Consider the following 57,671-nt stretch of genomic DNA (forward strand, 5'->3'; position numbering starts at 1 on the left):
GGAAGTTTGCGTATAGAAACCGCAATGAATTTCCAGTTTTCATGTTTTAGGTGCTTGACATATTACCACTGGGCTTTTAAACTAGCGGCCTGAACATCCATGTCCAAGCCGCTAGTATCTTAATCTATAATACTCCGAACATGTCCACTAAATTTAGAGTTCCAATACGCTGGATGGTCGACGTTGGTAACGGCGACACCTGAAGAGGTGTTGCAGCCAACCCATTTTCCAGAGCCGATATATATACCTACGTGGCTATCTGCATAACTCATAGTTGTCCAGAAAAGCAAATCTCCTGGTTTCATTTCATTAACAGTTACCCGACGCCCTTTTGTTTTGATAGTTTGCGTGGATGTATTAACAGGTTTCCCTAAATCATAACCCCCTTGGGCATACGCCCAAACAACAAACGACGAACAATCACAAATTTTATTTCTAATATCTTTATCGCTCCGTCCGCCTCCTAGAACATATCGAGAGTTCCCAACCCATGTCATGGCTGCATCTATAATCATTTGACGTTGAGAACCGACATCTCCATCTACCATATTCCCTTCAAACATCTTCCCACGGTTGTACACCTGAGACACATAGGACTGGTCCATATTGTATCGAAATAACGCTTTACGAATGGATTCTTCATTGCCTAGTTTGTACCCATTAGAACTTATATAGTTTGCAGCCGAGAAAATCGCATCCTGCAGATTCCACGGATCAGCAATACCATCCCCATCCCCGTCTACTCCATATCCTCCGTATTTTGCGATGTTTTTCGGTTCTTTGATAACGTCTAAACTACCCACAATATTGCCTAGCCGAGTCGTTTCAAAGTTGGGGTCATTGGCGATTCCCCAGCCAACCCAAGTCAGTGGCATAAACTGCATGTGCCCAACTGCGCCTATGAAATTACCATTTTTATCTTTAGAACCTTTGGAGGGATCCGTCGCTACAGGATTACTACTAAACCCTGTTTCTTGTCCATGAATAGAAGCTAATATCCACCAATCTACTCCGTATTTCTCGCCCGCTGCCATGTATATCGCCATGTAGTTCGCTGGATACCACATTCCTGTTACTGTACCTCCATAACCAATATCACCTGTGATATCAAGTTGGCCTAAACAGACAAGAATGTCATTTTTCTTACTACATTTAATAAAGGCGGCAAAATCCATTTTTACATCTGGAAATGCGGGATCGACCTCTTTCGCAAGTTCAAGGACATACTCAATGTCCACTGGTCGAATTAACTTCGTTAGTTCTCCTTCAGGAGCAGTAACGGTCATAAACTCAACTAAAGCCAACGGACTGAAATCAATTACAGGCATTGCATTATCATCTACAATATAAAGATGATATCGGTCTTGAACTGTAGTCGAACAATTCCCTGAGCTAGAAGAACCTGCGTCGTTCCATTCTGTTACATGGTCTTTATAAGGAATTGTTGCCGTGTTGTAAAGTAATGTCGTACTCGAAACAATTTCTCTACTTGGTAATGGTACAAATTCTGTGGATTCCGAAGTTGTTGTATTTCCTTCCTCGTCCGTACAGACAGTGACCGTATGAATTTCTTTCTTTTCTTCTGGTGCAGTAGCCCATACAAATGAAGGTCTATAGGCATCACTCTCAAAAAAGTAATCGAAATCATCCGAAATTATTTTCTCGAACTCAACACGGACACTTTCTCGCTGTGCGTCAGTCGTTATATCTTTATCCTTAAATTTTCCATGCCACGGCTTATAGTTGTCATTCTTGAGATTTTTATAGTAATGATGCATAGAAGGTACAGCGTGACTAATTTTCATCGATTCGCCAAGTTGATATAACCACTGTTCACTTATAGGCGGATAAGGAAATTCTACATGTGTACCCCGGAGCGTCTCCCGTATCTCCGCGGGTCCTTCTTCATTTCGACTCTTCATTACATCTAATACCGTTTCATCAAATAGTATTTCAACTTTTTCACGTTGGGCAGATTTTTGGAAAATATCAAATACGCTGATACTATCAACCACTAATAGTAGTAAAATAATGATAGTTAAGACGAGAACACCGATTGGCCCCAAAAATGCTAACAAAGACTTTCCGATTACCGCAATCACTTTCGTTAAAAGAAAGCGTAAAGCCTTAGCCGCTATTTTTGCACCAGCTCCAGCCATTTGCATCGCTCGTCTACCGCGCATCGCGGTCTTACCGGCAGTTCCTATTCCATCTAACATCCCTTTACCAATATCCTGACTATCCTTTTTCACTGCATGTCCCCCTTTCTAACACCGCTTCACACGAACCCTTGATGACGAGCAACTCGGTCAGCAACCCGATCTGAAAGGCCCCTAGATTCCGTATTTGCCATGCTATTTTTGAAATAACTATCAGGCGACATCTCGTTTGCTTTCATACGTGGGTCTTGAATCGAATGCCCCCCGGCTCCTTTGATATAAGGATCTGAAAGACGTGTCATAGGTTCAATGCCTCCGCCTGACAAAGAATACTGTTGATTTGCATCCGGTTGATACCCCATCTGATTAAATTGATAATCCATCATACGGGTTTCTCCTTTTGCCAACGTAGGATCTGCAGCGCCAAGCGGGGAAATGGCACGCATTTTTCCGTTATCCTCCATATAAAAACCACTACCAGCATTCGTCTGCATCCAGGACACTTTAGCGCCTGGGTGTTCTTTTGCGACATCAGCAAATGTTTTACCTGCGAAACCGCCTGCTTCATCAGAATGGAAAAGACGTTGCCTTGAAACACCACTTAGTCCATGTCCAACACTTCGACCAAACTCACCTATACCAACCATTGATCCAGTAGACTCCCCTAGATTACCAAAAAAGGCTCGCCTGCTTTGTAGGTTGCCTAATGTATTTTTCATCCCATCCGTTTTAGCCAATTTCATAGTATCGGTGATTCCTTTAACACCACCTGCGAGATTTCGTGACCCTTGCAATAAACCACTTGCAGCTGTTCCACCCATCCCAGCACCAAGCATGATTCCGCCCGGTCCTAATACACTCCCTGCTGCCGCCCCAATCACCATTCCTGACTTCGAAAATACCGACTTAGCAAAAACCCAAGCATTCGAGTTTGCACCATTAGCGGTAGTTGAGAGTTGCGTCTTTTTAAGGTTGGCATAGTCAGGAACCTTACTATTAGGTAACTTGTTGTTTCCCATCTTCCCCTTGCCCATCCTGGCCATGCGTGCGGCAGACGCAATGGAATTAACTCCTTGCATTCCTAACGTTGTAGAAACCGTTCCAGAGGACAAATTTAACCATCCCATTACCATCGTTGACATAGGGATGAACATTATTAGGAGTAACAATTTAAAGAATATTGCCGCCTCACCATTAAGCGTGGAAACAAACAGGAGAACTACCGATAAATAGATTGCATGTACGGATTGCATAAATATTGCACCCAAGAAGTCTTGTATCCACGTGACAAAATAAGAACGTGATGACGTAAACAACAAGGACAATATGGCAAGTCCGCCAAGTCCTAATAAAATAGTGATCATAAATGTTCGCATCATATAGACGAAATTCAGGAACAAAACGATAAACCACTCTGCAAGCATGATGATGATATCTGTAAAGTTAAAATCATCTTGTGCCGCAACAATCAGTGGTTCACCTAGAGATATACCTTGCGCAGTAAGCATAGAGCGAAACGCACTAACTATTCCCCAATTAATAGAAAAGATTTGTTCAGCTAAGAGCCAAAAACCCGCTAGTAGGACGCTCGTGCCGATATACATGTAAACATCTTCACGGAACTCTGTCTTGTTTGTACCAAGTGGTTCGTATGCAACTTTTAGCGAAGAAATCATGATCGCTATAATCAGAGCAAGCATATATAAGCCAGTAAAAAGTGAAAATATGGGGTCTATCATTGTTTCCTTTTGTTCAGCAGGAAACATACCAAATATCAATTCCGGTTCATTATCGAACCAGATGCAATAGGGGTTTCCGAACACTAAAGTATCCAGCGTATTAATACCTACCGCATTCCAGAAAGTTTCGATTATATTGATCGCATACGATTCTTGTAAACTCGCATCTTTATCTAAAAACTTCTTAACACTATCTTTTTTTTCATCCGACATAACAGGAGAGCAAGAATTATTATCAGATGTATTCACCTCTGCAAAAACCGATGTAGAGGGGATGAGAAAAAAGAAGAGCAGAAGGATTAATACACCTTTTCTCAAACCATCACCCGCCCATCAACTAATACGAGTACTTCTTTCTTTACTTCCTTCTCGAGCAGCCATAGACCATGACTTTTTCACTTTTGCTTTTGATTGAGAAACCGATTCTTGTGCCCCATTAACTTGATCTGCAACACGGTCACCCGAAGTGCGGTTATCCATGCCCGGTACATGATGTGCAATAAATGCATCCGGATTAATTCGGTCGGCTTTAAAACCAGTATCCGACAGCCTTACCGAGTTCGTATTATTAACTGTGCGAAGCGTGTTTTGTGTAATCGTTCCATCCCCACCAACTCCTACCGTGTATGCATTCGAAGTACGCATTACATGTGGTGTCGAACCAGGTAGACCCGATGCTGCGGTTAAAGGATTTGAGTTTGTCAGCGGTATATTCGGCTGCTGACCTGGACCTATAATGTTTGTTGCTGCCGCCGGAGATCCGTGCATTGGATTCCCTTGTATCGGTTCATTTCTCGGACTATTCATTATTGGACTTACCGAATTCGGCTGTGATGACCCTATCGGCATGGCAGTTCGTGAAAGCGGACTTCCGTTTATTGAACCCATATTTCCAAGTGCTTCCGTCTGTAAAGCTGATGCAGGCATTGGACGCCCGTTCATCGTTACAGTTCTCGGTGTATTCATTGTCACTGGATTTACCGAACTCGGCTGTACTGGTCCTATCGGTAAGGAAGTATTTGAAAGCGGACTTCTGTTCATTGAACCCATACTTCCAGATGCTGCTGTCTGTAAAGCTGATGCAGGCATTGGACTCCTGTTCATCGTTACAGTTCCCGGTGTAATCATTGACATTGGATTTACCGAACTCGGCTGTGCTGATCCTATCGGTAAGGAAGCATTTGATAGTGAACTTCCTGAAATCGAATTCAAACGGGACACTTTCGAATTACCATTTAAAAACGGTGCCGTAATCGGCGTATTCATTCCTGGAATAGCTGTTGATGCTATTGGCACAATCGGAGCACTTGTACCGTTGCTACGAAGACCCGCAATTGGAATTCCATTCCTTGATACTGAATTTCCCAAGTTCGATTGCGGTGTTCCCATTGGATTACTTGAAAGCGGGCTTCCTGTAATCGAGTTCAAACGGGACACTGCTGAATTACCATGTAAAGACGGTGCCGTAATCGGCGTGTTCATTCCTGGAATAGCTGTTGACGCTAATGGCACAAACGGAGCGCTTGGCCTATTAATAGTGCTACCACCTATTGGACTCGTAATCGGACTATTTATACTGCTACCTCCACTTGACAGGGGGTTTTGAGTATCCATTGATAGATGTTCATTCATCCTTGCTCTATAGGAACCATTACCTTGTAATTCGTAAGACGTATTTGCTTGCGCAAGTTGATAATCCATTACACGTGCTTCACCATTGTTCATCAGCGGATCCGCCGCACCTGTAAGTCCAACTTGTTGCCAGTCTTGATTCGGTGTTTGCACCCACATAGATGAACCTTGGTTTGTTTGAACATATTGCATATTAGCACCAGGGTACTGTCTAGACAAACTCGCCATAGTAGTAGGCAGAACACTACCAGATGAATCGGTTAACATTCCACGACCGCCATCTGCTAATGAAGTCCCTAGAAGTCTTTGTCTTGAAACACCACTCATTGCTAATCCAATGTTCCGCCCTGCGCCGCCCTTACCTACCATCGCTCCAAGCGCTTCTCCCATATTGCCAAAATAGGCACGACGTGCACCGAGGTTACCCATCATGGATGTAAATCCAGTATTGCCAGCACCATCGTTATACCCTTTTGCGGATTGCAAAATGTTCATTGCACTTTGAGCGCCTGACACCATATTTCGAGGACCTTGAACCAGTGCCGAAGTGAGAGATTTCCCAACTTTAGCAGCCGCTATTGCACCTCCAGGTCCTGCTACCATTCCGGCGGTACCGAAAATAGCACCTCCGATATTCGATAACGTGTTTTTCGAATTCATCCAACTGTCCGAACTAGCTCCGGAAGCGTTTGTGGAGATAGAAGTGATGGATGCATCATTACCTCCACCTGCTGCAGCTATACTTGTCCCACCAAAAGCAGAATCACTTCTTGCAGAGCTACTTGATAACAGAGAATTGTTACCCCCGTTCATATTTCCACCACGCATAAGATTCCCTGCTTGGCTGGTCAACATCATCGTAGACATTACACCACCTAAGCCGACCATCGTTAACGCAGAACCCATTTTGGATGAACTATCACCAATCTTTAGCCATTTGCTGATCATGCCCGTTAAGGGGATAAACATCATCATTAAGCCTAATTTATAGATCGTCGATGCACCTTGGGATGCAAACATCGCCATTCCAAATAAGAGAAGTGCATGGATACTCTGTAAAAATACATTTCCAAGTAATTCTCGCATCCACGTTCCAAAGAACGCCCGTGTCCGTGCGAATAACAAACTGTAACCCGCAACAAACCCAAGAATCAGAAGGACTAACACAATTACTTTTCTTGCTATATAGACAAAATTTAAAACAATCGCCAAAATCCATTCAGCAAGTACCACAATAAGTAGACTTAAGATTGGAATTCCACCACTACCTATACCTACAAGGTCATGCCATGATGCCATAATAGAAAACGACTCAGGGTTGGCACCTTGTTGTTCTAAGAGTGATTTAAAACTAAGTACTACGGCAGCATTTAACTCAAAAATCATGTTCGTGATGATACCGTATCCAGCAATGAAGAATATTGATAGCAACCACATTCTCATGTCTTCACTAAAATCACTAATACCACGCCCACGTACTGAATTAAAACCTAACTTCAGTCCTGAGATCATCATTGCAAGTGTCATGAGCGCTACATAAACAACACTAAACATTTTCAAGACCGGATTTATGATTTTTTCTCTCTCAACAGCTGTGAAAATACCATCAGGTGCCATCTCGATTTTGCTTTCATCTGTAAAGGCATTATCTGCCCATACACAATACGGGTTACCAAACACGAGAGTAGACAGGCCATTGACATCCCCGATGTTCCAGAGATTTTGCAATTGACTCGTCATGAACTTTTCTGCCATATTCGCATCGTCTTCTTTATATCGTTCTACTTCGTCATTAAATTCTTCGGAGAAAAAACCACCTTTAGAACAAGTAAATCCACTTAAAGAGGGTGATTCTTCTGCCGCAAAGGTGACTCCAGAAATAGATACAAAACATAAAACAAATAGAAACAGTATTTTCTTACCCATTCCCCTCACCTACCTGCAATCAAGGATTCCGCTGTCACGTTCTGATTCGTATTGATAAATGCCCATTCAGACGGCGTTGGCTGACTTTGAAAAGAAACGATCTCTTTGCCGGCCTTCAATATGACATCACCTGTTTCTGCGGTTCTTATCATCTGTCCTACATCATCCGCAAATCGGAATGTTCGTAAGATAGGTTCAATGTCCTGATCCGACTGTTTCATAAATGCGACTGTATTTAACTGTGCAACCACATCCTGCGCTTCTTTCGAACGGTCAAACATTTCATATCGTTGTGATACGAGCGTTAATGAAACGTTCCACTTACGTCCTCGTGCAGATAAGGTTTTGAAAAAGGTCATCATCGAAGGATAATCGAGCATCATCCACGCCTCATCCTGTATCACACGTTTTTTAGGTTTCGGATCATTTAAAATAAAACGATTCCAAATCCACGTCATAAGGACATGTTGCGCAAGCGGACGTTCAATTCCATTTTTAGACAGCCTACTAATATCAAAATTAACAATGGGTGCGTCATCAATCGAAACACCAGTAGTATTTACAATTTGCGTTTGACAATCGAACATTCCAAACGCTTTCCCTTCAACGAATAAGCCAACAACATGTTTTAAATCATCTAAACCTTGGTCTCCATCTTCTATTCTTCTATCAATCTCATTTTTCACATCGGATATCTGTGGCATATTAATGTACTTTCTCTTAAATACAATATTTCCGGTTTCATCTACCGACTCTAATTGCTCATACAATGATTCCGGTTCTTCTGTAATGTTACGTTTGCGATATGCATCGCCAAGGATATCATCTAATGCGCCGAGTTCCTGGGGCGTTAAATGTGCGTTTTGCGGGGACGCCGACTCCTTCATAACTTTAAAGAATTCAATGCCCTCTTTTACTTTCTCGTTGATGTTTACTTTCTCAACGATATATTCATCAGCTGTATAACGATTGACAATTTCTTTCTCTACGTAAATATCCAAGGGATTGATGCGACTTACGTTTTGCGCTGTCAGATCACTTCGAATTTCAATAACAACACCACCAAGAGCATGTGTTAGGGCTACATACTCAGGCTCAACGTCCATGATGACCGTTTTTTCAATTCCATCCATAGCCCCGCGACCAATGAGTTGCTTAACGAATACGCCTTTACCGGCACCCGATTCACCAAATATCCCAACATTATAATTGTTTAGTTTTGAATCGAAGTTGTTAAAATAGATATATTCGTTCCCATATACACCGATTGGCATTCCGCCAGTGTGATTTAACTTAGAGGATGAGTGTGGGAAGATTGCTGTTAGTGCCATACGATCAAGGTTACGGTACGAACGATTTAAATAGTTTTGACCAAGAGGTAATGTTGAGAGCCACCCCTCTTTTTGTCGATCAAAGCTGTTTACAAGTTCAATAGACTCTGCAGCCAGCGACCTTTCGATACTAACACTTTTGTCATTTAACTCATTCAATGTATCTGCGTATATCGTTGCAGAAATACTGACATAGTAAAGTCCGTTCTCGTTGTTTCGTATCTGGTCGCGAAGTCCTTTTGTATCGCGAAGTTTCTGAAGCGACTCGTCTAAACGAGCATGATTTTCATTTTTTTGGGCGGAAATGATGACGGCCTCTAATTGGTCAATCTTATCTTTTAATTTCCTAACCGCGTCCGTCCTTTCAAACGGTTCAATATGAACGGAACAATCCATGTCATCTCCCAAAAATAGGCCCTCCAGCCAATTAATACGTACCGTTCGCGGATACCCACTAGGTTTAATAAAAAACGAACGACCGTACTTTTTTTTGCCAATTCCCGTTTGAATTTCAAAAAAGTCAGTCGAAAACTTAATACCTTCATTTATCGCATTATCCACTAACGACGGAAACGATAATTCTAGCTCATCATCAGCTGGTAACGGCATCACGGGCTTTTTCGGATTCTTCTTCAGTTTGAACAACTTCTAACGCCTCCTCATGTTCGTGTACTAAATCTACAAAGCCTGCAACGGCGGATGGATCCATCGTTACGAATGCGGCCATTTTCTCTTTTTCCGCCAGGTCTTCAATTGGGTGTAAAACAGTCCGGTCACGATTCATAGCTCGCTTCAATACTTCCATTGCGCGAAGAGAATCCTGAATTTCCGCCTCAATTTTCGCTCTTCGCAATGCTCGACGCACAATGTTTGCACGCATATACAATTGCTCAATGATGACTTTTTCTCGCTGTTCTTTATTCAATTTCGCCATTTTAGAGGGTTCATAAATGTAGTTCACTACATAATAAATACGAAGAGAAATACGGAAATCGTCCATCGTGCGTGATTGAATGTGTTCAATAACATCCATGTTATACTTTCTAGTTTGAGGGTTACATTTCTTCAAATTCTCCTCAAAACGAATTCGTTCCTTCCGGAAGTCTTGTCGAACAGCTTGTCCCAAAATTTGAATCGGGAAATTTATAACGTTATAAAGCTGTTGGTATCCTTGTAAAATCCCTAACTGTTCTGAGGGTTTCAACAAATCAAAGTTTACAAAGTCACTGCTAAGAATTATTGAGTATTCATTTTTTTGTTTATGAATGATCCCATACTCGATGTCATTGACTTCCAAAAGATCTTTTATACTTTCTACATTAGGGTCCTGTACCTCTCCCTTTTTCCTTCCTTTCAACTTCAGAATTGACTTTCCGTTTTCTTCTGGCTGGGAAACAGCTCCCCCTTCCGATTCGCGTTGTTCCTCAAGAAACTGCTTTCGACGCCACCCAAATACAGGTTCATTATTATCCATTCTTTTCTTGGCAACAAACGTAAATACTAGCGCTACAAAGAGAACAAGGATTGTAAAAATAACAAATATGTCAAACATCTTTTCACCTCAACTTCTGCTTTAAGATCTTTAAGCTTTATATATTTTTTGACTACGCATGAAGAAAACTTTTGAAAATATAAACTCGGATAAATATTGGTCACGACGGTCTAATTTAATAAAAGCTAGTGATAACGTCGTTGTATTAATCACCAGAAAAATAATAAACCTAAGACCCACATCTACTAATCCATCTACAAAGGGTAGATTGAATAGAAGTAGTTGAATCATACTGAAAACGCCTGCAGGAACAATGAGAATAAATTGACGTACAGACAATACAGCAAGAATCGTTTTTTCTTCCTCAGTTAAATCAATTGGAACCACAATTTCATTCATGAGCGTCCCGTCCTTAAATTAATATTGATAAAAAAGGAGTGGATGACTTATACAGTCGCCACTCCTTTTTTTTGTAAAGCCTCATTCTAAGACAAAATTCAATATATCTATCGAGTTTCGTATAATCAACCACCTACAATACCTTGAATTGCTGGTGCTAGGAAATACGCTGAGTAGAATAACAAAGCTCCACCGATACAAGAGAAGAGAGCCTTCCAAACCGTACCAATTTGTCTCGAAGAAATTGACCCAAAAATAATGAAGATGGCAATAATTAGTATCGCTAATGTAAATAGAGCTCCACCAATACCTCCGACCATTTTAATAATCTTCATGGTAGCTGCATTGATTTCGTTATTCCCACCACCAGTGTAAATTGATCCATTAATTGTTAGAAGTGTAACTCGATTCATAAGTTCGTTCACGTAGACATTCACCTCCCCCCGAAAAAAAAAAAAAAACACCGCAAAACGAGAGGTTTCTCTCGTTTTGCGGTGCTTCCGCTTTTGTAGTCTATTATGTAAATCTCTTATTATTATTCATCACACACTGGAAATTGTCAATCGATAAATATGATTCATAATAATCCTTCTGGAACAATGGCTTCTACTCTCGCGATTGAGCAATCCTAAAATACCCAGTGAGTGAAAAAAACAATATAAAATCGTAACTACTTAGGTACATGAATTGTTTCAAAAATTTCTATATGGGTATCTGTCTAGTAAACTCATTTTATTAATATATAGGTTGGACTAAAGTATTTCATCGACAACACTCGGCTTTTGGGGATGCCTCCCGCGATAAGCCTGACAGAAAACCGCTGTCAGTCTCATCGCTTCGGCTACCCCAGTAGACGCCTTCGCTGGAGATTACGTGAAAATTATAAGTTCATCATAGACAGAAAGGAGCAAATCTCAATGAAATACACAGCCAAACAAATCGAAGAGATTAGTCATGGAGAACCGACTGAAATTGCGTCGTTTATCACGAATCTTCTACTCTATATTGAAAAGTTGGAAATACAAATTGATCAACAGAAAATCCATATTGTTAAACTAGAAACACGTGTAAAAGAACTGGAACGACAAGTGGGGTTAACAAGTACCAACAGTAGTAAACCGCCTTCCAGTGATGGTTTGCGCAAGCCTAAAAGTCTGCGGAAATCGGGAGGTAAGATTGGCGCCCCAAAGGGTCATGACGGCTATACCCTCAAACCAACCGACCAGCCAGATGAAATTGAATGGCATAAGGTCGAAGTCTGCTCGCACTGTGAAACTTCTCTTGCAGATTTACCATCGGAAGGGTATATCCGTCGACAAGTATTTGATTTACCGATTCCCCGCGTCGTGGTTACAGAGCACCGGATTGAAAAGAAGTGCTGCCCGAACTGTGGTACCCAACAAAATGCACCTTCCCCCGAAAACGTGAAAGCACCGGTCCAATATGGAGACAACTGGATTGCCTGGTGCGCCTATTTACATACATACCACCATCTTCCGTTTGAACGCATCTGTCAGTTATTTCATGACATGACTGGGTATCGCCCCAGTGAAGCCACCCTTCTGCACCGTTTAGCCTCTATTTCCACTAAAATCGATCCCCATACTGCATACATACGAGAAGAACTATTGAAAAGTGCCGTCGTCCATGCGGACGAAACTGGGATGCGCATAGAGGATAAAACGCAATGGTTACATACCGTTAGCAGTTCTGACTGGACGCTTTATCATGTCCATGAAAAACGCGGGAAAATTGCCATCGAGAAGCACGATGTTTTACCCCAGTATCAGGGAATTCTTGTCCATGACTGTTGGGCTTCCTACTTTACCACCGACTATTCATTCGATCATGCCCTATGCGGCGCTCACCTTCTTCGCGAGTGCCAGGGTATCATCGACTATGATGGCCATCGATGGGCCGCAGATATGAAAGAACTTTTACAGGAAGCCTGTCACCACAAGAAAAAGTGGAGACTAGAGGATATACCGATAAAAGAAGCGGACGCCCTTGAATGGGAAGAGCGCTACGACCGTATTCTCGAGCGCGGTGAAAAAGAATGGGCGACTAATCCTATACCGGATGCCCCACTCAAACGTGGAAGAATAAAAAAGAGCAAAGCCGCTAATCTAGCTGCACGCTTCCAGCTCCATAAAACCGCTATATTGCGGTTTATTTGGGATGCACGCGTGCCTTTCGATAACAGTCAGGCAGAACGGGACATCCGAATGATGAAAGTGAAACAGAAAGTATCAGGCCACTTCCGTACAAATGAAGGGGCTAAACAATTTGCCCAAATCCGCGGATTTATTTCCACGCTTCGCAAACAAGATCGTGATATTCTTTCCTCGCTCGTCTCTGTTGTCCGTGGAGAATTCTCCTTCAAATAGGATCTATGTAGGTTAAACAAGTGATTCTATCTACTCTCCAGCGAAGGCGCCTAACTGGGGTAGCCGAAGTGATAAGACTGATAGTGGTTTTCTATCAGGCTTATCACGGGAGGCATCCCCAAGCGCCAAGCGTTGTTGGTAGAATTTTTTACATCAACATAGATACCTAAGTAGTTACATAAAATCTAATATTATTACATTCTACTAAAATGAACTTCTTTTCTTACTACGAAACTAGTATCAATATATGCTTCAGAGCTAGCATCATATTTCCAACCAATCACGATGGATCTATAATTCAAATCCATATTTAGGTCTTTAATTTCATTATAAATCATAGTACAAAGGTTTTTATATACATGCGTCGGAATACCCTCAAATTCATCATCAAAAGAATTGCCAATCAAGTTGTAGCAGACATCATCAAAAGAAACCTTTTGAAGTTCATTGTTACGGAAAAAGAGGGTAATCGATGTTTCTGGCAATCCACGTAATGCATTCTGCGTTTCAATATTTTCCACCAAGGCAGTTCGTACCTGATAGGCAATGTTTATATTTACTGATTTCATTGTATAATACTCCCCTTTTTTCATTGTCTGATAAGTTAATTACATGAAATTTCATTTATATTCCCTTCGTGAGTATATAAGACTAAAGAAAAGATATCAACCAATTTCCGACATTTATAAACAATTTTTCATCAAAAGAATTCTAATTCCCTATTTATTTGCTATTATATTGGTAAATATATCAGATTATAAATACCCATATTCTTTCTCCTCACTAATACTATTGTCATATATTATAATAGTATTAGGGAGAGGAAAGAACTGATTCCTCGCAATGAACGGTTGTCATTTTACCTGATAAACTGGCTCATTAAATGTTGAATATCCTGCATCTATCATCATCGGGTCTTCCCAGTGTTGTACATAAAATGAACCGTCTGTTAAAAAGTTACCTTTGACTATAATAACTTCGCCGTCGATTTTACCATTAAACTCATTTTTCAGTTCGACCCAATCATTGTCGAACTCTAATCGATTTCCATTTTCACAGTACTTTCCGATCATAATTTGTGGTCCTAAGCATCCTTGATATGGTGTACAAGTAATGATACTTGCAACACGTTCACCATAATTAGTACAAATTGCTTTGTATTGGGCTGGTGTCAAGCTAGGTACAGAAGGAAAATCTTCCATTACTAACTCTTCGGGCAATTCAGCAACAAAATCATCGTGTTTATCCTCAAAAATAGATACATAGTTCTCTTGTGCTTCATCATTAAAAATAGTTGTTGTTGTGCTAGCAAGTAATTCTTCTACACTGTTCCATAATTCTTCATCCGGAATACTAGGTTTCATTTCTACGAATTCAGGAATAGCTACATTTACATGTTGCACATTGAACTCAGGAATATTTGGTGTATTAACAAATATAGGCGATTGCGTGGCAGCAACATCTGTTATCCTTTCATCCAAAACATCATTCGTTGAATAAGCCCAAGGTGAAGGATTGTTCTCACCACGGATACGAAACAAAACAGGTAAAACTCCACAAGCCATTACACTAAGAGCTACGCCTAGAAGGAAAAGAATTTCCCACATACAATTACCTCCATAAAATTGGGTTTATCTATACAAAAAAAGCCCATGACGACTCGTATAGATACGAATTCCCGTCATGGGCTTGATAGTCAATTAGTAAGTCATTCTCCCGCGTGGGTGAATGTTTCAAGTGAAAAATAAAATATAATTAAATTATAAAACAACGGAGTCAAAATAGCAAGGTCTGACCAATAACGATACCTTCCTTTTTATTCGCTGTTTTAGATACAACAAGTACTTTTTCATGATTCTTACCTACCGGTTGTACCGCCTCTACAGGTAGTTCCTCTTCGGTTATACTACTCAATCGAGAATCCGATGCACAAAGATTTGCCTCTGCTACTTCTTTCTCTTGCCCTAGCAATGAAGCCTTTTGTCCCTCTGAACTAAAATCTAACAGCTCAACTTCTTCCTGCTCCTCAATGACATTCATAAAATTGAAATTCTCATGTTCTTCAAATTCTTCGAGAACGACATCTAAATCGTACTCTTCAGTAGATTCAACTGGAATTTTAAAGTTCTCTTCTGTTTTTAATACAAGTACCTCGTCAGTTTCCTCCAACAAGTCTTCTTTAGCGGGAGTTTGAGGGAGTTCTAAAACGAAAGGTTCGTCCTCGTAATCTTCAATGCGTGCTTTAATATCACTTGACTCTGGAATATCACGCAGTTCCTGAAGTTCTCGGACTACTTTTATATAGTCTGGCCAATCAGCTAACTTGAACTCTACATCATCCAATTCTTTCGGACGAAGGTTATCTTCAAGTAACATAGCTCCACCATCTAGTAATATATCTTCTGGCCTGAAATGCAGCCCCCACTTTTTAAATTCATCAGCGTGATACAAAAGATTAGTTTCAACTACTTCGATGTGATTTAGTATGTTCTTTTTATCAGATTGACAAGATTCCGGAAGATTTTCAAACCACTCTTCGATCATTCCCCTGATATAGGGGCAAATTAATGGTCGCTCATCAGAAGGATAGTTAGACCAATTCGCGATCCACCATCCTTTACCACCTGTGGTTGTTTCATGGGTTTTGAATTTCTTCTCTTTTGCAAATTTAATAATCCACGAAGGACGTGCTCCTTTAAAATATGCTCGCAGTACTTCTCCGGTTGTGGGATGAAGTTGAAGGCGAAGTGGAGACTTTTTCAGATAATGATGTTCTTCCTTATCTGACTTTGTTTCTATCCATTCAATCAATAATTGATTCTTTGTTGAATCCCATATCATCTAAAGTTCCTCCTCAAGATACATAGTCTGCTCTGCTTGTGCCACGTTTTAACATGTCAGTCGCAAATTGCTGATAGTCTATACCTGGGTCCAATTCGACATTTTCTCCAGCTTCAAATTCTTTGGATACCTGAACAAAATCAAGCTCCTGCCGGTCAATGGCAAGATCTACTCCAGACTTCTTTGACAAGACCAATGCATGTAGATTGGCATCAATAGTATCAACTGCCACAAGCCATAGAATTTCAACAACGTCCTTCTGCCCTAAACGAACAGCTCGACTGTAACATTGCTCGATTTTCTTTGAATTAAAATCCAAATCATATAAGATAACCGCTTTTGCCTCCGTGAGCGTGTAGCTCTCAGCACCCGTCCTCATCGTCATCACAAGAATAGATAAAGGATGATCCGGATTTTGAAATTGATCCATTAAATCGTGACGGTAAGCCATTGGGACGCCGCCATGAATATAAGCAGCACGCATTCCTGGTGCAACCGTATCAAGAAGTACTCCCAGTTCTTCAGCCGTCTGCTTATGCGCTGTAAATATCAGCAACTTTTTCCCCGTGCGTGCGTATTCCTTTATCTTCTCCTTCGTCACCTGCAGCTTCACAGGTTCAACTGAAGTTGAATAATCATAGTCGGGTTGAACCCACGGGCAAGACGCTACTTTCCGAAGTTTATCCAGCCACTGGCATACTTCAATAGTCGAGATGCGATATACATCTCCACGAGCATCTGCAGAATCTTTCCTTGCATACTCTGAGGCATACCATTCACGAAATTCATCAAGTCGTTTATCATACAGATTCCGTTCTGCCTCTTCAAGAGCTAAATGCAATCGACGGTGTTGCGGTTCAGGTATTCTAACGTCCCTCTCCACATCTATATCTGTCTTCTTTTTACGAAACATGAATTTATCTAACAAATCCCATAACTTTTCTTGATGCGAAACACGGGCCTCAATCGACTTAGAATCCATCACCGCTTGACGACTCGCTCCACCAAAGTATCCTCTGAAATTATCTTCACCTTTTCGTCCATACGCTTGAAAACGTTGAAGTTCAAAAGGGTTTTCAAAATGGTGAGAATCTCCATAGATCCACGTTGATGGCCAATACAAGTCATCTGCTCCATTTTCAGCAGGTGTACCAGTTAGTGCAATCCGTGTTTTTGTTTTGATGGCACGAATAGATCTTGAACGTTTAGTCGTACCATTCTTAATGAGATGCGCTTCATCTACCGCGCAAGCATCATATGAACGGTTAAAGAATCTGTAAAGGGCTTTCTTTCGAGACTTCACGACTGTAAAGCCGCAATCACAAAATAAGTTTCCTTTACACCATTCCTGTACACACATTGGGCATTCCCCAGGAAGGTCTTTGATTGTATACCGTTCCTCTGAAGCCTTGAATGATTTATTGCAGGAGTTGCATCGTTGTTTCGCGCTGTCCCAATTAAACCCATGTACACAATCCGGACATTCCGCATGTAATTTCTCTTTAAAAAGAATTATTTCACTTGCCCAACGTTCATAAGAAACAATATGAATTCGCTTATCTGATTTAAGGTCTGTCGGATGGCGAAGTTCAATATAGTCTTTTTGAAGTCCAAGTACTTTCATTTCACGAACCCAATCGGCAATATTCCGACTCATCGTTACTATAATGATTTTCTTGTTTGATGCATTCGAGGTTAGCCCTACAAGCGTCGTTAACGTTTTACCTAGGCCCATGTCCAACCCAAGTAATAGACGCCTTCTTGATGCGATAAGAGCAGCACCTTCAAGTTGATATTGAAAGAGGGAAGCTCCATTCGATAACGGTCCACCATAAAGTTCAATAACGCGCTGCAATGTCGCTTTATAATGCGCGGTTTCCTTAAACTCTTTTAGGGATAGACCATCCGCCCGGTATTTCCTACGTTTCTTTTCAAGTAGCGGCTGAACTGTTTCAACGTTCGCTAGATCGAGTCCCCAGCGATTAAGGGTATTATGAATGGGATGTTTCGAAAAAACGGTATCCCCTCTAGTAATGAGTGAGTGCCAATTTAACTCGCTCACCGTTTTAGTTTTTCTATTCTCACGACCATTTTCATAAGTCACGTAGTCATGTTCAAAACTTTCAATCCGATTCGCATGCAATGCCTCGGAAGCAAGTAGCTGTTCTTCTAACGTTTCTCCAGTAAAATAGACTGCTGCTTTTGAGTAATTTGCTTTTAACATAATGAATAAGGTACTACGAATAAATCGCAGTACCTTTTCACCTCCCTTATCTAATTTCCCACTCAAACAATAAGTACTTGCGCTATGAGTGCTTTAATATCATCGTTTCCATCACATAAAACCGTTAGAGGAAGTCCTTTGTTTTTAAGGCAAAGTAGCACTTCATCCGTTCGGTACAGTGTCAGGCATAACTCCAAGTAATCGCTGTGTACAGCGAATTGAAACTCCTCACCTTCCACATTTGCTCCGATTTGTTCAATCGAAATACCCAGTAGTTCTACAAAAGACTTCGTTCCATCTTTTTTAAACACCATGACCGGGTTATCGCCGCCTAAGCGTTTGATACGTCGTGTCGTATTCAAGAGCTCCATTCGGTCTACTCTCCAAACAACTTTAGCTTCCTCAATATTCGTATACGTCTTATCAATTGGTGGAAAATCTCCAACCAATAAACGTGATACCGCTTTTGTAAAACCAGATTCGAAAATTAATAACGTCTTACCTTCGTTTATGGACACCTTCACCTCAGAATCATTTGGAAAAATCTCCGCTAATCCCGAAATCGTTTCAGTAGGAATTGATGCAAAAAAACCATCGAACCAATTCACACCCTGCGCATTTATCGTTACCGCTCGAGAACCATTAGATGCTCGAACGAGAACCTCCCCTGTCTCTTCCTTTGAAAAGTACAAACCACGTAGAACTGGATATTTTTCAGCCCCCACGCTATTTGCAATCGCCGTAAAAGATGGTAAGGAACGTGAAAATATTTGTAACTTTCCAGGGGCCCAAAGAACAGATTCTGTTGCATCTGGAATCTCAATGGAAGGGCTCATCTCAGGGACTGTCTCCATCCTTATTTTCGATGAACGTCCCCACTTTAAATTAAGTTGTTCACCGTCTTTTTCAATCATAATGCACTCATCTTGTGGCAGCGCACCTACTTTAACTTCAAGCTCATGAACCGTTGTCGCAAAAGCAAAAGGGGCGGAAACTTCGCACGAAATTCTTTTCTGGACTTGAAGTTCTTCTCCTACAAAGTAGAAATCGACTTCGTTATTAGAATCAACCGAAGAAATATAAACCCGATTTTCACCTAACCGTGCGCGCTTAGCCCCTTTTGTTAAACTACTTACTACTTGTTGAAGCTCTCCACCGTTAATTTTGAACATAGAATGTTCCTCCTTAAAAAAGTTTTATTTAAATAAAGCACGCAAAAAAGCACTTTATCTAAAATGTCATTCCGCCAGAAAAAAAGACAGATGAACACATAGATAAAGTGCTTTAAATTTAACTTCTCTCCCGCATGGGTGAGATATAAAATGAGTGCAATAAATGTACATTCATAGTATCACATTTCTGTAAAATTGAATAGTAAGCTACTAAAAGAAACTGATAAATAAAAAGAAACAGGTATCCCACATACTGAAGGAATACCTGTTTTCATTGCTTGCATCTTCACGCCACGGGTTTTGATAAGAAAAACTTCTCAAGCCCTAACAAGTAGTGTTGATTGGAATAAAAGCCTCGTCCCAATTCATCCACCAATTGTTGCATTAACAAAAGTTCATTCCACGTATAGTTGGGTCTACTTGCAAGCCCCCACGGATTCTTCTGATCTCGTTTAGCCAGCCATAGTGACTTCACATAGGATTGAACCAAACGGATACTAATTAACTGCGTGGACTTGTCAGAGAACCTTTCAAGCCATGCTGTTTGTACAGACAATGTAGCTTGGGTCTGTGACAATTCAAATGTAGCCCTAATTAATGCTGTCCATTCATCTACAACTTCTTGATGTTTTTCAAATTCTTCAATTGATGTCATAACCGTACTCAAAATCGGTAATGATTTGTGAGATGTATATCCTTTAGATCGCGCTTCTCTTTCCAATGAATTCGAAACATCTATTCGAATAGTTTGAACGCGCGATAGAATGGTTGGTAAGATTGAATCCCTTTTATCTGCAATCAAAATAGAAAGTGTATCTTGGAATGGTTCTTCTAAAAATTTCAATAGCGCATTTGATGCTTGTGGATTCATTCGGTCAGCCTGTTTAATTATAAAGACTTGTTTACTTCCTTCTACACCTTTATATGCGGCCTCTTTTTGCAATAACCGTATCTGGTCAATTTTTATTGCTTGTCCATCAGGTTCTATTACATGAACATCCGGATGATTGTGTACATTGATCCGGCGACAAGAAGAGCATTCTCCACAAGGTTCATCGCTAATGATTTTACAAAACACTTGTTTTGTCAGCCACATAGCAAGCTCGTTCCCATCACCTTCAAATAAGTACGCATGTACAAGTCGATTATTATTTAATAGTGTTGTAAAACGTTTTTTCACGTTTCATCTCTCCTTATGAAACTAACAAGAGGAAACCTCCTCTCGTTAGTTTATTTTTTCTCGTAACGCGGCCACAATACGACCCCAACTATCTTCCGTTAGGAGGATCAATTGCGATGACTGATAAACTTCGTCAAAGATCGATTCAACGATTGAGCGATTTGCCACTCTTTTCATTAAATTCACTTTCGCGTTTTCACAATGACTCATGATGACATGTGTCTCGCTAACCGCTTTCAGTGAAAATTCGCGGAATAGGACTTGCGTTGATATTTTGGTTTGTTTTAACAAATCATCGATTTCAGTAAATTTTTCAGAATAAGTAGCCCTTAATTCTTTTGTACAAGAATCAAGCATAGATAAAATCTTTTCCTCATCTGCAGAAAGTGGTTTATCGGTACGTGTTACTACCGGTGCACGTTCCTCCATCGATGGTTCTTCTTCAGGAGCGGGAGGTATCTGACTTTCGTCGATAACATGAACCCAATTCTCTTTATTTTCTATTGCTTTTTCGATTATGTGTGAAAACTCAGGAACTCCATCAGATTCCATTACAGAAGCTTCATTCCGAATATTATTCAAAACTACCGCTGCTGGTAACTCGATTGAGTGATTGTCGTCCGGCGCATTAAATGTAGGGACACTATTCATATCACCAAACAAGTCTTCCATTGTAAGATCCTGTAGGAATTCTTTTTTTGTTTCCACCTTTTCCGCATTCTCAGTTTTCATCTTTGGGGAAGCTGTTTCAGAAAACTCACTTGTCTGTATTACAGGCGGCTCATAGGGATCCTCAACGGGTGCATACCTAGGAGCTTCATCTTGCTCTAAAGGCGGAGTTGGTTCCGGAGTAATCGTAATTTCATTCGGTGTTGTAACCGGTACCTCTTGTTGAGTATCTTGAGAAACCGAAATCGCTTCCTCCACTACTTCAATAACCGGTAATGATTCAACCGAAGCAGCCACTTGTTCAAGCCTTACTCCAGATTTCAACAACTCTACTTCCTGTTTAAGCTGCATGACTTCTGCACGTAAGTCCTCATTCTGATCATTCACCATTTCTACAATCGCCATTTCAACAAGCAAATGTACGTCATGATGAAATTTCATTTTCCCCATCGTCTCTTGCAAAATGTCTAAATGACGGAAAATGAGAACCGAATTAACCGATTGACGTACTTGATGGAATCCAGGGTCAGTTACACCTTTTTTGAGTGTTGCTTTTTCCCCCAGCTTTTCATAAAGAAGAATATCACGATAATAATTCATCATTTCCTCAATGAAAAACCTCGGTTCTTGTCCACTTTGGAAACAGGAATTGAAATGTTCAAGTGATCCTTCTACATCCTTCGCACCAATGAATTCAATTAATTTTCCTATTTTCCGAGTATCAACGGCTCCCGTTAGTTCAATTACATTCTTCAACGACACTTTTCCAGGTGTATGTGAAATGGCTTGGTCCAGTAGACTTAGCGCATCACGCATTCCTCCTGCAGCAATTTGTGCTATTAGTTGTAATGCCGCCATCTCTACGTCTGCCTTCTCTGCTTGGATGATTGTCTCCATACGAGAAACTATGTCATCCTGTGCGATTCGTCTAAAATCATAGCGTTGACAACGTGATAGAATTGTCAACGGGATCTTATGCGGCTCGGTAGTAGCAAGGATAAATATTGCATGTGCAGGTGGCTCTTCAAGTGTCTTAAGTAATGCATTGAAAGCTTGATTAGTGAGCATATGCACTTCGTCGATAATGTACACTTTGTACTTACCGAATACGGGTGTATATACTACTTTCTCTCGCAAATCCCTGATTTCATCGACACCATTGTTACTAGCAGCGTCCATCTCTAGTATGTCCGGGTTAGAATCTTTACACGAATCGCATACCCCACAAGGGTCAAAACCATTAGGTTCTAAGCAATTTAATGCTTTGGCTAATATTTTTGCAGAAGAAGTTTTACCTGTTCCGCGAGGACCTGTAAATAAATATGCGTGAGAAACTTTCCCTAAACGTAATGCGTTTAATAGAGTTGTTTTGATAGTTTCCTGACCAATCAACGAATCAAATCCTGTTGGGCGGTATTTACGATACAATGCTAGATGTTGCGTCATTGTCATTCATCTCCTCAAAAAAGTTTTTAAATAATTGTTTAGTCCGTTTGGATACAAAGCGAGTTTGTGCTGATCCAAATCTGGCATTAAAAATGATTTCTTCTTGAACGATTTCACCTGAATGAAACAGGTTGTTCATAAAGGTATTTGTTAACTGTGCCGCCATTTTATTTGTAGCGGAACGTTGTGGATTTTGAAGTATCAGGTCGCCACATGATTGATTGGGAAAGACACTTTCTTCATCAGCTAATATGGTTGGGTATACATCAGCAACAGGCGGCAAAAAAACCTCGCCGTACTTTTTGTATCCGCATACCACTTGGCCAGAAAATCCTGAACCCATAATCTTCTCATCAACTAACGGTTCATTGGGCAATTCTTCCTTTAACAATACACCTTCAACACCTACATCAATGTAGAGAAGTTCATCCAGTAAATACGAATGAAAATACTCATGCATTAACATTCGTGTCCTGTTATTATCAACTAGACCAATTAGAATCGGTATCATCTTATTTTTGTTATTTTCTTCATTCAACGAAAAAAGTTCATGAAGTTCTTCGATAGATGTAACATACTCCGCCACCGCCATAACGTCGACTTCATAATGGGTCCCGTATCGTTCAGCAAGGGCATCTACCTTGAAAGCATTTATGTCCTCAACATCAAATAGTTGATTCGATAAATTCTTCTGTTCAACCTTATCTCCATCAACAATCGTCAAAGTTCCGAATAATCTTGCCTTACGATAGAAAGAAGTACTTCTTCCAGCACCGTAGGTTGAGATATCTTGCAACAAGTTTCGGACAAAGTGACTTCCATTTGCCCCTGCACCAATACAAACAATGTTGTACTGAGTGTGCTTATCTGCAATTATCATAGTGACCACCCCTTAAGCGTGACTTTCTCGTCCCAATCCAATGGATAACCTTCTTGAACTCCATTAATATCAAGTTCAAAAACATCAGAAGCGGGCACGATTACCGAATGTTCATTCGACTTCGCGCGTAGGAGTATCTCTGGTATAGGTCGATTCAAACGGCCGACGACTGCATACAAACCGTAACGCTGCTCGTCATGGTCATCGGTCGAAGAAAAGAACGCTCGCATAACGTTATGAGAGTGGATTTCTAGAACGACCATATAACGTAATGAATTACGTCCCATGAACTCATCACCATAACGACAATCAATGTGAGTGCCTGTTACTGTCTGCATAGGACATTCAACTACATACAATTCCTCTTGCTGGTCCCAATACACTCGAATCATTACTTCATAATTCCCTTTACGTGTATACGCTTTAAAAAACGATAGAATATTCGCGAGAATTGTCCTTGGAATCTTAGGTAAATCGAAAGTAAATCCGGATTCAACTTGTTCCAATTGCGGAACATATGATGTTTTAGCAATCATGCGCCCGAACGGTGATTTTCTGACTTCATAAAGATGCCCATCCTGCCCTGGAACATATGAAATATTCCCTGGGTGAGATTCAGCCTCTTCGATAGATGTTAAAAAAGGGCCTCGCAAAAGCGAGTGCCCTCCTTTACTTCCCGCAAATGCATCGGGGAATAAACGCTTACTTTCTTCGTCTACATCCCATTTTGTACGTGCGGCTGAAAATTGCGCGAACGATTTTTCAAGTTCTACTCGCAATTCTTCTAGCGTAACTCCCTCTTCCGGAAAATCTTCTACAAAATCCGTAACAAGGAATTGCTCCGTTGCGAAATGGATTGTCCATTCACTTGTCACCTTAATTTCAGGTTTCGGTTCAGCTGGTGTTTTTTTGGGAGAAGAAGTTTTTCCGCTTGTGGAGGTTTTACTCTTTGTTTCTTTTTTCTCCTTTTTCGCGACTTCTTTCTTATCCTCCGTTGTTTCCATTCCAAGATCAAATAATGTTAGTTCTTGCATGTTTGACACTCTCCTTAAAAAAGTTTTATTTTATTTAAAGCACAAAAAAGCACTTTATCTAAAATGTCATTCCGCCAGAAAAAAGACAGATGAACACAAAGATAAAGTGCTTTTAATTAACTTCTCTCCCGCGTGGGTGAGATAAGAAATAAGTGCAATAAATATAACCACAGTATACCATAAACACCTCTTTCTGCAAAGAGCAAATGGTACAGTGTAGAACAATGAACATACCAGCACTATAGAGCAAATGGCGGCATGTTCATCATTGGTTATTAGATTGTGACAGCAAGTTCATCAGTAGAAAACGTCTTCGTCAACTCCGCTATGTCATTTAAACTTAAATCTAATGCTTTAAATAACTTTTCATATGTTTCTAGACCTAAGTTATCCACTCCACCTTCAGCCCGTGAAATAGTTTTTACTCCGACTTTAGCTAGGTCCGCTAGTTCGGGTTGGGTATACCCCTTTTTCATGCGTTCTGATAATACAATGTGTCCATAGACAGCCGATAAGCCATATAACGCTTCACGGAAATGAGGATGCGCTTTTAATATTTCTGTTGTGTCTAATAGATTTCTCGCTTTTTTAATGTTAATCAGTCCCCTCTAGGTATTGTCCCGGATTGCGAAGTACATCCTCATACATTTGATAAGCCAAGTCTCTCATTTGATTTGTTTGGTCCATATTAGGTCTGCGTGTTTTTATAAACTGTTTTGCAAACACGTAATACGATTGCCCATTATGCTTCATCGGAAAAAATAGAAATCGTAAATGGATATTTCCATTCATTGCATACCGAAGTTCATAAATCGGATATACCGTCAATACCTTTACTACTACATAAGATTTTAAACGAGGATATCCTTGAAAAGTAATAAGGACATCTATTTTCTTATGAAGAATACTTTCTAAAGGATGAAATCTTAAAATTTCAAATGCCTTTTGGATATACAGTAGATGCATTTCCGCCTCTGAAGAAATTAATGAGTGTTCGAGAATTTCGTCTAAAAATTCCCCTACAGTATCTCTATCATTTTCATCGTATATAGAGACAATTTTATTTTCATTTACTTTCATTATATTCACACCATATCATATATGACTTGAATTAGCTAATAATTCAAGTCATATATGCACCTTTCATGTTATTGAGTCAGAATTACATTATCTGTTTAATCGTCATTCCAAATGGACGAAGCTGTTCAGCTGGGAAGTCCTGTCCTTGGTAATGTTCAAACAGTTCTCGAACATTACTTTGTAAATGCGTATTATTTGTTCCACTTAAAAAGATAAGCGGCATTGTTGCTAGGTCTTTTCCGCTGTTTATTATTTCATCTTTATATCCATTCCAACAAACTACCCCATTATCGAAAACATTCGAATACGGATAATGGTAGATAGGCGTCTCTAAAGCTATATCACCATCGTCAGGTACAGCAACAAGCTTCATTTTCGTTACTTGTTTGTTCTGAACATGTAAGATACAGGCAAGACGGGGATGTCCAACGTCTTCGTAAGCTAAATTATGAAACTTTACACGAAAACGAGATTTATGTATTTCCAATACATAAATGTGTCGCTTGGTGGTAACTTGAGCGAGAACACAGTTCTTAGGAATTTCTAATTCTGCGACTTTCATCTCTTCCACATCTTTTAATCTTCCGAGCGCCTCAATCAGCCAAAGTGGATCGATATGAGGGATTGCTAATTCAAACCACTCCCGAAGTTGTTCACTGTTCACGTCGCTTGCCATTTTAATAAGAATCGGAAAAACTCGTGCAATTACTTCCTTTTTTGTATCAACAGCAATCACACGTTTCAATAATTCATCCAGCAATTGAACATAAATAGGTTCATTGGGTAGTCCTTTCACTTGGTCAATTAGAGACACAAATAAGTCTTCGACCACTTCTCCATGCAACTGTAACAAGTCCACTTTTTCAAGTGCGTACTTAAGAAATAATTGATATTGCTTATTTTTCCCCAAATAAAACCTATCAGCATGCTGCATTGTCTGTACCATGAAATCCGAGAGTTCTTTAGTATCCTCTAGGGACTTAATATATTCTTTGTAATCATGATTACGCTCAACTATTATATGTTGGATAATATCAGCAATTGGTAATTCATTCATCAAGCTGACAATATAATCATTTATATAGAGGCGGCGTGTGCCTACCTTCTTGTCCTGTTCATACCTTTCAACAGTCACTCTTTCACCATTTTCAAACTTGGCTAGTATTTGCATTAGTAATCTCTCCTTTTGGGTTTCTCCGTATACTACGGATCATTTTTTGTGCATCTTCATGAATTGATAGTAATTTTTGACAGAACTCACTCGCAAAGCCGACAACATAATACAATCGAAGTATTAGACTCGTTCCAACTGCATTGCATTTGCCTTCTAAATTACTTAAATCCATCAATTCAATACCATTAGCAAATTCTCGCATCCAATCGGCAATGATATTACGCTGCGAAAGAGTAAGTTGACAATTGGTCAATTCCTCAAGTGCAAACAATTGTATACTGACAGCCCCCGCGTAATCGCCCATGTCCAAGTTTCTAAATTTAAGCTTTCCGATCTTAGAAAGACTTAAAAAGTCTTGAACCGTTTCTAAATACGAATAGTCACCTATCCCATCCATTCCACCCTCGTAATAAAAGGAATAGTTGTCTGGTACAGGATTACTAGTGCTTTCAATCATTTTTGCTACAATGCAACGATCAAGCATATACTCCATCAATGCTTTATCCGTTTGCCACAACTCAAATGTACCTATATTCATAGTCAAATCTCCTTAAAAAAGTTTTTTAGAAAAATTTCTTCTTTCGACTGCATTGTTTCCACATTTCATCACTAATGGATTGCAAGATTAAACACTCTCGAAATGGATGATGTGAATAATAAGATGCTTCGCCAAAACAGTTACTTTCCTCCACTTCATCTTCCTCAGAAGTTGAGTAATAAATTGATTCAGCGGTTGATTGTAAGTCTGCAATGCTCCAAGAATTAAACAACTCTCGAATATCCCCTATGTTGTATTTGGTGGTTGAGAAAAAAAGTTCGTTAACTATTTCAACATCAACATCATGTTCAGTTGAACGCTCTTCAAACGATGACCACAACTTATCCATGTCCGTGTCCTCCTTAAATAAAAAAGCAGAAGTTCAATGTAAATGAACTCCTGCTTAACAGTTTTCTAATTCGATTGGTAACTTCGGCAATAACCGAAATTCATGGGGGACTTTTGTTCCGTAACCAATATTCAACACCGGTTTCCCTAATACAGCTTCAATGAATGCTTTTGCATCATCGAGCGGGAGTTCAGGTGCGTGAATTATCGCCCATTTAAATTGATCTTCATCGCGAACAAAAAACCAATAATCAACGATTTTCAAGATAATCGCTCCCTTTTCTTCCAGTGTAACATGATTCTTTATAATCACAATAAGGAAAGTATATCATTCATACCTAATACCTGGCATGATTCCCGCAGTTTCAATGGATTCATATATTGAACCGGAATTGAAATGGGAATGTCTCGATGAAGAGTTGTAAGAGTTTTGAAGAATACCGCCTTATCTCTTCCTTCCTCCACTTTCACCTTATACCGCTTCAATGTTTTTGGAAAATCCTTGGCTACTATTAATTCATCAACCGTTCCAAAAGTCTGAAGTAAAGAAAGTGCTCCCTTATCTCCTATCCCTGGTATTCCCGGAATATTATCTGATGAATCTCCGGCAATTGCCTTGACATCGACGATTTGCCGTGGTTTAAGTCCTGGATATTCATCACCAAAATTATCAGGCGTCATTACAACGTCTACTTTTGCTTTCCTAACAATAACTGAAACGCGTTCCGTGAGTAATTGATATGTATCACGGTCGTTAGAGAGAATATATACCTTCCCCTCTACTTGTTCAGCAAAAGATGCAATCAAGTCGTCAGCTTCGAATTCAGAACTCTTAAATACGGGAACGTTCGCATGTTTCAAAATTTCCTCTAATAGCGGAAACTGTTCCTTTAGCTCCTCAGGTGATTCCGACCTTCCGTCTTTATAGGCTGGATATACCTTTTTTCTATAACTTTTCCCATCATCAAACATGACTACAGCCCTTGCTTGATAAATTTTTTCGTTGGTTAACATCATCCGGAGGAATCCAAATATACCATTTGTGTATCGTCCATCAGGTGCTTGCCTCATTCCTTTAGGGGAATGAGCTGTTGCGTAGTAACAACGGTTCAATAAGTTATTACCATCAATCACTAACCAAGTTTCTTGTGTTTTCTTAACTTTAAGATCTGATGTCACTCCAAATAACGATAGTTGTTCCAATTTCAATCATCTCCTTAAAAAAGTGTGAGTTGCTCTTTTGCAACGCTTTGTTTAATTGACTCTTCCCTTTCTAGTGAAACAAGGGGCAAATCAGACTCGTTGAGTAATACGATTGATTCTGGAGGAAGTCTACCTGGAAAGTTGTTACGACTCCAAGCATTACAACCGTTCATCGTTTCAGGATCCTTTTCTTGATAAACACAGTTTTTTTTCCCAAAGTCGCAAACCTTCCAATGGGAACAACAGCCAAAACTACGTGAAAATCCACTTTTTGTATACATACTCATTCAATCACCCCCTTTTGGCATAAAAAAAGCCCAAACATAAGGTTTCGTTGAACACACAAAATCGCATGTCTAGAAACTCACATTTGAGCTGAATCATTAAAATAATGAAATACTGTGCAACTCTTCTCCCGCATGGGTGAAGTAATAGAAATAACAAATATAATAACATGATTATAGCATAGTGTTTGAACTATGGTATAGAACGAATTGAATTATTTTAAACTGACAACCTGGTATTCTCTGTTTGTACTAATGATTTAATTGATTTATATGTTTTAAATTTATTTAAGTGTTTTAGAGAGTCGTTCAGCCTTAGAGCCATAAGGGTTTAAGGCACTGAACTATCACCTTTTGGGCGTGAACCATCACCTTTTGGGCGTGAACTATCACTAATTAGGCGTGAACCATCACCTTTTAGGCGTGAACTATCACTTATTTATTGTTGAACTATCACCTTTTAGGCGTGTACTATCACTAATTAGGCGTGACTACAGAAATACAGTGTTTAAAGTACATTTCACACATATACTATCACCTTTGTCGAGTGATAGTATTGGAACTTTATATCTAACTATCACTAATTGGGCGTAACTTTAATTTATCGGTATGAAATCGTAAAAATGGTTCGGTAATAGTAACCATAAAATAATATTAATATAGGTTTCATTCTTCATATAAGGCTAACTATCACTAATTAGGCGTAACTTTTGATTATCGGCATTATATCTGGAAACTTAATTTCTAATGATGTTTTATTTCAATATAACCCATGTTATACGGCTAACTATCACTAATTAGGCGTAACTTTTGATTATCGGCATTATATCTGGAAGTTTAATTTTTAATGATGTTTATTTCGATATAACCTATGTTTTACGGCTAACTATCACTAATTAGGCGTGAAATTTGATTTGAATTCACTAATTTTTGGTGTTTTGTTGATGAACTATCACTAAATAGGAGTCATGTATTATTTGCTTTACTATCACTAGGTGGGTACGATAGTGATAGTAAAGGGAGTGAGTGATTACCGTGTCAATTATAGAACCAAGTTTGCTAGATATTCCTACTCAACAAGGCGTCTTAGAACGTATTGAACTACCAGAGTTCGACTTGGTGGAAGTCAATAAGTTGAACGACGAACACTGGGTAACTAAACATAACCAGTTGATCCAAAGTACATATAAGCTGTCCTTGCAGCAACAGCGGATTCTTTTAATTATCGCTTCCCGAATACAACCTAAAGATGAAAATTTTAAATTGTATCAGTTTAACACTAAGGACATTATTGAAATACTGGGCCTTTCAAGTTCAGCAGGAAGCTATTATACACAAATAAAAAGTATCGTAAATGACCTGCAAACGAAAACACTAACCATCAAAACAGAAGACCGGGAAACAAACTTCACATGGGTTATTACTTCAGATTACTTCCCAAAGCAGGGATTTTTCCAAGTTGAGCTTCATCCGAAGTTGAAGCCCTACTTCTTAGAACTAAAAGATAAGTTCACACAATACCGGTTGGAAAACGTGCTAAGGTTAAACTCATCTTATTCCATACGAATGTACGAACTATTAAAACAATACGAAAGTATACGGACTAGAAGGTTTGGTGTAGAAGAGCTAAAAGAGCTGCTTGCAATTGAACCCGGAAAATATAAGCAATATGGACATTTTAAAAGTAAGATTTTGCTTCATTCACAGGAACAAATTGAAAAGCACACTGATTTGCGGTTTGAATTTAAGGAGATTAAATCAGGTAGAAAAATAACCAAAATAGAATTCTTCATAAAAACAAAAAACGTCGGGACTACTGTGATCGGCATTAAGAAGGATGCAATCAACGATAGTTTACTTGAGATAGGGATGAGTCTAGTCCAAATCAAAAAGATTAGAGACAAATGGGATGACGAGCAAATTCTTCGTAACCTCGCATATACAAAAGTTCAACTAAAAAAGAAGCGAATTGATAAACCTGTTGGCTATTTCATTCGTGCATTGACTGAAGACTATGGAGGGAATGAAGATAGTGAACACAATTCAGGGGGTAGTAAGCAAGTTGAGCTATTAAATAGGACAGGCGTTGACCATAGGGATAAAAAGTATGGAAGAAAGGTTATTGATTTTGAAGTAATGCTTATTAGCACCAGAGATATACAGCGCGAATTAGGCCTAGATGAAGAGACTATTCAGGAGAAGCTGAAAGAGGAAGTAATTGCTTTTGTTATTTATCAATTTGAGCACTATAAAATATTGATTGAACCTGAAATGTTTACAGATACCCTATTAGCGTCTTATTGCGTAGGAAAAGTTTAGTTAATCCTTTAAAACCCATCATAAGGTTGTCGATTATTATTGAATATGATATGATTTCATCAATATATCCCACATTACCATTTTTTACTTCACCCACGCGGGAGAAGAGATTGATTTTTTTATAACAAGCATTCTATTGGATGAATGAGCGAAAGCCATTATTTCCTACGGAATGCTTTTTTTGTTTTTACATTTAACCAAAAAGGAGGAATTTCCAATGTGGAAAAAAGCCGTATTTATCATTATACTTTACCCGATTTTATGGGTCATTGATCTATTTATGAAATCTCAATTGTTGATTAGTTACCATGACTTTCTGATGAAATGGTGGCCTTATGGAGTAGTTATCGTTATGACATACTTCGCTATCCGGAAATTAGGAGATTTTAAGTATGAGGAAATGGAGAAATTACGAGAGTCACAGTTTTTCTCTGAGTTACGACGGTATCGTAATACACCGTTTATCTCACCCGTCATGCTGATGTATTTAATTAATCCACCACGCGCCTATCGTCCATATGACAGTGACTACGTGAATAATACGTTTTATCGAACCGTGGTTAACGCCTTCCGTGATCGAGTGTACATTATGTCGGATTATCGCCGCCCTCAACCTGAGCGTCGAGAACCCTATTTAAAGGTGGTTGGTTGGAAAACGTGCGGGGTATTATTCATTTATTTTAGTGCCCCCTTTAGCTGGCTTACTTATTGGGTCTTTGCAGATCCATCTATGCTAATAAAAGGTTGGCCACTCTTTACAATTCCGTTTGTAATATATGGCTTGATAAAATGCTCATTTATGATCCAGGCAATTATGGATCACCATCCAAAACAATTGGAACGGTTAATAAAGAGTGAGTCAGCTTATCAAGAACCTCAGACATGGCGTGAAGCTTTCCCAGACAAGTCTTTGGGTATTACGATTCTTCGTGCATATGAAATGGAAAAGGAATCTCGCATGCGGTATCATGCAATGTTAAAGCGAATACCGGTTCCAGAGACTACTATAGAATTTCATCATGCAAGCTTTCCACCTTATCCGCTGCCTTCACAACATTTGCCGCCCTGGACAAATGAAATGGAAGAACAATTTATAAATAAAGCGACGGAGTGGAGTGAACCAGGGAGTACAAAATCAAATGTAGTACCTCTTCGGAGAAAGATGAAATAAATGACAGGCAACTGGGGTTTCTTCTTATTCAACGCTCAATCGAATAAGGAACGAGCATAAGTTTTTCAATCCAAATATGAAGGAAGAATGTGCACTGAATTTTGTATTTAATGGGAGACATCTACGAAACATTAGGGGAGGATGAAGACGATGGAACAAGAATCTATGACGAATTCATACTCTGAAAAGATTATCATTCAACGGACTGAAGGCTCCGCTGAACCACATGAGATATCTCGAGAACTCAATCCTTTCGAGAATGCCTTCTATCCAAATGTAGGTACTCTGTTCGCTGTAAACAACGAAGTTTTAGAAGTTCTAAGCTACGATGAGGAAACTGGTATTGTAACAGTTCACAATCCTCATAGTTCTATCCCTAGATTCACATTAAAATAAGCTATATGCATCATATAAGAACCTCTGTAATAATACTTTTTCAAAATAAAAAGCATCGGTACTCCGATGCTTTTCTTGTTGTTGATAGCTATCATATGGGAGGTTGCCTGTCCTTTATTGTTTGACATGGTATGCAGGATTTGATAGATTTAGTACATAGGTTTCGGGCTCTCCGGTCCGAAATGTAGAGTGCGACCCGAAAGGCTCGCCGCTCTCCTTAAAAAAGTTTGAGAAATCCTCGTAGCTTCTCCGCTGCGAGGATTTCTTTTTGCTTATTTTCAATCCACCAATTATTTTCATTTATAGTTCAGTTCCACTAAAAAAATAGTGTTATTTCTCCGTCAATCCATAGATTGAACTTTAATAACATCTACAACCGGTATTTTATCATCACCGAACGGCCCCTCGATCGATATTAAGCTTAGGCGGTGATCGAGTACTGATATCTTTCCGGTGTACGTTATTAGCTTCCCTTTTCGCCATGTCGATACCTTAGCCTCGGACTGTCGCTTGTATGCTAATTCTAACTCCAACTGAATGGATTCTAATTCCCACTCATCAAACTGCGGTCGTTCTACTTTACCATCACTTTCCTTCCAATCTTTCACCGCTTGCACATGCTCCGTGAGCATCAAGCCTCTCCATTTTTTTGTTCCGCGATCACGAATGTTATCTAGCATCTCATTTCACGCTCACAATATTATTCATATTGATTTTTATGTTATCGTAACCAACTTGCAACGACAAAATCCCACGCTGGTCTTCGATTTCTATAACGACTCCCGTAAATGATTCATATCGCTTTTGGGCAAACATCGTGATTTCAACTTCTACACCGAATTCCTTTGATTCACCAATTCTCTCCCCGTTTTCAAGATAATTAGTTTCAGTTAGTTTTGGCCCTACCACTGTAACCTTAGATGCCTTTGGTTTTGGAATTACTGTCATCTTTATCATCCTTTCAGTTTTGGGATGGAGTTCGCTTTCCCCGATGCCATTTTGTCACATTACTTGTGTCCACCGACTAATTTCGACCGACCTATCGCCGTACCATCTTCCGTGAGCGAAACTGCCCGTAATATTGCTGTGCTTCCATATTTATCGCGGATATTATCCATTACCATTCCTAATTTACGATTTCGAACCTTGTGCTCATCAAAAAAGCTTAGTTGCATAGAAGTTTCATCTTCTAAATTCGTAATTGATATAGAAATTTTTCTAACGGGGCGGCCGTCGTGAAACTTATCAAATATAGCCACGCACGTTCGGTAAATTTTTAGTGTGTCATTTGTAGCTTCTTCTATTGATAACGCCCGACTAAATCCACCGCCTAGAGCATGCTTACTATAACCAATTCCCAGGTGGACAGTCCTACCCTCTTTCCTCGCCTCTCTCGCTCGACGAGTAACATCCTCACACATTTCTAATATGACTACGAGGACTGATTCACGGGTTACATAATCCCTGAATAGCGTCTGCCCTTTTCCGTAGCTCATAGCTTGATTCTCAAGCATAGGTGCTCCAATTTCGGATAAGTCGATCCCCCACGCGTGATGGTAATATTGATTTCCCATTACGCCAAATTTCTTTTCTAAACTTTTTAAATCAGCATGAGCAAGGTCCCTAACTGAAAAAATCCCTATATTGTTCAGGGATTTTTCTGTTTGATTGCCAATCCCCCACATTTCACTTAATGGAGAAACTGGCCATAATTTATTCGGGACATCTTCGAAGGTCCATTTTGCAAAACCAGTCTTTTTTGCTTCTAAATCGAGGGCTAATTTTGCCATTAACATATTTGGACCCATTCCAGCTGTCGAGGGTAAATTTAGCGTTTCTAAAATTTCCGCTTGGATATCCTTAACCGTTTTAACTGGATCTCCCCATAACTTTTCGGTTCCAGTTAGGTCAATAAACGATTCATCGACTGAGTAGACATGTATAGCCTCTGCTGGAACGTATTTGTGTAGGATGTGAGTGATGGACATTGACATATCAATAAAGTAAGACATTTTCGGTTCAAACAATCGAATTTCGGGATGGCTAGGAATTTCAAAAAATCGATTACCAGTCTTGATCCTGAATTTATTCTTCATAACGGGACTGGCCGCAAGCACTACACTGCCCCGTTTATTGAAATTACCAACGACTGCAATTGGCACAGTTCGAATATCTAAATTATGCAGTGTAGCCATGCAGCTCGCATAAAAACTCATCATATCGATACAGGCGATTTGTTTAATTGGCTGCCCCTTATATATCGGATGCATTTAAATCACTACTGTCAATGTTCTAGGGGATGAGGCTACGAAATTGACATACCCTTTTTCTTTCAATCTGTCCAGATGACCATGAACTGTTGATGATGATTTGAGACCGACTGCTGTAGCAATCTCTCGAATCGTTGGGGGATATTGGTTTTCCTCTGTATAGCTTTTAATGTATTCTAAGATATTTTTTTGACGTTCGCTCATTAAATATCAGCTCCTTAGTTATATTGATTTCCGGACTTCGTAAAATAGATACTTATCAATTCCTCGGTTCTGTTCCGTAGCCGTATATTCATGTAGCGTCTTATGTCCTCATAGCCACCATGGATAAACACGTACTCAGTGAATGTATCATCTTTGCCCTTTTTAATTAACTTCATGTTTTGGCTTCGTGCATAATTATTTGTCTCTTTCAATTCGGCTCGAACAATCTTCAAGGTGCTTTCGACGATCTTGATATAAGGTCCTTTCAATTTGAATGAACTCGTTTCAATCACTTCCCGGTCCCTCTCTAAGATATTTATAATCATCGGTAAGTAAATCATCTTTTCGAAGTACGGTAATGCTTCATCTGGGATTAACGCCATGACTTAGTTCACCATTCTTTCTTTCGTTTTGACGGGAACAAGCGCAAGCAAGTTATCAATTGTAAAAGTACGTTTGGATTTACGTAGAAAACAGTATGCACGAAACGATACTTCACCGACCTGCAGTACATTGATTCTTCGTTGGCTGATTGTTCCGTCTGCAGCCATGTACATCATATCTAGGAACTCGTTATATTCCAGTGACTTCATTAATTGATTACGCACACTTGTTCCCTCCTTTTGTTCCAGTATACAGAATGAATGTTCGTATTGCAAGCCACGAATAAGAAAGATGAGTGTTATATTTTGGTATTTCGATTTGTTTGCAACTAACCCACTCGATATCACGATACAGAGTCGCGCGAAGAGATTCCTGGAAGGTCTTTAGCGGTACTCGACACGTTAAGCGAAAGACGTTTTGATGTTCAATAAAAAAAGCGCCCAATCCATAATTTATGGACGGGTCGCTTATCACTTCATGATTCCTTACTGAGTCTTCAAACACATAGTCACTGAAGATTATCTGTTTTGATTGACCTTAATTATTTATATACTTGTAAATATTGATTGTATCTTCTAAATCGCATAAGCGACTAGATATAGCTAATTGAAAATCCTCTTCAGAAAGCTTCTCTTTTAATTCATTTTCAATAGCTCTTTGTATGTTATCTGGCAATAAGAAGATAAATGTCGTTTTATCCATTAAAAGCACATCCTTTTTAGATATTATCACTCTTGTAAAGTAAAGTTTTTAATAACACACCTATTTGATTGGGAGTGTCTTTAACTTTTTTAATAATAAATCGCTTGCGGTTGAAGAAGTGAATTATTAAACTTCTTAATAGCTCCCTTTACAGCTTTTGCGATAGCACGAGTCATTTCTATAGGAATAGAATTACACACCATTTGCTGAATCGAAGAAAGACTGCCAGTAAACAAATAATCATCACTGATTCCGAATAATCTCGCACACTCTCTCACACTTATCGTGCGATTTTCCGATGGATGTAAAATATTTGATTTCCGGAAGTTCGGTAACGCAATAGAAGGCTTGTCCCATAAAAGTCGTCTAAATACATGACTATGGGTTTTACCTTCTTTCATACCATTAGACATTAATTCGGTTGGTAGTTCTCGCCAATTTGACCCTGGACCGATGTGATTCATTCTTTCAATGGTTTCTGGTTTAGGTTTTGTAAAATCCAGTTGGTTTCGCACCTTATCATTTAAGCCATTTAATGCTTGTTTGACGGTCGTATACGAATCCTCGTTATGTGTGGGACTTGGTAACTCAATGTATCCAATTTTCGAACCGATGATAAAGGCTCTCTTACGCAGTTGTGCAGTCCCGTAATCAGCTGCACAGAGTACACCGGAGGTAATATCAAAGTCTCTCAATTCATCGAAAATCTCTTGCTTGAACATCCCGTTACCGGCTGTTAGTAGTCTTGGCACATTCTCTAGTACAAAGACTTTGCAATTAGGATTATTTTTAATTGAATCAATATACTCCCGAACAAGTAGATTGTTAGGGTTATCCAAAAAGTTTGTGTGTCGATTAGAGTTTGAAAAACCTTGACAAGGCGAGCCGCCAATCATAACGGTAGAACCAATTTTATTAAATGCACTTTTGTCGAATTCTGTAATATCAACGCATGCAATATCATTAGAATGATTTAATCGATAACTCATAACGGCTTCGCTATTATTCTCTAATGCAAATTTTACTTGAAAGCCTTCTTGGACAAAACCCTCATCCATGATACCTGCACCGCTAAATAGGCTAATAACATCAAATGATAGCTTCAGCCCGTTCTTTGCTGTATCAGATAAACCGATATGTCGAAGTAAAGGATCCGCTACTTTTAATGCACGTTGAAAGTAGTTTGTGTATTTAGTATCTGCAACTGCACTTTGTATATCCTCAGATGTAGTATCAAGTATTGTCGTATGTTCGTTAAACTTTCCTACAACACGAATACGATTTTGCTCTATTATTATTTCTAAATGTTTTGCACCCTCTAAAACACTTAAAACTGATTTATCTCGAATGTCGATAACTGGTTTGACATAATCTCTCATTCGACGTTTGGATACACGATTCTTGGTCTCTTCCGTTCGTTCTGATGGCCGAATAGTGATTGACCGTCCTTTTGTATCGATTTCGTAAACAAAAGGTATAGAAGGTTGGAAATTAGTTTGTAACAGTTCTTTATCCTGAATGTATATTCCTCTTGTAGAGTTTTTGGCTTTCCTAGTCTTTAACATAGTATGGCTCCCCTTTTATAAAAAAAGAGTAGCTGCATTGAATATGCAACCACTCTTTTCTATTATTCGAATCAGATTACAAAATCACACAAGTTTAGTGTGCACGTAATCCGTATAATACATTTTCTACATCCCATTTTTCATCGTCTGAAAGAACAAATCCAAATTCATCGATGTGTAATGGTTTACTAGTTGCAATCGTAGCCAAGTGATTAACGAATACAAAGTTAGCTATTTCGCATGGACTGTCTTGGCATTCATCGTCATGACGAATTTCGTAATAAAATAAGTTTTCGTCACGTTCTGATGTAGGTATTCGTAAACTTGTACTAAATACGATTTCAACATTTTGGATTGAATTTTTCATGCTCTACCCCTTTTCATACAGGTCTTCTGTTTTTCACAAGATAAATATGTCTTTAAAAACAAATTCACATATAACCTTTGTCTTTCAAAGATATATAACTATCATTTGCCACAATGATATGGTCCAGACATTCTATGCCTAACGTTAAGCCACAGTCCACCAACCGCTTAGTGACCTCAATATCCTCTGCAGATGGAGAGGAATTTCCACTGGGGTGCTGATGAGCTACAATAATAGATGCAGCAGTCTTCTCCAAAGCAAATTTAAATACCTCGCGCGGGTGAACTATGGTGGAGTTGAGCGAACCTTTAAAGATTACTTTTCTACCTGTTACCTCGTTTTTCACATTCAGACAAATAACAACAAATTGTTCCTGCTCTTCATGTCGCAAATGCCGAAAATAGTGATATGCATCTTCGGGGCTTCTTATTGTAGAAGTTTCTGGAAGGTCCATTTCGCCAATTTTCTTCGAAAGTGCTATCGTGGCTTCAAGTCGTTCGCCCATGGCCTTAGATATTCCCTCAAGTGAAGAAAAATCTTTTGCAGTCATTGCGAGCAAATCTCTTACACTCAACAGTGACAATTGACCACATACATTTACATCTGCAGAACGTCCAATCACAATTGCGAGTAAGTCCTGAATTGAGGATTGGTCCTTTCCATACAGACTCATTCTTTCTTTCACAACATCAATGTAGGATTTATGGTCAAGTTGAAATAGATTAGTTTGCATTAGTAGTCTCCTACACATACTCCGGCCAAAAGCGGCAGAGTATGTGCCGCCTCGTTATATGCCGGAGGGGAAGGCAAATTTTAACCAAAATATTTTTTGGCTTTTCCGAATTTTATCGTTCTACAAACAGAAGATAACTTCGCCAACTGAACTAACCGTCTGGCGAGTTATGTCAATCCATTCATTTTTTTTCAGCATCAATGGGAAACACTTTTAAATGTTCTAAGCCATTTACACAGTGTTGTGTAACGGGAACAGGAACAGGAACACGTTTTACGACAGACATTGTTACATGTTCATGTCGCCTTTTCATACGTTGCATAATTGCATGCATTAGTGGTTCCTCCTCAAAGGGTAAAATTTCTTGACTCATTTAAATCTCTCCTTAAAAAAGTTTTGTTATCCTTATTTCGCTGTGCGTCTTGCATTTTCTCCGACACAAGAGATAGGATACGAATTTGCTGATACTGATACTCCGTTAATTAACAGGTACTGCTTCCTCCTTTCGTTAAAGTAAATAAGCATAAAAAATACGCCTATTCATTAACAAACAAAAGATGAACCCTCCCTAAAGAAAAGGTCATTTGTTCGCAAATGAATAAGCGCATGATGGTACACATTGGTGAAAACTCTCTCCCGCGTGGGTGAGATCAAAAATAAATAAAGTATACTGTATTATATCACGAATCGATCAGCCTACATAATATCAGAATTTCCTATCTTCACTTTATACACCGTATTTATCGATAAAAGTTAGATATGTGATTACGTTCTATTGTGTAAAATAACTCCCTTTCCTCTATTGATTAGTATTGCTTCTTCATGTGTTTTTCGAATTTCTTAATTAAATATCTAACTTTCTCAACCGTATATCCATTCTTTCTTGCAATGAATTCCATACTTTCACCACTTTTAAAACTTCGAATTAGAGAAGTATAGTTTTCTTTTTTGTTGAATGTATCAATCAAGCTTTCAACTGTTGTAATAGGATACTTATATTTTAAAGATATAAATTCGATGCTTTCATCTTTTAAAAAGTCCTCTAATATAGAGTTGTACTTTTCTTTTTGCTTGTATTTCACATAAATTTGTCTTGGCCTACTCCGACTTACATCGATAAATTCACTTATAGCATTAAAAGTTTTTCCGTTTTCTCTTAAGTTATTCACCAATAATTCTTGTTCGGTAAAATGATACATCACATAAATCCCCCTTAACTCAATGAAGCAACTATAACATCCAATTATTTATGCTTGAAGGACATTAAGCGGACATTACAGAAAAACAACATTAAATTTTTACAGAGCCTAAAGAATAACCCCCCCGACAATTCAAAATCATCAAGGGGTTTTAAGGAATTTATATAATCTTCGTTTTGTAGTCCTAAAAAGAATTTAAAATAATGCTAATTGGGTCAATTCATATGTTCTAACATCATTTGCTCTAGCACCTTTTAATTCGGAAGAAAAAGCAATATTATCTTTTTCAATTTCCGCTAACGTTTCTTGTTCAAATTTGGATAACTTCATGCTAAACGGTGGATTCGATAAGACCACATCAAAGGAGTGTTCTCTTGCCATTGCTTGAACGATCTTAAATCGTAAAGCTTTCGGCATAGTTGACCATTCCTTTTTCAATTCTTCTTGATACTTATACACTTCTTTATGCCGTTCACGTACTGGGTGAAGATAAATATCTTCAAATACGCTATCCTGCTCGAAAATTTTACGGGGAGCTTGAAATTCTCCAAGGAGTGAATTTCCACAATAGATTCGCGTATCCGTTTTAAATTCAAAATATTGATGGACCCGCTGCTCTTCTGGGTGAACATGAATCCCCAGGATAGGCGCTGGCGTAAACAAAAGCTGTGGTTTATAGAAAAACGAATGGATGCACGCCGCCTTAACCATCAGCAAGCTCAAGTCCATTCCTACCATGTTTAAAGACTTTAACGGCAGGATAATACTTCCTGGACCAATGCATGGTTCCAGAACAGAATCCGTCCAATTTGGATCCATCATCATTCCCATCGCCATCGATATGCTCAAAGGTGTTGGGTAATAAGATAAGTGTCCAGACGATCCGTTTTCCGCAAGAAAACGACTGAGATAATCCGATGGGTTTCTAATCAAATCCTCCCATGGAAAGTGTTCCTCCAAATGCGCTTCAATTCTAGTTGAGTATTTGGGAGCTTTGCTGCACCATGCAATTCCGATTGCATATCCAATCCAGTCGATTAGATCATGCGAACGGTGCCCTTCTCTTGCAGCTGTATCAAAGCAATCTTGCAATGTTTTAAAAACCGATTGTTTCCCGCTAGTTGATATAGGCGCATAAGGGGCAGCGTCGCCTTCCATAAAGACACCTTTATCAATGATGTCAGTCCAATTCCCCCATAGATTATAAGAGTCGCTATCGATTAACAGACATGTGCTGCGATTCCATCCGAACTCACGCATATTGATTACCCCCAACTCTAATGGATTCATCGCTCTTTTTTTCATAAAGAGGCGGCACAGTACCAACCAGTGCATGTAACTTTCCTTTATCAAATCGAACTAAGGAACAAGCCGCTGCTTCGATTGATGGATCAAAGTTAAGGAAATGGATGAAACGTTCTACTTCACGCCCGGTGATAGGTGTCTGAAAGCGACCGTATGAATGTGTCCCGTTTTTGTAATGGATATGATAAGTTCCATACCCCCCACGTTCTTTGCGTATAAGTCCCTGGCTTGAATACCCAGAGAGTGATAGTTGGTACCCACAATGCAGGCATGACATAATTGTTTCTCTTGTGCTTTCAATATGTGATTCGGTTACAACGCCGCCACAATATACACATGCGGATGTAAGTTGAATAAATGACATAAGACATTCCTCTTTCTAAATAAGGTTTTTGGTCCAATATAATGATTGGATTAAATAAAAAAGGACAATCCCAGTATTAGGGAAAGTCCTTTTTTAACTAATTAAGCTGTACGTATTGGAAGCACCAATTGCGTCAGCGTTGGATCTTTTTCACTGAAGATAAAGATCGGTTTCTCATTGCTCTGAATATGCAGCGTTACTTCTTCTGTAGTAAAAGCCTTCAAAGCATCGCTTACAAAAAGGGCATTAATAGTGAACTTTACAGGTTCTCCATCAATAGCAGCTTCAAGTGTTTCTTCTATCGAGCCGGATTCATCAGATGCGCTATAAATGCGTAATGCACTCTCTTGCGGCTCTAACGTGATGGATCGATATTGTTCATCCTTAGCAAAGGTTAAGGACCTGTTAATGGATGCTAGGAGCTCCTGGCGATTTACTTTGACCTTCAACGAGGCATTGCATTGAATCAATCGTGAGGTGTTTGGATATTCACCTTCTAATTGTCGAATGTATACTTCACGGTCACTCGTTTGGATAAGTATATGATTACCTGCTGGGATCAACGATAGCTGCTGTTTCTCCTCCAAAGTATTCACAACTTCAGCCAGGCGTTTTGCCGGAATATTTAACGTCGGAAGTTTTAAAGGTTTTGGTATAGTTTTTTGGCTTAACCTATGTGAATCTGTCGAAGTTACTCTGAAGCTCGTTTCATCACTTTGCATATTAACGGCTTTTAGAATCGGACGTCCATCTTTATCCGATGCTGAAAAAGCAGTTTGAGTAACCAGCATAGTTAACACCTCTGTCGTTAACGTAATGCCATCCCCTTTTACATGCTCTGGAATACCCGGAAGTTCTCCATCGACTCCATTTATTTTCGCAGATGTTTTGCCTTGCTTCACTTCGATCTGATTCGTATCGAGTAGCGTGACAGACATCATTCCACTGGAAAGTTTTCTCGTTACCTCCTCTAATTTTGGGGGTAACAGCAATTCTCCTGGCGTTATAATTTCAACGATGACATCCTCTCCATTTGACAGAGCGACTTTCTTAACATACGTCACTTCACCGTCAGTGGCTCGGAACGTCAATCCATCTTTTTCGCTTACAGACAAATGGATGTGTTGCATGATCCCCTTACCTCGGAATCGTGATATTTCGCTGAATACCGCCTGAAGTGTTGTTTTTTGTATTTTCATTTTCATGATTAATAATCCTCCTTAAAAAAGTTTTGAGAGAGCAGAAATACTGCGTCTCTATTACAAAGGTCTACTAGTTCTGCAGCGGCGAATCATAGAATTCACAATCATCAACTTCTACTTCAAAGCGCACTTGTTTTTCGCCGTTTTTTTCAAATGTGTGCGAACGCCATAAGCCTTCAATGCCGACTCGTTGACCCTTGGAAGTAAAATTCGAAATTACTTCCGCTAGACCACGCCAAGCCACACATGGGATAAAATCGGTTTTCTTGAAACTCCCTTTTCGTGAGTCAACCGCAATGACAAATGTACATTTTGCTATTCCAGATCCCGTATATGTTAGTACCGGTTCTCTGGTCAATCTGCCAACTGCTATATATTTTTGCATCGTAAACTCCTCCTACATCCGTTGTAATGCATTTAAGTCTACCAGTTTCCGTTCACCTGTTCTCAGGTTCACTTCAAACGGCAGTTTATTTGCAAGCAACAAATCATCGAGTCCTTTTCCATCATTCAAGTTCCACGTCCACAAATAAACATCAATGCCTAACTGGAGCACTTGTGCAGCAAACTCTTTCAGCGTTTCAAAAAGAGACTGTTGTTTTTTTGCGGATTTGGCGGAATCATCAATACGTTGTAGTGAATCCATATCATACGCAATGATGAACTTCTCCACTCCCCATTCTTTAATCAATGGAAGCATATCTCGGAAATTACCTACACCAGGTGCACCAAATACCGGAATTTCAAGGATATTAGCGCTGATATTCGATTTGTGCTCACCTTCCGTCGCTAACAAAGTGCTAACGCGAAACACTTCTGGTAAGCATGTGCCAGGCTGCCAAGTCTTCATAAAGGAAGTAGGAACAACGACATTTAATGGTGCACCACTGCTCACACCATTTTTCCTCCATCGTCTCGGTTGTTCTTCGGTTTCTAAGTTGTGCTGGGATGAAAACCAAACATACTTAGGATTACCATCATCTTTCCGGATGCGAAGTCTAATGATTCGTCCGTATTCATCGCGTACTGGAATGAAGTAACCGGCGGCGGCGCTTGGCATATAAACCCATACGCCTTTCCTCTCTTCATCTACCTCAACTAGACTGTCTGGAAATACATGAGTCATGTGCTCTGGGATAAAGATTTGACTAAATCCAGGAATCCGTTCAAACGGGAACCCTTTGCTGCTCATTTGTTCGTAAATCTTGACCCATTCTAGCTGAGAAGGTACAGACCGTAGCATAAGCGTCTGGATATCTTCTTGGGAATATTTACGTTCATGTGTCCATTCATGTTGATGTTGATTGTGGATTGGGCAAAGGGATAGAAATACCCTGTAAACCTGATCGACTATTTCAGCAGACTGAACAGGAAGTTCGACAAACCTATTTCCTGTTTTACGGGGTTTGTACTCCTCATTACCAGGCTTGAGTATTTTACCGTCTTCTGTCTTGATTGGGATTCCCATAAGCTCGGCAATACCTCTAATACTCTTCAAAAAATGTTGTTTGGGCTCATATTCACCAAATTCATGCCATGCAAAATAAGAAATAGAATTATTTCCTCCTGCACCGCATCCACCTCCACCAAAACATTTGAATATGTTTTTGTTGGGTTCGATAAAAGTATCAGGCGTACTCTCGTTATGCTGAGGGTTGGGACAACAGACGTTGTATTGTTTACCAGCTCGTCTTGGTTGATCTCCTAGTGCCTCCGCTAACTCTAAAATTGGTACAGCCTTTACTTGTTCGATGGTTTCCTGACTAATTCGCGACATTAAACCACGACCTCCTTAAAAAAGTTTATTAAAAATGGGCATATACAAAAAAACACCCATCTCAATAAACGATGCCATCCTCATAAAAGGAAAGTTCGTTCACTCAGATGAGCGTTTTAAAAAAAATAAAAACGTTCCTCCCGCGTGGGTGGAATAATAAAAAGGTTAAAAAGGTATATGTACAGTATACGGTAATGAATATAATTTGTCATTTGTTTCTTATAAGCTATTAATACTGAAAAATTTATATAGACTCTATCTTCAAGACCAACCTATTGTAGAAAAACAAAGTCGGTAGTGGGAAATAGAATACAACTCAATAATAGGTATAGAAAGAACACTAAAAGATAGGGAGCCTGTCTATATGCGCTACAAAGCATTGGGGTTATTGGGATAGGCGGTTTGTCAAAAAGGTTCTAAATAAATTGTACATATGTTTAAACAGGTCCTATTAAAATTATCCTCATATGCACATACAGCAAAAGATTTACTAACAACCGTAAAACGATTTTAATTTTTATTAACATCCTGAAAACAATCCCTATATATGGGTAACAGCGTTTTTTTATGAAGTAAGAGTTAAAAAAGAGCAAAAAAAAGTTCAGTAACCCTAAAAAGGATCCTGAACAAGATTTATTAATTGTCGGTTGATTTTAAGTGCATAGGGAATAACCCTTGCGATTTAACAGTTTACGCAAGGGTTTGTTCAGCATTTAAAAACGCTGGAAGTGGAATCTTCGTTAGAAGAGCTTCTTTTTTTAACTCGACTTTAAAGTTCGTATGTAGTTCTTCGTATTGTGTTTTTAAGATTGGACGAATGATTGTGCGGAAGAATCCACCGAAGTTACCAATTTTTTCGCCTTCTCGATTCTTTAAGACATAGACGGTCTTATGGATAGTCTCATGTATCAATAATCGTAATTCTCGTAATCCTTCGCCAGCAATATTCGTCATTGGATAGAATGTATCCAGACAATCTTGTTGTAAGGAACGGAATGCATCACGCACATCGCCGCCCGTATATGGAACCGGTAAAGAAGTAAGTGTTGCTTGTAATTCTTTCCGAAGAGTTGCACGTAGTACGGCTTTCTGCTGGTCATATTCAGTATGATCGTAGCATTCATCCACAAATGTAAAAGAGAACATCTTGTCTTTTAAAAATCGATGTGCCGCCTTCTTCTCTTCAGTTGATTTGATTAGTAAGATTAGGCGATTCATCCAGTCCGTAATATTCCGTGTTGTTTTACCCATTTTTCTAAGCAACGTTTCCACTTTCAATGGAATACTTTGTTTATTACGACGTGTATGTTCACGGGATAACGAATTCAATACATGTAACAAGCCCAATACTCCGGATACGTCACGGGCACGGATAAAGTCATTTAAGACACCGGACTGGAGCAAGTGGTGCGGAATGATAAAGTAGTTCATCTTGCCTTCTTGGTCGGGAGTATTGTTATTTGCGTACTTAGTAATGGTTATGTAGGCCTTGCCATTTTGGACATTGCGCTGAAGAAGCCCCATGTCAAATAAATGATGGTAGCCTTTATGTATTGAACAATACGGTAGCTGATATTTGTTGGACATGTGTTTCAATACAAGTTCATCTTCACGAATCCTTCCAAATTCATCACAATAAAAGTGGAATAATATAAATGTTGCTAAAGAAGATGCAGTAAGGCGCAACTCTCCGCTATATTCGCGATTATATAAATCTAAAAAATTCAATTCTTGTTGGAAAAACTTCACGCCATTCAATTTACTCACGGGAATGCACCTCCTTCCTGTCATCTTCTAATATAAGTTAAGTAAAATAGTTCGATTGCCATTGTCAAAATGAAAAGAAGTGGGTATACTTATATGTAATTAAAGAAAAGCGGCCGCATTTAAGGGGCCTCCAATACGTTTCCTTTTTTTAGAAAAGGCGTACAGAGACTTTTTGTTTATGAGTTTGATTTTGATTTTGAATCCGAAGTTATCTTTGAATTCAATTCACAACACCTGACAGCATTGCTCGTGCTTAACAGTTGGTAGCTGTTAATCACACCGTCCTCCCAAATTTGTCGTTTCGGAAGACTTATTCTTTTAATCACACCGGTCGCTCCCCAGCGATCGGTTTTTTCTTTGCATTTGGTAATCGCATTTGAAAAATGGACAACAAAAAAATGCGGATTTATATGCATTCTTAAATGGATATAACTATCCCGTTAAGAACTGCCAAATGATTGTTTATAGTTTATCATAGTTGTAGACTATCTGGAAGTTATTTCTGAATACCACCGGTCACCATTCGATATAATAAAACAAAAAATGGGCATAAGAAATTAATCTTATGCCCGGTGCTTCCGGAGATAGAGTCGTTTTTTTTATTAATCGGGTTTAAAACTATGAGTTCATTATTACGAAATAAACGTGTATTGTCAATAGAACGTACATTCTATTCCTAGAAAGCAAAAAGCTCCCCTTAGTAAAAAGAGAAGCTTTTCTATCATTTGGCATCATAAATTCGCATTTATAACGACCGATTAAGTTGTAAAGTGATTGTATAACAGTTTTATAAAAAAAGCAATGCTAAACTGAAATAGTTTGCAATATTTTACTCAAATGCTATTTAATTGATGCTATCTTGTTCGTATTCCACGAAACATCCACATCCGCCGAAATCAAAAATGTCTAATTGCTTTTCATCTTCCAGGAGTTCTTTGTCAAAACGACTTAATGGATATGGTTTAGGTATCCCCTTGATAGATTTCTTCATGAAACTGTACGTTGTGAATTTAACGTTTTCGGGTGAAGCAGTTGCCGCTGGTGGTATATACATTTTTGGTTTATCCATTCGGCCATAAAAGTAATCGCGGTAAGCGTCATCGATTTCTTGGTATAAGTATTCGCGTTCCGACTCACAGATTTCATTGTCTGGAATCGCTTTAATGTACCGGTACGAGTCCACACAAACCTTTAAATGGTGTTCTTGTTTCAATAGTTTTTTGAATTCGTCAGGCATTTGTTCTTTTAAGTTTTTGAAATGCGCCTGCCCCGCCTTAACACAACGCCCCATACAATTATTATGAGTGAAGTGCATGTCATATAGTCGCGGTTGACGTAGATTGTATTTCGCTAACACTTCGTTATGTTCCACATACTCATTGATTAGTGGCATTTCTACATCAAACGGCCTCCAGTTTTTCCGAATTGCCTTCTCGCGATGCATTTCATCAAAACCTATTCCGAAATAAAGTGTAGCTCCCTGGATAAAGTCATCGGATTTCAAACGTTCTTTATTTCTCCATTTTTCAATTAAGGGTTTCTTGCCCCTTTTCAAAAAGTCTGCCGCCACTTTCATTTTCAAGAGCTTAGAGCAATCCCCAATCCGACTATTGAATACAAGTTTCTTTTCAAACATCAATTCTAGAGGATTTAGTCCAGTTGCGTGTGTGAGCATAGGTAACTCTAATCGATCCGCTGCTTGGTATATGAACCGATAGAGATCATCATCCTCCCACTGAGTATCTGTAAAATAGAGAAGGATATTGTCATTCGGAAAACGTTCTTTAACGTGGTGTGCGACAGTAAAGCTTGCCTTCCCACCACTAAAGAAAATAATATGATTTTTCATAGTCTCCTACCTTTCTTATTCGCTTTACGCGATAAAACCAACACTGACTAGCAGCGTTGGTTCAGTTTAATATTATTTAGACAGCTGAGTTTCAATTTGAATACTGCGCCAAGTCCATTGGAATACTTATCGTCGTTGACGAATTATCCGTTTAACGTGTTTTTGCAATTCCTTTGTAATGCCTTTATTAGCAGCAATTACACGACCAGGATACATCTTCTTAACCATGTCAACTGTGTAAGTGTCGTGATCGCCTATAAATAAGCATAAAACGTCAATACCTGACTTCTCCGCCTCTTTTACCATGTAGGTGATCGTTTCAGGACTTTCATTATTTTCGAAAATCGGCATACCGTCAGATAACATAATTGCCAAGCGGATCCCTTCAGTACGTAACTGTGTACGGTCAAGAAGGTATTTGAGGGCTACAGTGTCCCTATTACCCGCAATCGCTTCAATCCCACCAATCGCACGTCTATGTGTATCAGATAAGGCGGCGTCTGTAGGTTTCAATCGAAAGACCATAGTTTCGTCATACTCTGTGAAAGCATAAGCTTCAGTAGGAATGCCTGCTATCTCTGAAGCCTCTAGTAGCAAAGCAAGACCTTTACGCATTTCTTCGTATATCGGCACGCCGTTCGATAAGTAATTATCAGTGGAACCGCTAATATCCGTCATACAACCAATAAAGGCATCTTCTTTTGGAGTTCCTTTAAGTTGCTTGCTGAACACATGTGAGTCTTCACAGTGAATGGCTCTCCATGCATGTCCAGCCATGAAACGACCACTTCTTATATTACGTCTTGCTTGTTCAGGAACAGCTTCTAACAACGCCTTGAGCTCTTTAGCAACGGGTTTAATATACCGTTGGACTTTCGAGAGTGAATCTCTATAGGTTTCAAGACTAGGTTCCACGATCGGTAGCTCATTGACAGTGGCGCTCAAGTCTCCTCTTTCCCCTATGAAAGTCACGGTTATTTTCGAAGGAGTTTCTTCAGCTATTTCCTGTTCAACCTCAGCCTCGTCCTTTTCAAGACTTTTTGCTAGCTGCCGTAACATAGCTGCTTGTTTAGCTTCTCTTCCATTAGATTTAGCTGGCCCCTCATTTTCTTGTTCGTTAACGGATGATGGTTCATATCGTTCTAGCACAGTTCGGCCATGTTCCGCCGCCTCTTCTGCACTTTCTGCCCAAGTTCCACTTGTCATATCTGACGTAAAGGAATCCGTATCAGAGGGTTCGCTGTCTTCAATATCCATCCATGTCAACAATGTTGGCCAAACTTCACGAATCACCTCAGTGACGCATGCTAAGGATGCTTTGGTAGTAGGTGCAACGCGGACTTTGTCGATTAAGGGTTGGACCCTGTTTACTAATTCAACAACATCCTCTAACCATTCTTCCATATCCTCCATACCAAGTACGCGGTGAGCATAAGCTATTCTGAAATCATCTAAGTTAGTTTTCCCTACACCATCAAATCGTTTACCAAAGCGCCACTCGTAGTTGTTTAAGTCAAGATAAGGTTGTTGGCTCGGTGTTTTCAAAACGATTAAACGTTCCATCCGCCCATCGAGACCCATATTTCCAAAGTATTGCAACCAAGGAAGTGGATACTTTTCGTTAGCCAGATAATCTTCCTTTGAAGTAGCAATCATTTCTTTTTGCCAGTCGATATAATCCTGTAAAAAATCATATTCGCTATGTCCTGCTTCATGAACTCCATGCCCATAGCGAAGTGCGCTAAGTTCAGGTTCCGTAAAAGTACGATGGTGTTCAGTCTGCATGTCGTATTTCACGAAGATGTCCTTCCCATTGAAATAAGAAGTTTCATCATTTGTCCAAGAGAAACCGAATGACTTTTTAAACAAACGACGAAGAGACCGAAATAAACGGTCGCCTTCTCGTTGTTTGATACGTTCGTTACGGGGAGTTAAGAGTACACTCATCTCAGTACCCACCTTTCTGGTATTCATCCTCTTCAGCAGAAATCGGGAAGTCGCCCCATGCCGAATCCCGGATCATATGTCGAAGCGCCATATATTCATCTAGGTCTTCGATTTTGTTCAATACATAATCCTCGATGATTTCATGTTTTGTTTCTGCAGTGATGCCGTTTTCAAGGAAGTAGCGGGCGGCGTCTATATATCCACGGATGGTAGATGCTGCATGGCCCTGACTCTCTTCCTGAATTAGTTGGTCCACAGCCTTTTTAACCTTTTCTAGGAACAAAAGTCCGTGGCGATCATGTAGACCCGTCTTGTTCTGAATCATTTCCACGAATTCTAATGTAGATGGTAAACGAAGAACGGCAAAACGATCTTTAAAAGCATCGTTTAAAGCGCGAACTCCTGCATAACCAGCACCTACGTTCATGGAACCTATCATCAAGAATTGGGAATGGCGTTTAATCGCACCGACAGGGCTTGATAGAACTCGGTTCTCGTCTAGTAGTGAGTGGTAGACAGAAGTAACATCTCCCATCAACATATTGACTTCAGCCATGTTCGCAAGACCGCCATTTTTAACGGTTGAGGCAAATTGACTCAAATCAAATGTGCTTTCTCCATCCCGAAAAGCAGGTTCCCCGACAATTGATTCTTTTGTTTCGTCTTTGTTCCCCACGTGAATGGTTTGCGGCAATCCAAGCACCCATCCGATAGTAGCGATAAGCGTGTCTTTACCTGTACCTTTATCTCCAATTAATATCAGGTCTTTGCCAAGTAGGACGTGGCGTAATGCACGTGCAAGCATAGGACCTGAATACGGGTAGTGAGGTTGTTCCGGTTTAATCATCATTGGTAAGCAAGAAACAGTGGCATGAATAGCACCACGACGTTCTAATACCCGATGTATTAAAGCCGGTGGCAATCCTTCCTTGTCCAAATAGGTTTGAACAGTCCCCCATCCTACATTACAGTCCCGAATTTCAGTCGTGGTTGTAGGTGCCGCCGCGTCTCCTGGTTCAACAGGGGCGGCGACAGGAGGCGCGTCTACTTCTTCAATAGGTGCGAGCAATCCGAATTGAGAATTCACATTCGTAAAGTCAATATCATTTAATTGTTCATGGATGGTTTCGATTTCCTGTATAGAACCTTTTGTCGAAAACTTAACAAGCGTCTCGCCAATCGTGTCTATGATGGAACTAAAGACGTTTAAGTGCTTACAAGAAACACCCTTCTCATTGGCTTCACAGTAATGAATCGCTTTGAACTCATCGTTTTGGAAGAGAATGTAACCAGAAATGTCAAGATCCTTAAAGACGACCCGGTAATTATTGTTAACGGAATCGACTTCGATTGATGAAACATGTTGATGTAGATTTGCTTTCATATCCTGGATAGCCATTTTGTTTAAAGTTATTTTTGCAATTTTCATGTGTAATTCTCTCCTTAAAAAAAGTTTTTGTGGTCGAGCCAATTAAAAAGAAAGACAGTCCTCCGAAGAGTGCCGCCTTTCCAATGAAACGGTTATACCGCTTGATTATTTTCGATTACGGGTACCTCTTTTGATAGCCGTAATCGATTGTCATTATTGTTGAGCCATCCTTTCACTCGCAAGACAGCACGATTAGGTAAAGACCTCGCAAAATCTTGATGCAAAATGGGAATGACCATTTCAACGGTATCTCGCGACTCCAACATGACTGGAACCGTCGAACTGTTGTCTTGATTGAAAAGAATGTCACCTACAATTGCTACCCGGAAAGAGATTGGTTTATTGCTAGAGGTAGAGGGTTGGAAATGCTCATTGGCAGCAATTGAATCTGGATGAATCGATTCAGGAATTGCATTTTGTTCTTCAGCAGAAGAGAGCATACCCGTTCCAACTAATCCATAGCCCATGAAACCAAGAGCCCGTCCGATAGCAGAAGTCTGTGCATTCGCACATGGATTGGAAGCATCGACGCCGCCACCAAAACCAACTTCGACAATTCCTGTAGATGTTCCAAACACTTCTGATTCAATAGTGACTGATACTAGTAGTCGATCAGCGATTGATTGGAAAACTGGCGGATGAATATCTAGTCGTTTACCTAGCTTTACGTGTTCATCTCTTGCCATTCGAACACGTCCGTCAACAGTCATATATGGTTTTTCAATAGAAACATATGTCCCGTTTTGTGTGGAAAACATGCCAAGCTTATCTGCTTCGGCTGTAATTTTATATTGTACTTTGTTAATCTTCACATTCTGAGGCAATAAAACCAAAAAGTCATGATACTCTTCAGGAATACGCTTTTTTGCCTGGATGATCTCTTGTTGCGTATGAAAAATATCATCCTTACCTTTTTTCAATACGTAATGAGGTAGATTTGCTGTAGGCTTATTGTTGGTTGTCATATGGCAACACTCTCCTTAAAAAAGTTTGTATTAGTTCGGTCTTGCCACAAAATGTGTTGTGGTTCGATCCAACTTATAACATCTTCTAACCGAATAACGACATCGGCTATCTCCGTAATCATCGCAGCAGGAATGTTCTTTGATACGACGACATGAACTCGTGCTCCATACATTTGCGCGCGTTTAATAGCGGGAACTAAATCGCCATCTCCGGAACACACGATAATGTCTTGGAACCCATCCTTCGCAAATATGGCCAAATCCATAGCGAGCATAACGTCTACTCCCTTTTCAATGAATTTGTTACGACCATGATCGACAACAGTGAATCCTTCATGTACTAGGATGTCATCCCGTCCTAAGGCACGAAAGAATCCCGCACGCTTTGTATGACGTTCTGGATGAGTTAGCACAGGCACGTTCGCACCATAGAAGTGTTTCTCAGATGGATAACCAATGTACCTTTGTAGTGACTCGTAAAAAGCATTCCAAGGATTGATACCTTGTACGCCTATGCGGTGCAACTGACCCATAATGTTCATTTCGTCTACTAAAATAGCAGAACTCGTCATGATTTGATGTTGATTTCTCATGAAATAATTCCCTCCCATAACGTAGTTTGATAATCTTCTTGATAAACCGGAACAAAGTCGAGGACGTGCATAGGCACACCATGACCTGTTCGCTTTTCTATCAAAAGACACCACTCGTTTTTTCCGTATGGGATTCCCGCGATCTCAATCTGTTTATGCGGATACACATACCACTCACCTTCACGAATATAACCGTAAGAAGAAAGATCGGGCAGTGAACCGGCGAAAAACAGTTTGATACTTCTACACGTGAATCCATTGCGCTTAATTTGAGTGTATAGATGTTTAATTTCGGAAAACTCTACATCTGACTCACACACCAATAGGCGCCAGTGTTCTGATTCTTGTATTCTTAAAAAACCTGGCAAATCATCTTTAAAAATTGCCGTCTTGCTGCAATGCCAGACGGTTTGAATTCGCATTACGAACACATCCTCTCTCAATCTATCAATAAATGAACACAAAAAAATACGCTCATTTGCAAAGGATTGAAAACATGAAAACTCTCAAAAAAGAGTTTTTAGTCAATCGCATGCAAATAAGCGTATAGTAACCGGTTAATGTACGTCTCTCCCGCGTGGGTGAGAATAGAGAAAAAGTAAAATAATATAAGGTTAGCATATCATAGGCAGCGGTATTTGAAAAGAACCAAACGGGGGAAAGCCCATGCTTAAATAACCATGTTCAGGCGTGTCTGTTCTAATTGGGGGCGGCGTCTTGAACACCTTAAGAACTCGGGTTTTCAACTCCAAAGTTCCGACCTGTAGATGTGACGCCGGTTTCTATAGTCAGTATCCACTCTTGTAAGTCATCTAGATTGAAATGTCTTTCGATTAATTCTGTTGGGAACTTTTCAGGATTGTCTCGGAACCAATACATTTGTTCTAAAGCATTCGGCATTTTTCCAAACGAGAAAATATATTCATGATTTACCTTATTTCGCTCTCGATATGATCTTCGAAGGTAAATATAAAATGCACCATTGGATTTCTTTCTTGTGAGATAGCCACTTCGTTTCATTTATTCACACCCGCTCCCTTTTTTCCCCTACCATTGATATTTACAACGTGTAGGGGAAAAGTGGTATTTTTATATATACTTGTACTAGTCATTTCCGCCTCTCCTTTGCAGTGTATAATGGACGCATTAGCTTGTTTTCATTGAACATTATGCCATTATTACTGCATAGTGATGCTTAACAGAAGGGGCAGTCGCAATCACGGTTGCTCGTAACTCGTCTCCGAAATCAAGAACGGATATTTCCACCCCTTTTCGATGCTTTTTGCTTAACTTGTCAAAAACCTTGTGAAAAGTAGAGTCGTTATGCCAACTGGTGTCTATGATTTCACCATTTTCATCTATAGTTTGAACTTCAAAATCAGAAACCATTTCCAGTCTTGAATCCCCGTCTATCAAAAATTTCGCCATCATTGAATGTCAACCCCCTTTCTGCTGCGTTTTATGTGTTTGCAATGCATCGGTACTAATAGTCCAATTTGACCCAATTACACTTCCCGTTAAACTTTCACGAGACCATTCTTTCCAATGTTTAACGTAAAACATCAAATCCCCATCAGCATCTAATTTTGCTTTGGTATAAGCATCTGAGCAATCTCCTGATGGCTCAAATATTCTTTCGGCAATTTGACCAACTTCTAAATTATCTAACATTTGTCCAGTAGTTAATAAACTTCTCATTACTTTCACTCCTTCGCATTATAAACGTGAAGTTTGCTACCAATCCATAAAAATCACGGTGTGTGGTGGGTAGTGAACTGTCATTTCGAAACCTTTTCTACCACTTATAATTATTGCTACTATATCTTACGCAATTACAAAGTGAATGTTATGCAGTTAATCTCTTATTTTCTTCCGTTTCCTTCTGGGTTTCCGCAAAGTTTAATTCCGTTCGTATCACATCCGTAACACATTAGTAATACACGGGTAACAGAACGTGTTGGTATATCAAAAAGTTTATAGAAGGCAACTTTTTATAGCTAGAAATTATGATGACTTTTCAAGTGATTTATCAGACACGTACCAAAACTGGAATTGTTCATCATCCAAGTATTCAAACATCATCTGTGACCGTTTAAACGAGTCCTCTAATAAATTCTTGGCTGAAGTTATGTTGTGGTTTCGTTCGGTGATAAGTAGATTAATCATTTTGTATTGACTGTTACGTGAAGATATATGAACTTCTAGAGCTTGATGTAGCTGCAGGGAGATGAAAAAGGATTCCTTTGCTGCAGCATGAAATTCTTCGAAGTATTTTGGCACTCTAGCTTCATCGAAAACAATTCGAGCACTCGTTAGTTTATTTTTGAATGCTTGAAGTTCACTTGACGGAATGACCCTACTTCTTTCTGAAAGGTCCTTTAAAAACCCACTCATCGCTAGATTAACTTCTCGGTACTCGGAGTATACTTCGTCCATGTAATGGACTACTTGTTCATGCTTGAAAATGACATAGCGGTCGTATACTTTACTTCCTCCAAACAGTGTAAGTACGATTATAAGTGCGAACAATAACATCCAGGAACGGGATCTAGGAGAACCCTTTTTGCCATGAATCTCCTTTGGTTTCCACTGACTTATATTCTGAGATTCTGTTGGCTTCGCCGTCATTATTTTCTCACCTTGCCTTTGCTAAATAATTATTCTAGTGTAGGGGGAAAGAAAGACCATTAATTGCAGCAACAACATCAAGTTCAGTACAATCTTTCAACGAATCTAAAGGTAAGCCGGACTGGAATAAATCGTATTGAAAGGGTTTTAGGCTTTCGATATCTTCAATACTGTTTCTCAAATCCCTAGCAAGTGCTTGTAAGCCTATCAGATGGTTTTTATCTTCCGCAACTTCGATATTGGAGAGTACTGCGTCAAGATATAGATATATGGCTGAATCCTCATTTAAACCATTTTCCGCCGCATTTAATATCTCAACTTGTTTAGACTTTAAAAAGAACTCTTGGTCATCCAATTCGGAAAACATTCTGTTTTTAACAATTTGATAATCCATACCTGTCATCTCCATATTCTTACTTACTTGTATGTAGCGGCATTAAATCTGCAGTTAGATTTTTGTAGTCGAAGCAATCGTGTTTTAAGCTTCCTATAGATAGGCAACAATTATGACTCGTCCTCTTTGTAGTTCAGGTTCCAATCTTCTTAAACGACAGCTTACAAAGTCGCCTACTGCAGGTGCTTCAAGCGCACGAACTTTACTAGCTATTATTTTCACCGAAGGTTCAATTTGTACGTAAACCCCTTTCGAATCAGCCTGCACGACCTTCCCTTCCACAAGTTCACCTACTTTGTCAGCAAGATTGAACCAAGGATTTGCTAGCTTTCTACGTAGCTGTGCCGCCTCGTTCGCGGATAAGAGTGCGACGTTGTTTTCTAAATCCAATTCCTTGATGATAAATGAATCCTTTTGTGACATAAACTTCGTGTAGGAATGAAGAGGTCGTTCACGGAATGCAGATGCTGGACAATATCCAGTCACGCCGCCTGGCAGTAGAACAACAAGTGTTACTTCTTCAATGATTGTCGTCCCGTTTTCATATTTTTGCGGTAACTTCATAGGGCGTACACTCTGAATAACCCCCTCAATGATTTCACTATTTCGTTTGATGGCTGCAAGGTCAACTACAAGGTCTCCGTGTTCAAAAGATTGATTAACCATTGTGGATACCTCCTCTTCACATTTTTTATTTGCTTTTACCCGAAAAGCCGCCTTGCTATGCTAGACGGCTCTATATTTCAACGATAAAATGGTCGTTCCTATTAAATTGTAATTACCGAAATAAATGTTATGAAGCATATAACCGGGGGCGGAATTGTAAACTTGCTTTATTGTGGGGCCAAGGCTGACACGAATACTTTTTGAACCATTTCAAATTCTGAATCATCCACAATGTCCGCCAAACGCATGGTTTGGTCATATTCTTTGACAATCTTACAGAAAGTTTGTTGTGTATCATTCTGAACTATAGCGTATTGCACATCATCAATAACGATAA

59 protein-coding genes (1 of these 59 running past the window's edge) are annotated in these 57,671 nt (G+C 39.5%); 4 read left to right on the forward strand and 55 right to left on the reverse strand.

What is annotated here, in order from left to right; all coding sequences use genetic code 11:
* Window positions 1-119: 119 nt before the first annotated feature.
* From I2483_RS19670 to I2483_RS09570, 7 genes are all read right to left on the reverse strand, one after another.
* Window positions 120-2,252: an NlpC/P60 family protein gene (locus I2483_RS19670; protein WP_207151650.1), complete on the reverse strand. Its 2,133-nt coding sequence runs from the start codon at window positions 2,250-2,252 to the stop codon at window positions 120-122.
* A gap of 26 nt (window positions 2,253-2,278) precedes the next feature.
* Window positions 2,279-4,216 carry a hypothetical protein gene (locus I2483_RS09545; protein ID WP_207151651.1) on the reverse strand — a complete coding sequence of 646 codons (1,938 nt, stop codon included), beginning with the start codon at window positions 4,214-4,216 and terminating at the stop codon, window positions 2,279-2,281.
* Window positions 4,217-4,231: 15 nt separating this feature from the next.
* Window positions 4,232-7,456, reverse strand: a complete 3,225-nt coding sequence (locus I2483_RS09550) for a hypothetical protein (protein WP_207151652.1) — start codon at window positions 7,454-7,456, stop codon at window positions 4,232-4,234.
* 5 nt (window positions 7,457-7,461) lie between these two features.
* Entirely contained in the window at window positions 7,462-9,432 is a 1,971-nt protein-coding gene (locus I2483_RS09555; RefSeq protein ID WP_255550383.1) for a VirB4 family type IV secretion system protein, read from the reverse strand.
* Window positions 9,380-10,339, reverse strand: coding sequence for a hypothetical protein (locus I2483_RS09560; protein ID WP_207151653.1), 960 nt, complete (start codon window positions 10,337-10,339; stop codon window positions 9,380-9,382). Before I2483_RS09560 ends, I2483_RS09555 begins: the two co-directional genes overlap by 53 nt.
* Before the next feature lie 30 nt (window positions 10,340-10,369).
* Window positions 10,370-10,678, reverse strand: coding sequence for a PrgI family mobile element protein (locus I2483_RS09565; RefSeq protein WP_207151654.1), 309 nt, complete (start codon window positions 10,676-10,678; stop codon window positions 10,370-10,372).
* 125 nt (window positions 10,679-10,803) lie between these two features.
* Entirely contained in the window at window positions 10,804-11,103 is a 300-nt protein-coding gene (locus tag I2483_RS09570; protein WP_207151655.1) for a TrbC/VirB2 family protein, read from the reverse strand.
* 492 nt (window positions 11,104-11,595) lie between these two features.
* Between I2483_RS09570 and tnpC the strand changes: the two genes are divergently transcribed.
* Window positions 11,596-13,065 (forward strand): IS66 family transposase, encoded by a 1,470-nt coding sequence (tnpC, locus tag I2483_RS09575; protein WP_207152984.1) that lies wholly within the window; start codon window positions 11,596-11,598, stop codon window positions 13,063-13,065.
* A 194-nt stretch (window positions 13,066-13,259) separates the two neighbouring features.
* Here tnpC and I2483_RS09580 read toward each other — a convergent pair whose 3' ends face one another.
* From I2483_RS09580 to I2483_RS09660, 17 genes are all read right to left on the reverse strand, one after another.
* Window positions 13,260-13,634 carry a hypothetical protein gene (locus tag I2483_RS09580; RefSeq protein WP_207151421.1) on the reverse strand — a complete coding sequence of 125 codons (375 nt, stop codon included), beginning with the start codon at window positions 13,632-13,634 and terminating at the stop codon, window positions 13,260-13,262.
* Between the two features lie 285 nt (window positions 13,635-13,919).
* The gene (locus I2483_RS09585) at window positions 13,920-14,672 is read right to left on the reverse strand and encodes a hypothetical protein (RefSeq protein WP_207151422.1); all 753 of its coding nucleotides are present in this window, start codon (window positions 14,670-14,672) and stop codon (window positions 13,920-13,922) included.
* Between the two features lie 169 nt (window positions 14,673-14,841).
* On the reverse strand, window positions 14,842-15,906 hold the full coding sequence (locus I2483_RS09590; protein WP_207151423.1) for a hypothetical protein: 1,065 nt from the start codon (window positions 15,904-15,906) through the stop codon (window positions 14,842-14,844).
* A 13-nt stretch (window positions 15,907-15,919) separates the two neighbouring features.
* On the reverse strand, window positions 15,920-18,130 hold the full coding sequence (locus I2483_RS09595; RefSeq protein ID WP_255550384.1) for an SNF2-related protein: 2,211 nt from the start codon (window positions 18,128-18,130) through the stop codon (window positions 15,920-15,922).
* Between the two features lie 62 nt (window positions 18,131-18,192).
* Complete coding sequence (locus I2483_RS09600; protein ID WP_207151424.1) at window positions 18,193-19,302, reverse strand: beta clamp domain-containing protein; 1,110 nt, start codon at window positions 19,300-19,302, stop codon at window positions 18,193-18,195.
* Window positions 19,303-19,588: 286 nt separating this feature from the next.
* On the reverse strand, window positions 19,589-20,482 hold the full coding sequence (locus tag I2483_RS09605) for a DNA polymerase III subunit delta' (RefSeq protein WP_207175588.1): 894 nt from the start codon (window positions 20,480-20,482) through the stop codon (window positions 19,589-19,591).
* A gap of 45 nt (window positions 20,483-20,527) precedes the next feature.
* Window positions 20,528-22,597, reverse strand: a complete 2,070-nt coding sequence (gene dnaX, locus I2483_RS09610) for a DNA polymerase III subunit gamma/tau (protein WP_207151427.1) — start codon at window positions 22,595-22,597, stop codon at window positions 20,528-20,530.
* Entirely contained in the window at window positions 22,569-23,477 is a 909-nt protein-coding gene (locus tag I2483_RS09615) for a ThiF family adenylyltransferase (RefSeq protein WP_207151428.1), read from the reverse strand. The genes dnaX and I2483_RS09615 overlap by 29 nt, the downstream gene beginning before the upstream one ends.
* The gene (locus I2483_RS09620) at window positions 23,474-24,511 is read right to left on the reverse strand and encodes a hypothetical protein (protein ID WP_218624923.1); all 1,038 of its coding nucleotides are present in this window, start codon (window positions 24,509-24,511) and stop codon (window positions 23,474-23,476) included. Before I2483_RS09620 ends, I2483_RS09615 begins: the two co-directional genes overlap by 4 nt.
* A 275-nt stretch (window positions 24,512-24,786) precedes the next feature.
* Window positions 24,787-24,987, reverse strand: coding sequence for a helix-turn-helix transcriptional regulator (locus tag I2483_RS09625; RefSeq protein ID WP_207151430.1), 201 nt, complete (start codon window positions 24,985-24,987; stop codon window positions 24,787-24,789).
* A 118-nt stretch (window positions 24,988-25,105) separates the two neighbouring features.
* Window positions 25,106-25,591: a hypothetical protein gene (locus tag I2483_RS09630; RefSeq protein WP_207151431.1), complete on the reverse strand. Its 486-nt coding sequence runs from the start codon at window positions 25,589-25,591 to the stop codon at window positions 25,106-25,108.
* 82 nt (window positions 25,592-25,673) lie between these two features.
* Window positions 25,674-26,762 (reverse strand): hypothetical protein, encoded by a 1,089-nt coding sequence (locus tag I2483_RS09635; RefSeq protein ID WP_207151432.1) that lies wholly within the window; start codon window positions 26,760-26,762, stop codon window positions 25,674-25,676.
* Complete coding sequence (locus I2483_RS09640; RefSeq protein WP_207151433.1) at window positions 26,740-27,303, reverse strand: hypothetical protein; 564 nt, start codon at window positions 27,301-27,303, stop codon at window positions 26,740-26,742. Before I2483_RS09640 ends, I2483_RS09635 begins: the two co-directional genes overlap by 23 nt.
* Window positions 27,304-27,328: 25 nt before the next feature.
* Window positions 27,329-27,652: a hypothetical protein gene (locus tag I2483_RS09645; protein WP_207151434.1), complete on the reverse strand. Its 324-nt coding sequence runs from the start codon at window positions 27,650-27,652 to the stop codon at window positions 27,329-27,331.
* A gap of 54 nt (window positions 27,653-27,706) precedes the next feature.
* Window positions 27,707-27,916: a hypothetical protein gene (locus tag I2483_RS09650; protein WP_207151435.1), complete on the reverse strand. Its 210-nt coding sequence runs from the start codon at window positions 27,914-27,916 to the stop codon at window positions 27,707-27,709.
* A 44-nt stretch (window positions 27,917-27,960) separates the two neighbouring features.
* Window positions 27,961-28,854: a 5'-3' exonuclease gene (locus I2483_RS09655; protein WP_255550385.1), complete on the reverse strand. Its 894-nt coding sequence runs from the start codon at window positions 28,852-28,854 to the stop codon at window positions 27,961-27,963.
* A gap of 14 nt (window positions 28,855-28,868) precedes the next feature.
* Complete coding sequence (locus I2483_RS09660; RefSeq protein WP_207151436.1) at window positions 28,869-29,141, reverse strand: hypothetical protein; 273 nt, start codon at window positions 29,139-29,141, stop codon at window positions 28,869-28,871.
* A 1,032-nt stretch (window positions 29,142-30,173) separates the two neighbouring features.
* On the opposite strand from I2483_RS09660, the gene I2483_RS09665 reads away from it, so the two are divergent.
* The 3 genes from I2483_RS09665 (at window position 30,174) to I2483_RS09675 (ending at window position 33,024) form a co-directional block, all read left to right on the forward strand.
* On the forward strand, window positions 30,174-31,457 hold the full coding sequence (locus I2483_RS09665; RefSeq protein ID WP_346014192.1) for a replication initiation protein: 1,284 nt from the start codon (window positions 30,174-30,176) through the stop codon (window positions 31,455-31,457).
* Between the two features lie 217 nt (window positions 31,458-31,674).
* On the forward strand, window positions 31,675-32,628 hold the full coding sequence (locus tag I2483_RS09670) for a hypothetical protein (protein ID WP_207151437.1): 954 nt from the start codon (window positions 31,675-31,677) through the stop codon (window positions 32,626-32,628).
* A 150-nt stretch (window positions 32,629-32,778) separates the two neighbouring features.
* Window positions 32,779-33,024 carry a hypothetical protein gene (locus I2483_RS09675; protein ID WP_207151438.1) on the forward strand — a complete coding sequence of 82 codons (246 nt, stop codon included), beginning with the start codon at window positions 32,779-32,781 and terminating at the stop codon, window positions 33,022-33,024.
* A gap of 341 nt (window positions 33,025-33,365) precedes the next feature.
* Here the strand turns inward: I2483_RS09675 and I2483_RS09680 are convergent, their stop codons facing one another.
* The 31 genes from I2483_RS09680 to I2483_RS09830 all read right to left on the reverse strand — a co-directional run.
* On the reverse strand, window positions 33,366-33,704 hold the full coding sequence (locus tag I2483_RS09680) for a YolD-like family protein (RefSeq protein WP_207151439.1): 339 nt from the start codon (window positions 33,702-33,704) through the stop codon (window positions 33,366-33,368).
* 1 nt (window position 33,705) lies between these two features.
* Window positions 33,706-33,972 carry a YolD-like family protein gene (locus tag I2483_RS09685; protein ID WP_207151440.1) on the reverse strand — a complete coding sequence of 89 codons (267 nt, stop codon included), beginning with the start codon at window positions 33,970-33,972 and terminating at the stop codon, window positions 33,706-33,708.
* Between the two features lie 59 nt (window positions 33,973-34,031).
* The gene (locus tag I2483_RS09690) at window positions 34,032-35,294 is read right to left on the reverse strand and encodes a Y-family DNA polymerase (RefSeq protein WP_207151441.1); all 1,263 of its coding nucleotides are present in this window, start codon (window positions 35,292-35,294) and stop codon (window positions 34,032-34,034) included.
* Complete coding sequence (locus I2483_RS09695; protein ID WP_207151442.1) at window positions 35,295-35,498, reverse strand: LexA family protein; 204 nt, start codon at window positions 35,496-35,498, stop codon at window positions 35,295-35,297.
* Window positions 35,499-35,512: 14 nt separating this feature from the next.
* Window positions 35,513-35,881, reverse strand: coding sequence for a YhjD family protein (locus I2483_RS09700; RefSeq protein WP_207151443.1), 369 nt, complete (start codon window positions 35,879-35,881; stop codon window positions 35,513-35,515).
* Between the two features lie 3 nt (window positions 35,882-35,884).
* Complete coding sequence (locus I2483_RS09705) at window positions 35,885-36,106, reverse strand: transcriptional regulator (protein ID WP_207151444.1); 222 nt, start codon at window positions 36,104-36,106, stop codon at window positions 35,885-35,887.
* Between the two features lie 313 nt (window positions 36,107-36,419).
* Window positions 36,420-36,584: a hypothetical protein gene (locus tag I2483_RS09710; RefSeq protein WP_207151445.1), complete on the reverse strand. Its 165-nt coding sequence runs from the start codon at window positions 36,582-36,584 to the stop codon at window positions 36,420-36,422.
* 89 nt (window positions 36,585-36,673) lie between these two features.
* Window positions 36,674-38,149: a DNA cytosine methyltransferase gene (locus tag I2483_RS09715; protein WP_207151446.1), complete on the reverse strand. Its 1,476-nt coding sequence runs from the start codon at window positions 38,147-38,149 to the stop codon at window positions 36,674-36,676.
* Between the two features lie 94 nt (window positions 38,150-38,243).
* The gene (locus I2483_RS09720) at window positions 38,244-38,516 is read right to left on the reverse strand and encodes an LPD28 domain-containing protein (RefSeq protein ID WP_207151447.1); all 273 of its coding nucleotides are present in this window, start codon (window positions 38,514-38,516) and stop codon (window positions 38,244-38,246) included.
* A 64-nt stretch (window positions 38,517-38,580) separates the two neighbouring features.
* On the reverse strand, window positions 38,581-39,249 hold the full coding sequence (radC, locus tag I2483_RS09725) for a RadC family protein (RefSeq protein WP_207151448.1): 669 nt from the start codon (window positions 39,247-39,249) through the stop codon (window positions 38,581-38,583).
* Window positions 39,250-39,430: 181 nt separating this feature from the next.
* Window positions 39,431-39,622: a hypothetical protein gene (locus I2483_RS09730; RefSeq protein WP_207151449.1), complete on the reverse strand. Its 192-nt coding sequence runs from the start codon at window positions 39,620-39,622 to the stop codon at window positions 39,431-39,433.
* 433 nt (window positions 39,623-40,055) lie between these two features.
* On the reverse strand, window positions 40,056-40,448 hold the full coding sequence (locus tag I2483_RS09735; RefSeq protein ID WP_207175590.1) for a hypothetical protein: 393 nt from the start codon (window positions 40,446-40,448) through the stop codon (window positions 40,056-40,058).
* 195 nt (window positions 40,449-40,643) lie between these two features.
* On the reverse strand, window positions 40,644-41,708 hold the full coding sequence (locus I2483_RS09740; RefSeq protein ID WP_207151451.1) for a hypothetical protein: 1,065 nt from the start codon (window positions 41,706-41,708) through the stop codon (window positions 40,644-40,646).
* Complete coding sequence (locus I2483_RS09745; protein WP_207151452.1) at window positions 41,701-42,117, reverse strand: hypothetical protein; 417 nt, start codon at window positions 42,115-42,117, stop codon at window positions 41,701-41,703. The genes I2483_RS09740 and I2483_RS09745 overlap by 8 nt, the downstream gene beginning before the upstream one ends.
* Before the next feature lie 101 nt (window positions 42,118-42,218).
* Complete coding sequence (gene dnaN / locus I2483_RS09750) at window positions 42,219-43,322, reverse strand: DNA polymerase III subunit beta (protein ID WP_207151453.1); 1,104 nt, start codon at window positions 43,320-43,322, stop codon at window positions 42,219-42,221.
* Between the two features lie 67 nt (window positions 43,323-43,389).
* Window positions 43,390-43,704 (reverse strand): single-stranded DNA-binding protein, encoded by a 315-nt coding sequence (locus tag I2483_RS09755; RefSeq protein ID WP_207151454.1) that lies wholly within the window; start codon window positions 43,702-43,704, stop codon window positions 43,390-43,392.
* A 12-nt stretch (window positions 43,705-43,716) separates the two neighbouring features.
* Window positions 43,717-45,096 (reverse strand): CHC2 zinc finger domain-containing protein, encoded by a 1,380-nt coding sequence (locus I2483_RS09760; protein ID WP_207151455.1) that lies wholly within the window; start codon window positions 45,094-45,096, stop codon window positions 43,717-43,719.
* A 690-nt stretch (window positions 45,097-45,786) separates the two neighbouring features.
* On the reverse strand, window positions 45,787-46,863 hold the full coding sequence (locus tag I2483_RS09765) for a hypothetical protein (protein ID WP_207151456.1): 1,077 nt from the start codon (window positions 46,861-46,863) through the stop codon (window positions 45,787-45,789).
* An 844-nt stretch (window positions 46,864-47,707) separates the two neighbouring features.
* Window positions 47,708-48,712: a hypothetical protein gene (locus I2483_RS09770; protein WP_207151457.1), complete on the reverse strand. Its 1,005-nt coding sequence runs from the start codon at window positions 48,710-48,712 to the stop codon at window positions 47,708-47,710.
* Between the two features lie 126 nt (window positions 48,713-48,838).
* On the reverse strand, window positions 48,839-50,659 hold the full coding sequence (locus I2483_RS09775) for a vWA domain-containing protein (RefSeq protein WP_207151458.1): 1,821 nt from the start codon (window positions 50,657-50,659) through the stop codon (window positions 48,839-48,841).
* 1 nt (window position 50,660) lies between these two features.
* Window positions 50,661-52,088 carry an AAA family ATPase gene (locus tag I2483_RS09780; protein ID WP_207151459.1) on the reverse strand — a complete coding sequence of 476 codons (1,428 nt, stop codon included), beginning with the start codon at window positions 52,086-52,088 and terminating at the stop codon, window positions 50,661-50,663.
* 92 nt (window positions 52,089-52,180) lie between these two features.
* Entirely contained in the window at window positions 52,181-53,053 is an 873-nt protein-coding gene (locus I2483_RS09785) for a hypothetical protein (protein WP_207151460.1), read from the reverse strand.
* A complete protein-coding gene (locus I2483_RS09790) occupies window positions 53,050-53,646 on the reverse strand; it encodes an NYN domain-containing protein (protein WP_255550386.1) in 597 nt (198 codons plus the stop codon). Before I2483_RS09790 ends, I2483_RS09785 begins: the two co-directional genes overlap by 4 nt.
* Window positions 53,643-54,068, reverse strand: a complete 426-nt coding sequence (locus tag I2483_RS09795) for a hypothetical protein (RefSeq protein WP_207151461.1) — start codon at window positions 54,066-54,068, stop codon at window positions 53,643-53,645. Before I2483_RS09795 ends, I2483_RS09790 begins: the two co-directional genes overlap by 4 nt.
* Before the next feature lie 304 nt (window positions 54,069-54,372).
* The gene (locus I2483_RS09800) at window positions 54,373-54,666 is read right to left on the reverse strand and encodes a hypothetical protein (protein ID WP_207151462.1); all 294 of its coding nucleotides are present in this window, start codon (window positions 54,664-54,666) and stop codon (window positions 54,373-54,375) included.
* Between the two features lie 147 nt (window positions 54,667-54,813).
* On the reverse strand, window positions 54,814-55,077 hold the full coding sequence (locus tag I2483_RS09805) for a hypothetical protein (RefSeq protein ID WP_207151463.1): 264 nt from the start codon (window positions 55,075-55,077) through the stop codon (window positions 54,814-54,816).
* Between the two features lie 6 nt (window positions 55,078-55,083).
* Window positions 55,084-55,344 (reverse strand): hypothetical protein, encoded by a 261-nt coding sequence (locus I2483_RS09810; protein ID WP_207151464.1) that lies wholly within the window; start codon window positions 55,342-55,344, stop codon window positions 55,084-55,086.
* 306 nt (window positions 55,345-55,650) lie between these two features.
* Window positions 55,651-56,274 (reverse strand): hypothetical protein, encoded by a 624-nt coding sequence (locus tag I2483_RS09815; protein WP_207151465.1) that lies wholly within the window; start codon window positions 56,272-56,274, stop codon window positions 55,651-55,653.
* A gap of 34 nt (window positions 56,275-56,308) precedes the next feature.
* Window positions 56,309-56,668 (reverse strand): hypothetical protein, encoded by a 360-nt coding sequence (locus tag I2483_RS09820; protein ID WP_207151466.1) that lies wholly within the window; start codon window positions 56,666-56,668, stop codon window positions 56,309-56,311.
* 93 nt (window positions 56,669-56,761) lie between these two features.
* Complete coding sequence (locus I2483_RS09825) at window positions 56,762-57,334, reverse strand: hypothetical protein (RefSeq protein WP_207151467.1); 573 nt, start codon at window positions 57,332-57,334, stop codon at window positions 56,762-56,764.
* A 167-nt stretch (window positions 57,335-57,501) separates the two neighbouring features.
* Window positions 57,502-57,671, reverse strand: the 3' portion of a protein-coding gene (locus tag I2483_RS09830) for a DUF1292 domain-containing protein (RefSeq protein WP_207151468.1). Its footprint extends 67 nt past the window's final position; only the last 170 of its 237 coding nucleotides appear in the window; its start codon lies beyond the right edge, outside the window; its stop codon occupies window positions 57,502-57,504.

Source organism: Sporosarcina sp. E16_3, assembly GCF_017347125.1.
Lineage (GTDB): Bacteria > Bacillota > Bacilli > Bacillales_A > Planococcaceae > Sporosarcina.

Coding starts and splice junctions, on each gene's coding strand:
- I2483_RS09550 (WP_207151652.1), bottom strand. CDS start 7,456: ATGGGTAAGAAAATACTGTTTCTATTTGTTTTATGTTTTGTATCTATT.
- I2483_RS09560 (WP_207151653.1), bottom strand. CDS start 10,339: ATGTTTGACATATTTGTTATTTTTACAATCCTTGTTCTCTTTGTAGCG.
- I2483_RS09565 (WP_207151654.1), bottom strand. CDS start 10,678: ATGAATGAAATTGTGGTTCCAATTGATTTAACTGAGGAAGAAAAAACG.
- tnpC (WP_207152984.1), top strand. CDS start 11,596: ATGAAATACACAGCCAAACAAATCGAAGAGATTAGTCATGGAGAACCG.
- I2483_RS09580 (WP_207151421.1), bottom strand. CDS start 13,634: ATGAAATCAGTAAATATAAACATTGCCTATCAGGTACGAACTGCCTTG.
- I2483_RS09585 (WP_207151422.1), bottom strand. CDS start 14,672: ATGTGGGAAATTCTTTTCCTTCTAGGCGTAGCTCTTAGTGTAATGGCT.
- I2483_RS09590 (WP_207151423.1), bottom strand. CDS start 15,906: ATGATATGGGATTCAACAAAGAATCAATTATTGATTGAATGGATAGAA.
- I2483_RS09595 (WP_255550384.1), bottom strand. CDS start 18,130: ATGTTAAAAGCAAATTACTCAAAAGCAGCAGTCTATTTTACTGGAGAA.
- I2483_RS09600 (WP_207151424.1), bottom strand. CDS start 19,302: ATGTTCAAAATTAACGGTGGAGAGCTTCAACAAGTAGTAAGTAGTTTA.
- dnaX (WP_207151427.1), bottom strand. CDS start 22,597: ATGACGCAACATCTAGCATTGTATCGTAAATACCGCCCAACAGGATTT.
- I2483_RS09615 (WP_207151428.1), bottom strand. CDS start 23,477: ATGATAATTGCAGATAAGCACACTCAGTACAACATTGTTTGTATTGGT.
- I2483_RS09620 (WP_218624923.1), bottom strand. CDS start 24,511: ATGCAAGAACTAACATTATTTGATCTTGGAATGGAAACAACGGAGGAT.
- I2483_RS09625 (WP_207151430.1), bottom strand. CDS start 24,987: ATGAAAAAGGGGTATACCCAACCCGAACTAGCGGACCTAGCTAAAGTC.
- I2483_RS09630 (WP_207151431.1), bottom strand. CDS start 25,591: ATGAAAGTAAATGAAAATAAAATTGTCTCTATATACGATGAAAATGAT.
- I2483_RS09635 (WP_207151432.1), bottom strand. CDS start 26,762: ATGCAAATACTAGCCAAGTTTGAAAATGGTGAAAGAGTGACTGTTGAA.
- I2483_RS09640 (WP_207151433.1), bottom strand. CDS start 27,303: ATGAATATAGGTACATTTGAGTTGTGGCAAACGGATAAAGCATTGATG.
- I2483_RS09645 (WP_207151434.1), bottom strand. CDS start 27,652: ATGGATAAGTTGTGGTCATCGTTTGAAGAGCGTTCAACTGAACATGAT.
- I2483_RS09660 (WP_207151436.1), bottom strand. CDS start 29,141: ATGAGTATGTATACAAAAAGTGGATTTTCACGTAGTTTTGGCTGTTGT.
- I2483_RS09670 (WP_207151437.1), top strand. CDS start 31,675: ATGTGGAAAAAAGCCGTATTTATCATTATACTTTACCCGATTTTATGG.
- I2483_RS09675 (WP_207151438.1), top strand. CDS start 32,779: ATGGAACAAGAATCTATGACGAATTCATACTCTGAAAAGATTATCATT.
- I2483_RS09680 (WP_207151439.1), bottom strand. CDS start 33,704: ATGCTAGATAACATTCGTGATCGCGGAACAAAAAAATGGAGAGGCTTG.
- I2483_RS09685 (WP_207151440.1), bottom strand. CDS start 33,972: ATGACAGTAATTCCAAAACCAAAGGCATCTAAGGTTACAGTGGTAGGG.
- I2483_RS09690 (WP_207151441.1), bottom strand. CDS start 35,294: ATGCATCCGATATATAAGGGGCAGCCAATTAAACAAATCGCCTGTATC.
- I2483_RS09695 (WP_207151442.1), bottom strand. CDS start 35,498: ATGAGCGAACGTCAAAAAAATATCTTAGAATACATTAAAAGCTATACA.
- I2483_RS09700 (WP_207151443.1), bottom strand. CDS start 35,881: ATGGCGTTAATCCCAGATGAAGCATTACCGTACTTCGAAAAGATGATT.
- I2483_RS09710 (WP_207151445.1), bottom strand. CDS start 36,584: ATGGATAAAACGACATTTATCTTCTTATTGCCAGATAACATACAAAGA.
- I2483_RS09715 (WP_207151446.1), bottom strand. CDS start 38,149: ATGTTAAAGACTAGGAAAGCCAAAAACTCTACAAGAGGAATATACATT.
- I2483_RS09720 (WP_207151447.1), bottom strand. CDS start 38,516: ATGAAAAATTCAATCCAAAATGTTGAAATCGTATTTAGTACAAGTTTA.
- radC (WP_207151448.1), bottom strand. CDS start 39,249: ATGCAAACTAATCTATTTCAACTTGACCATAAATCCTACATTGATGTT.
- I2483_RS09730 (WP_207151449.1), bottom strand. CDS start 39,622: ATGAGTCAAGAAATTTTACCCTTTGAGGAGGAACCACTAATGCATGCA.
- I2483_RS09735 (WP_207175590.1), bottom strand. CDS start 40,448: ATGTATCATTTTACCGAACAAGAATTATTGGTGAATAACTTAAGAGAA.
- I2483_RS09740 (WP_207151451.1), bottom strand. CDS start 41,708: ATGCGTGAGTTCGGATGGAATCGCAGCACATGTCTGTTAATCGATAGC.
- I2483_RS09745 (WP_207151452.1), bottom strand. CDS start 42,117: ATGTCATTTATTCAACTTACATCCGCATGTGTATATTGTGGCGGCGTT.
- dnaN (WP_207151453.1), bottom strand. CDS start 43,322: ATGAAAATGAAAATACAAAAAACAACACTTCAGGCGGTATTCAGCGAA.
- I2483_RS09755 (WP_207151454.1), bottom strand. CDS start 43,704: ATGCAAAAATATATAGCAGTTGGCAGATTGACCAGAGAACCGGTACTA.
- I2483_RS09760 (WP_207151455.1), bottom strand. CDS start 45,096: ATGTCGCGAATTAGTCAGGAAACCATCGAACAAGTAAAGGCTGTACCA.
- I2483_RS09770 (WP_207151457.1), bottom strand. CDS start 48,712: ATGAAAAATCATATTATTTTCTTTAGTGGTGGGAAGGCAAGCTTTACT.
- I2483_RS09775 (WP_207151458.1), bottom strand. CDS start 50,659: ATGAGTGTACTCTTAACTCCCCGTAACGAACGTATCAAACAACGAGAA.
- I2483_RS09780 (WP_207151459.1), bottom strand. CDS start 52,088: ATGAAAATTGCAAAAATAACTTTAAACAAAATGGCTATCCAGGATATG.
- I2483_RS09785 (WP_207151460.1), bottom strand. CDS start 53,053: ATGACAACCAACAATAAGCCTACAGCAAATCTACCTCATTACGTATTG.
- I2483_RS09790 (WP_255550386.1), bottom strand. CDS start 53,646: ATGAGAAATCAACATCAAATCATGACGAGTTCTGCTATTTTAGTAGAC.
- I2483_RS09795 (WP_207151461.1), bottom strand. CDS start 54,068: ATGCGAATTCAAACCGTCTGGCATTGCAGCAAGACGGCAATTTTTAAA.
- I2483_RS09800 (WP_207151462.1), bottom strand. CDS start 54,666: ATGAAACGAAGTGGCTATCTCACAAGAAAGAAATCCAATGGTGCATTT.
- I2483_RS09805 (WP_207151463.1), bottom strand. CDS start 55,077: ATGATGGCGAAATTTTTGATAGACGGGGATTCAAGACTGGAAATGGTT.
- I2483_RS09810 (WP_207151464.1), bottom strand. CDS start 55,344: ATGAGAAGTTTATTAACTACTGGACAAATGTTAGATAATTTAGAAGTT.
- I2483_RS09815 (WP_207151465.1), bottom strand. CDS start 56,274: ATGACGGCGAAGCCAACAGAATCTCAGAATATAAGTCAGTGGAAACCA.
- I2483_RS09820 (WP_207151466.1), bottom strand. CDS start 56,668: ATGGATTATCAAATTGTTAAAAACAGAATGTTTTCCGAATTGGATGAC.
- I2483_RS09825 (WP_207151467.1), bottom strand. CDS start 57,334: ATGGTTAATCAATCTTTTGAACACGGAGACCTTGTAGTTGACCTTGCA.